Here is a 54,883-nt window from a genome sequence, read left to right on the forward strand (position 1 = left end):
CAGCCGCGCCACGGCCGCCGGGCGGTCCATCGCCACCAGCGAGGCGGGCACGGTCCCCATCGAGTGGGCGACGATCACCACCTGCTCCTGCCCGAGCGCGTCGATCAGGCCGAGGACGTCGTCGCGCATGGCCTCGTAGGCGTACTCCCCCGGGTGGTCGCTCTCGCCGTGCCCGCGCATGTCGACGGCCAGGGTCCGCAGGCCGTCCGCCGCCAGCGCCGCCGACACGGCCCGCCACGAGCCGCGGTTCTCGCCCAGCCCGTGCAGGAGCAGCACCGCCGCCCCGTCGGCCGGCCCCTCCGCGTCGCCGACCAGCCGCACCCCGTTGACCTCGTACGTCACCACGTCGCTCATGTCGCCACGCTAGCCGCGCCGAACGCCCCGGGCCGCCGTGTTCGCCGGTGGCGTGACCGTCGACGCGCGCTCGCCGGACGGGAGGCGGGGGCGGTCAGCGCCCCTCTGCGGCACGGCGGTTCGGCGGTCCGGTGGTCCGGTGGCTCTCACCGGCTCAACGGCAGGGCGATCCGGCCCGCGTGGCGCGGGTCCTCCGCCTCGTCGAGCATGGCCGCGGCCACCGTCTCCCGGCTCACCCGGGCGGGGAGAAGGCGTCTGGGAGCGCCGTCGAGGCCGGTGGTGCGCCGGCGCGGGCCGAGCGGGCCGTTGGAGAGCGGCCCCGCGTGGAAGACCGTGCCGCCGGCCTGGAGGACGGTGGCGTCCGCGGCGACCTTGTCGGCCAGTTGGGCGCCGAGCGCTTTGAGGAGCGTACGGGTGACGGGACCGGCGGACCGGGCGGAGGGACCGGTGCCGTAGGCGCCCAGCCACACGATCCGCTCGGGTCCGGCGGCGACCACCGCGCGGGCGCCGGACGTCAGGGCGCCGGGCCGGTCGCCCTTGGCCACGCCGAGACCGGACAGCACCACCTGGCTCCCGCGCAGCGCTTCGGCGATGGAGGCGGGGTCGCGTACGTCGGCGGCGACGCGGGTCAGGCGCGGGTCGTCGGGGACGGTGATCCGCGCGGGGGTACGGGCGACGGCGGTGACGGTGTGCCCGCGGTCGAGCGCCTGGCGGGTCAGCGCGAGGCCCGTGGCGCCGGAGGCGGCGAGGATGGTCAGGTGCACGGCGGGTTCCTGGTGAGTGGTGGGGATGGCGGCTGCGGTGGGGCGGGGGCGGGAGCCGACCCGGGTGCCCCGGTGGCCGTGCCGGTGGACCGGGCTCTCCGGCCCGCGCCCCTACGACATCGGCCCCGACTTCGGCATCGGCATCGGCCTCGACTTCGAACTTCGGCTTCGAACTTCGACTTCGACCGCTTCGGCTTCGACCGCTTCGGCTTCGACCGCTTCGGCTTGCGCCTTCGACGCTAGGCGCCCGGACAGATGATTGCCAGTGCACTCTTGTAAGCCCAGAAGTTACCCTGGTGCATGTGGACCTGAATCTGCTCGTCGCGCTCGACGCCCTGCTCGAAGAGAACAGCGTCGCCGCGGCCGCCGAGCGCCTCCATCTGAGCCCGCCGGCGATGAGCCGTACCCTCGCCCGTATCCGCAAGGCGACCGGGGACGACATCCTGGTCCGCACCGGGCGCACCATGACCCCGACCCCGCGCGCCCTGGAACTGCGCCAGGAGACACGGGAGTTGGTGCGGCGCGCCGGCGCGGTCCTGACCCCGGTCACCACGCTCGACCCGGCCCGCCTCGACCGCACCTTCACCCTGCGCTGCCACGACGCCCTGGTGACCGCGTTGGCCCCGCTCCTGATCACGGCCGTCGCCCGGCAGGCACCGCTGGTCTCGATCAGGTTCCTCGCCGAACCCTCCGCCGACGTCGCCGACCTGAGCCGCGGACACACCGACGTCGAGGTCGGGGCCGCCGCGCCCGACCGGCCGGAGATCGCCGCGGAGGAGGTCGGGTCGGACCGGATGGTCGCCGTCATGCGGCCCGACCACCCGCTGGCCGAGGGCGAGATCACCCCGGCGCGCTTCGCGGAGGCCGTGCACGTCACCGTCTCGCGCCGGGGCCACCTGTCCGGTCCCGTCGACGACGCGCTCGCCGGACTCGGCCTGCGCCGGCACGTGTGTGCCGCGCTGCCCACCGCGAGTGCCGCCCTCGACCTCGCCGCCCGGATCGGGGCCGTGACCGTGGTCGCCGAGAAGGTGTGCCGCCCCGTCCTCACCGGCCTGGGGCTGTGCGCCCGCACCCTCCCCTTCGACCTGCCGCCCGTCCCGGTCGTCGTCGCCTGGCACCACCGCCACGACACCGATCCGGCCCACGCCTGGCTGCGCGCCCGACTCGTCGACGCGCTCGCGGTCATCACCGCGGACGCCCCGGCCGGCGACCCGGCTCCGGCCCCGCGCTGACACCGTAAGGCTGACGCCTGGCGTGAGGCGCGCGGCCCGCGTACGGAGCCGGGGCCGGGTCAGGCGGCCGCGTGCCGTACGTGCAGATGGCCGTCGAGCGGGTAAGCCGGCGGAGCCGCCGGCAGGAGCCGGTCGAAACGGTAACCGCCCTTCTCCGCGACACGGCAGGACGCCGCGTTGTCGAGTTGGTGGAGGAGTTCGAGGCGTTCCAGACCGGCGGCCCCGAAGACGTCGAAGGACCACGCGGTGAGCGTTTCCAGGGCGCGCGGGGCGACGCCACGGCCGCGCGCCCTGGCCACCGTCCAGTAGCCGACCTCGGCGCGGGGCGCACCGGACGCGACGTCCTTGAGCACCACGTTGCCCACCAGCCCCGGCGGCGCACCGTCCGGCGCCGTTTCGAGGACGGCGAAGCCGAACCGGTCGCCCTGCGCCCAGCCCCGTTCCTCGGCCCGCACCCACCGCGCCGCGTCGTCCTCGCTGTCCGGACAGCGGCTCGTCCACCGCCGCATCCCCGGGTCCCGGTACGCCTCGACCAGCGCGGCGGCGTCCCCCTCGCACCAGGGGCGCAGCACGAGTGCCGGCGCGGTCGGCGTGGCGGGGGCCGTGAGCACGACGGTCGCGTTCATCTCGGGATCGTATCCGCGGGCGCCACGACGTGACGCGGCATCCGCCGTTCCGGGACCGCGCCGCGGCCACCACGTCATCGCGGTGCCCGGGCGTGCAGGGCGCGGGCTGCCCAGTCGAGCACCGGTCGCAGGCTCTCCGGCGCGGGCCAGCCGTTGATCACCGCGAGCAGCGCGAAGTACCGCTCCCGGCGCGGGTCGTTCATGCGCTCCAGCCGGGCCGCCAGTTGCCGCCGCGGATCGGGCCCGGCACCGTCGCCGCTGTCGCCGTCCCCATCCCCATCGCTGTCGCCATCCCCATTCCCATCACCCCGGTCGAGGAGATGGGCGCAGCGGGTCAGGAGGACCGCGACGATCGGATCGGCCTGCGGAGCAGCCGGATCGGTGCCCGCCGCCACGGCCGGAGCGACCTGGTCACGGACGATCGCGGCCAAACTGCCGTGCAGCATGGGCGGTTCGCCCGGAAGGTGCCCGGCCGCCTCCTCCTCGACCAGCTGCCGCAGATGAGCCCGGAAGCCGGGGTCCTGCGCGAGCTCGGCCAGTTCCACCCACGCCCGGACCTGTTCCGCGTCGGGGTGGTCGGGCAGTTCGGGGGTCATCGAGCGCATGACGCCGGCGAACACCGGGTCGCCTGCCAGGTCGGCGAAGGCGGTACCGAGGAAGTCACCGACCAGCCGCCGGCGTTCGGTCTCGGAGAGCATGGCCAGCCGGTACATCAGACGGGTCTCCTCAGGGGTCGCGCCGCGCTCCGCCACGGCGGCCAGCACCGCGCGCCGAAGCCGCAGCACCCGGATCTGGACGTCCAGGGCGTCGGCGTGCACCGCGGCGATCTCCGGCAGCGCGAGTTCCCGGTCCACCACCTTCCGGACCGCCGCGAGGTCCAGCCCCAGCTCGCGCAGGGTGCGTACCAGGTCCAGGCGGGCGACGGCGTCGTGGGCGTAGCGGCGGTAGCCGGCCGGGCTGCGGTCCGCAGGCGGCAGCAGGCCGCGGTCGGAGTAGTACCGGACGGTCTTCACCGTGGTCCCGGTGCGCCGGGCCAGCTCGCCGATCGAGTAGAGCGTGGGGCCGTTCATGCCCCCATCCTCGGGTCTCCCCCGGCGGGAGACTCAAGCCCGCACCCGCACCCGCACCCGCACGACGGCCCGATGCCGCGGCCCTCTCCATGCGTTCCACGGCCATCTCCATGCACGGAACACGTAGTGCACACAGGTAACTCCACCACTGCCAAAGATGCATTTGCCGTCAAGAGCCGTGCTGCCTACCGTCGAAGAGCAGGCGGCGAGGGAACCGATTCCCCGCTCCGACCGGATGCCAACCCAGGGAGAACCCCATGTCCGTTGCCCCGTCCTCCGACCTCGACCGCGCGCTTCTGGACACCGTGACCGCCGCCGTCAGGGCCGCAGGGGCCACCTTGCGCGAGCGCTTCACCGCGGACGCCCGCGGCAGCGGCCTCGATGAGATCGTCGGCGAGATCCACGCCAACGACGCCGCCGTCCTGGACGTGCTCATGCCCCCGCTGCTCTCGGCCCGGCCCGGATCGCGGTGGGCCGAGGACGAGTTGGCCGGTGGGGCGCTGCCGCCGGGCGAGTGGTGGGTGGTCGACCCGGCCGAGGGGAACATCAACCACGTGCACGGCATGCCGGACTGGGCGGTCACCGCCACGCTGGTGCGCGACAACCGGCCGGTCCTGACCGCCGTCCACCTGCCGCTGACCGGGGCGACGTACACGGCCGTCGCCGGCCTCGGCGCCCGGCTCGACGGCAGGCCGCTGCGGGTGTCCGCCAAGAACGACCTCGCCGCCGCCCTGACCGGCACCGGCCAGGCGAAGCCGGGCGAGGACGAGCGCACCTTCCGCAGGATCGGCGCGTCGGTCACCGCGATGCTGGTCGCGGGGCTGGTGGTGCGGGTGTCGGTGCCGGCCACCTTGCAGCTCATCCATGTCGCGGCCGGGCGGATGGACGCCTTCTGGCAGTTCTCCGACGTCCGCTCCGGCCTGGTGGCCGGTGCGCTGCTGGTCGCCGAGGCGGGCGGCACCGTCACCGACATCGACGGCGCGCCCTGGAGCCTGACCAGCCGCGACTTCCTGGCCGCGGCCCCCGGCGTGCACGCCGCCACCGCCGAGGTCCTGGCACCGATCGCCACCTGACCGGGGAGGGGAGCCCGCCGGGCGATCGAAGCGCCCGGGCGAAGACAGCCCGCCGGGCGGGTGGAGTCCAGCTGGCCACGGACCTGCTAGAGGCGTTCCGGGCCGTCCTCCCGGTGGGTGGCGACGCGCCGGTACAGCGCCTGGGCCTCGTCGCTGCGGCCGAGGTGCTCCAGGCAACGGGCCTCGTCGTTGCGGCTGGTGAGGGTGTCGGGGTGGTCGGGCCCCAGCAGCGCCTCGCGCGCGTCGGCGACGTCATGGTAGACGCCCAGGGCGTCACCCCAGCGCCCGAGCCAGCCCAGGCACACCGCGATCTCCCGCTTGCTGACGAGGGTGTCGGCGTGGTCGGCGCCCAGCACGCGCTCCCGGACCGCGGCCACGTCGCGGGCCTCGGCCAGCGCGCGGTCCCACTGGCCGAGCCGGCCGAGGCTGACGCCGAGCGCCTGACGGGCCCGCAGCGTCTCCTCGTCGCTGGAGCCGGCGGTGCGGGTGAGGGCGGCGACCAGGTCCTCGTAGAGCACGAGGGCGTCGGAGGTGCGGCCGAGCCGGGTCAGGCAGATGCCGGTCTCGTAGCGGACGGCGAGCGTGGCGGAGTGCTCGGTGCCCAGCACGCGGGCGCGGACCTCGCCGACCTCCCGGTAGACCTCCAGCGCATCCGCCCAGCGGCCCGCCCGGCCGAGCGTGAACCCGACCTCGAAACGGGTGCCGAGCGTCTCGGGGTGCTCGGCGCCCAGCACCCGCGACCGGGCGTCGGCGACCTGGACGGCAGTGGTGTACGCCTCCTGCGTACGGCCCAACTCGGCCAGGTTGTAGGCGAGGTTGTGCTTGCACCGCAGCGTGTCGGGGTGGTCGGGGCCGACGGTGCGCTCGCGGGCGTCGAGCACCGCGGAGAACTCCTGGTGGGCCTCCAGGTGCCGGCCGAGCGCGCCGAGCGCGTACGCCGCTTCGTGCCGCGCGGCGAGCGTGTCGGCGTCGTCGGGCCCGAGCACCCGGCGCCGCACCTCCGCGACATAGGCGTACAGCCGCAACGCCTCCTCGGCCCGGCCGAGTCGGGTCAGGCAGTAGGCCGCTTCGTGCCGGCTGGCCAGGGTGTCGGGGTGCTCGGTGCCCTGGGCGCGGTCGCGGGCGGTGGCGACGGCGGTGTGCAGTTCGTACGACTCCCGCCAGTTGCCGATCCGGCCGAGGTCGTCGGCCTCGGCCTGGCGGGCGGCGAGTTCGGCGAGCGCGGCCGGGTCGGCGGACGCGGTGACGGTGCGGGTGGACCAGGCACCGGTCAGTTCGTGGCGGGCGGGCACGGCGGGCGTACGGGGCCGGGTGGAACGGGCCTGCGGCCCGGTGCTCAGCGTCCGCGCCCAGTCCGGCACGGCGCCGGTCGCGGTCGCCACCTTGTCCCCCGCGCGCATCGCCTTGAGCCGCCCGCCGACGTCGGCGGCGTCCTGCGGGCGGTCCTCGGGGTCCTTGGCGAGCAGGTCGAGGATGAGGAGTTCCAGCTCCACCGGCAGCTCGGGGCGCTCGGCGCGCGGCGGATCGGGAATGTTGTCGCGGTGCCCGACCAGGATCGACCAGGCGTCGCCGAGGTCGAACGGCGGGTGCCCGGTGGCGAGTTCGTACAGCACGCAGCCGAGCGAGTACAGGTCGCTGCGCTGGTCGACGGCGGAGTTGCCGATCTGCTCGGGGGACATGTAGTGCGGGGTGCCCATGGCGACACCGGTGCCGGTGAGGCGGGAGGTGAAGCCGATGTCGTGGCCGAGCCGGGCGATGCCGAAGTCGCAGATCTTCACGGCGCCGTCGGTGAGCCGCATGATGTTGGCCGGTTTCAGGTCCCGGTGCACGACGCCCTGGGCGTGCGTGTAGGCGAGGGCCGCGGCGACCTGTTCGGCGATGTCGGTGATGTCGGGGACCGGCAGCGGGTGCCGGCGGGCGTCGTCGAGGACCTGGAGCAGGTTGCGGCCGTCGAGCAGTTCCATCACCAGGAACAGCACGCCGTCGTGCTCGCCGAAGTCGTGCACGACGGTGATGCCGCGGTGCTGGAGCGCCGCCGCCACCCGCGCCTCGCGCCGGAACCGCTCCTGGAGCACCCGGGTGAACCCCGCGTCGCCGGAATGCCCCATCGGTTTGAGGCACTTGACCGCCACCCGGCGGCCCAGCGACTCGTCCAGCGCGCGCCACACCTCGCCCATGCCGCCGCGGCCGATCAGTTCGTGCAGCCGGTAGCGGCCCTGGATCAGCATGCTGTCGGCGCGGGTGCCCGCGCTGCTTCCCGGGTCGGCGGTGGTGGCGCCGCCCGCGCCCGCGCCGGCGGTCGGTGCCGCGCCGCCGGGTCCGTACGGTCCGTCGTGGTGTCCAGCCTCCATCAGCGCCGTGCCCCCGTGCTCATCGGTGCTCGTGTCGGTGCTTCCCCGCACCCAGTATGGCCGGGCGGGGCGACATAGGGGGACAGCGCATCAGGGCACTTCGGGCTCATTCGGGGGAAGGCGCCGAGCCGAGGGGCGGGTGCCGGGGCCCAGCCGGGCGACCGCCTTGAGGATGTGACCGGGCGGCAACTGCCAGCGCACGGTGGCCGGGATCGCCCGCAGCGCCCGCCCGGCGACCCGCAGCCTGCGGTCCGCGGCGGCCCGCGACGGCGCGGTCCGCCCGTACAACGCGTGGGCGTACGGCGGCAGGGCGGCGAAGGCGGTGCCCGAGACGGCCGGCCACACCGCGAACCGCGCCGGCCGCAGGACGGCGTGCACCGGCGGCGCCTTCAGGAACCGGACCACGTCGAACGCCTCGGGGGTGACGGCCAGTTCGGGGCGGATCTCGGTGAAGTAGCGGGCGAGTTGCGCGGTGTCGGCGGGCACGCCGGCCGGATCGAGGCCCACCAGCCGGGCGGCCTCGCGCTGCTCGTCGACGTAGGCGTCCGCGTGGGCGTCGGTGAGCGGGAACCCGGAGCGGCGCGCGACGTTCAGATACGAGTCGATCTCGGCGCAGTGCACCCACAGCAGCAGTTCGGGGTCGTCGACGCCGAACCGCTCGCCCGTGCCGGGGTCGATCGCCGTCAGCCTGCGGTGGATGCCGCGGATACGGGCCCCGGCCTGCTCCGCGGCGGGCGTGGTCCCGTAGGTGATCCGGCCGACGAAGGACGCGGTGCGCAGCAGGCGGCCCCACGCGTCGCGCCGGAAGTCGGAGTTCTGCGCGACACCGCGCACCGCGCGCGGGTGCAGCGCCTGGAGGTACAGCGCGCGGATGCCGGCGATCCACATGATCGGGTCGCCGTGCAACTGCCAGGTCACGGAGTCGGGGCCGAACAGTCCCGGGTCCTGGTCGGGATCAGGGTCGGGGAGCGCGGTGGCGGCGTCGGGGAGCGTGGTTCCGGGCGCGGGGAGCGCAGTTCCGGGCGCGGGGCTGTCGGGCGCGGTGGCCGGGTCCGAGTCCGGGTCCGGGGCCGGGTCAACGCCCGCGTCCCCGGCGGAACGCGCCGGCGGGACGGCGCTCAGGGCCGCGTCCGGGCCCGGGTCCGTGTCGCGCATGGCCGCCTCCGTACCGTCTCGCCGTCTCGTCCCGTGCCGTGCCGTGCCGTGCCGTCCACCGTAATCGGCCCGGGCGGGCGGGCGAAGGGCGCGTCGGGCGGGCGCGACACCCCCGCCGGTACGGAGCGCGGTTTCCCGTGCACCGTGGGTGATACTGCAACTGCGCTGGTGGCGGCGGGCCGACCGGTGCGCGGGCGACGGACGCGAGGACGTGCACAACCATGGCCGAGGGGCAGCAGCAGCGCGGGACGTCCGGCGGTCCGTGGCGGCGGCCGGCGCGCGGCGAGACCGTGTGGCCGGCGCGCCCGCCCCTCCCGGCCGCGGTCCGGCGCCGCTACTGGCTGCTGCGCGGACTGACCTTCGGCCTGTCGCTGGCGGTGCTGGTGGCGGCGGGCGCGGGCACGCTGGTCTACCTGCGGCTGAACGGCAACATCCGGGACATGCCGCTGTTCGGCGGCATCGGCGGGAACGCGGGCCACGAGCGCCCGGACGCCTTCGGCCGTACGCCGGTGAACGTCCTGGTGATCGGCTCCGACACCCGCGCGGACCCGGCGGACTGCAAGCTCGGCGGTGACTGCGGCCCGGGCCGCAACGCGGACGTGGCGATGGTGCTGCACCTGTCCGCCGACCGCTCCCACGCCACGGTGCTGAGCATCCCCCGCGACACCGTCACCGACCTGCCGGCCTGCCGTGCCCCGAAGGGCGGGACCGCCGCCGCGCACCGCGGCCCGGTCAACTCCTCGCTCCAGTACGGTCCCGGCTGCACCGTCGCGGCCGTGCACGCCCTGACCGGCATCCCCATCGACCACTTCGTGATGGCCGACTTCGCGGGCGTGGTGCGGATGTCCGACGCGGTCGGCGGGGTGCCGGTCTGCGTGGACCGCGACATGTACGACCCCTACTCGCATCTGAAGCTGGCCCGCGGCCGGCACGATTTGCGCGGCCAGGCCGCGCTGGAGTTCCTGCGCACCCGGCACGCGTTCGGCGACGGCAGCGACCTGGGGCGTACGTCCGCGCAGCACCTCTTCCTGAGCGCGCTGGGCACGCGGCTGCGGCGCAGCGGCTCGCTCACCGACCCGGCCGGGATGCTGTCGCTGGCCGACACGGCCACCAAGTCCCTCACCGTCGACCCGGGTCTGGCCGCCGTCCCCAAGCTGATCGGGCTCGCGGACGACGTGCGCAAGGTCCCCTCCGCCCGGGTCGACTACGCCACGATGCCGACGGTTCCCGACCCGGACGACGGCGCCCACGTGGTCCCGGCGGCCGCCGCCCGGGGCGTCTTCGCCGCGATCGCCGACGACACGCCGCCGCGCAAGGCCAAAACCCAGGGGTCCGCCCGCGTCGACGAGTCCTTCGACGGACCCGACGGCTCCGCCACGCCTGCCGCCGGCCGGTCGGCCCGGGCGAAACGGTCCTCCGGCCCGGCCTGCGTGAAGGTCGCCACCGCCGCCACGGTCTCCGTGCACGGCACCGCGATGAACCCCACCGCGGCCTACGCCGCCACCCCGCACGTCCCGGTGTCGGCGCGCTGACCGCGCCGCGGCCGTGGACCCGCCGGCGGGGTCAGCCCCAGAACGCCTGGGCGAGCGCGGTGCCGGTGAACGCGGCGCCCAGTCCCGCGGTGAGGCTGCCGACGACGTTCGCGGCCGCGTAGAAGCGGGCCCGGTTCTCCACCAGCCGCAACGTCTCGTAGGAGAAGGTCGAGTAGGTGGTGAGGGCGCCGCAGAACCCGGTGCCGAGCAGGAGTTGCAGATGCGGGGAGGCGGCGCCCTCGGCCGCGGCCCCGCCGACCAGGCCGAGCACCGCGCAGCCGCTGACGTTCACCGCGAAGGTGCCCCACGGGAAGGCGGTGTCGTGCTTGGCCTGCACGGCGCGGTCGGTGAGGTAGCGCAACGGGGCGCCCACCATGGCGCCGAGGACGACGAGCAGCCAGTTCACCGGACCTCCCGGCCCGTCGCCGCCGCCACGACCCGCCGGGTCGCCTGCGCGCCCGCCCACACCGCGACCAGCGCGGCCGCCACGGTCAGCGCCAAGTAGCCCAGCGCGGGGCGCGGATGGCCGTGGTCGACCAGGCCGCGTACGTCGGTCGCGTAGGTGGAGAAGGTGGTGAAGCCGCCCAGCACTCCGGTGCCGAAGAACGGCCGGACCAGGTGGTGCGCGGTCCACACGTCGGTGATCAGCACCATGAACACGCCGATGACCGCGCAGCCCACGACGTTGACGCCGAGCGTCGTCCACGGAAAGGCGTCGGTCGCGGTCGGCCACAGCCGCGCGGCGCCGTAGCGGGCGCACGCGCCGATCGCACCGCCGACCGCGATCACGGCGATGACCACCGCCGGATGCCTGCTCAGTTCGGTGCGCTGGTCCGGGACATGCAGGTCGATGTCGGGGTCGACCGGCTCCTCGAAGAGGGGCGGGCGCGGGTCTGCCACGTGAGTCTCCTACTCGCATCGGTACGGCGCACATGCCCGCGCCTCTCGGCGCGATGCGGGTGTGCGCGTCGCAAGCGGGGACCGTTGGCGGCATCCTCACCGCGGTTCGGGTACGGCGGGCCCCACCGCCGCGCGGCCCCCCACGGGGTGCCGCACCGCCATCTTACGGTTTTCGGCTACGCGCCGCTGCGGCCGAGGGCCGAACCCGGCGTCAGCCCGGTGACCTGCTGGTCGCGCGCTCCCCCAGTGCTTCGCCTGGGAGGTACCCCCCATCCAGCCACCACCGGGAGGTGGTCCCTCAACCGGCGGGACGGGGCACCCGGGAGGGTCCGGTCAGCCGGGCGACGAGCATCGTGAAGACCCCGGCGAGCAACCCCCAGAAGGCGGAGCCGATACCGAGCAGGGTGACCCCGGAAGCGGTCGCGAGGAAAGTGACGACCGCGGCTTCACGATCACCCTCGGCGGTCAGCGCACCGTGCAGGGAACTCCCGATGGTGCCGAGCAGCCCCACCCCCGCGGTGCCGAGCACCAGCGCCTGCGGCATCGCGGTCAGCAGCGTCCCGATGGTCCCGCCGAACAGCGCGACGCACAGGTAGAACACGCCCGCCCAGACCGCGGCGAGGAAGCGCCGGTCCCGGTCGGGGTGGGCGTCGGGGCCGGTGCAGATCGCCGCGGAGATCGCCGCCAGGTTGATCGCGAAGGCACCGAAGGGAGCGAGGACCGCGCCCGCCGCGCCGGTCCAGCCGATCAGCGGGGAGACCGGGACGTCGTATCCGTCGCCCCGCAGGACCGCGACGCCGGGCAGGTTCTGCGAGGCCATGGTCACCACGTACAGCGGCAGGCCCGCGCCGATCAGGGTGTGCCAGTCGAACTGGGGGGCGGTGAAGACGGGCACCGCGGGGGTGAGCCGGATGTGGCCGGCCGCGCCGCCCCAGTCACCGGCCGCGGTGGTCGCCGCGATGCCGACGAGGAGGGCGGCGAGCACGGCGTACCGCGGACGTATGCGCCGGACGAGCAGGTAGGCCGCGAACATCGGGAAGGTGATGCCGAAGTGGCCGTGCATGGTGCGGAAGAGCCCGGTGCCGAACTCCAGCAGCACCCCGGCCAGCAGCGCCGACGCGAGCGACACCGGGATCGACGCCATCGCCCGGGCGAACCAGCCGGTCACCCCGCTGACCAGGATGAGCACGGACGAGAGCAGGAACGCGCCGACCGCCTGGCCCATCGAGGCGCCGGCGAGCCCGGTGGCCAGCAGCGCCGCGCCCGGCGTCGACCAGGCGGTGACCACCGGCGCCCGGTAGCGCAGCGAGAGGCCGATGCAGGTGGCGCCGAGGCCGACCCCCAACGCGAGCATCCAGGAGGCGAGTTCGGCCGAGTCGGCGCCCGCTGCCCGGGCCGCGGCGAGCACGATCGCGGCCGAGCTGGTGGTGCCGACCAGCACCGTGACCAGGCCGGCCGTGACCGCGGACGGGGGCGCGGCCGCGCGTATGTGGGCCGCGGCGGTACGGCGGGGCGCTGAGGTGGTCATCGGTTGCTTCCCGGGGAGGTCGGACGGAACGCACGGGGGCTCGGGCGCGGGGCGAGGCGAGGTGGGGACTCGTTCCATGTATGGAACGTTCCGTATGTGGAACGCTAGAGTTAGCGGAGCGCGCCCGTCAATCGTCTGCGGCCGCGGACCGGCGTCCCCGGGAAGGTCGATGGAGCTGAACGAGCAGGTGGGGCGGCGTTTGCGGGCCCTGCGCGAGGAGCGGCGGCTGTCGCTGTCCGAACTCGCCCGGCGCTCGGGCGTCGGCAAGGCGACGCTGTCCGAACTGGAGGGCGGCCGGCGCAACCCCACCCTGGAGACGCTGTACGCGCTGACCACCGCGCTCGGCACACCGCTCAGTTCGGTGCTCGCCGATCCGCTCAGCTCCCTGCTGACCCCCGGCGGGGCCCGCGCCCACGCCAGCGGCGAGGCCGTCACCGCGCTGCTCACCGAGCGGCACGAGAGCCCGGTCGCCATCACCGACGTGTTCCGTATCCACATACGCGCCGGCGCGGTCCAACGGTCGGACCCCCATCTGCCGGGCACCCGGGAGCATCTCTACGTGCTCAGCGGCACCGCCGTCGTCGGCGAGCCCGCCGCACCCGTCACCGCCGGCCCCGGCGGGTACGCGCACTGGCGGGCCGACCGCGCGCACCTCTACAGCGCGCCGCACGGCGACGTCGAAGCGGTGCTCTTCGTCCGCTACGCGCTCGCGGGCACCTCGGCCGCCCCAACCGGTCATCCGCCGGCCGATCAGCCCCCGGCCGATCCCCCGGCCCCGCACGACGGAGGCGGAAGCACCCATGCCTGAGACCCCCGACGCCCATCCGGCCCCGTCCCCGCTGTCCCCAGCGTCCCCGCCGGCTCCGCCGCTTCCCGCGCCGTACCGCGCCCGGCCGGCCACGCTCGCCGACGCCGGCGCGATCCACCGGCTCGTCGCCGCCTGCGAGCACGACCTGCTCGGCAGCGTGGAGACCGGCGCCGACGCCGTCACCGCGCGCCTGACGCTGCCCGATCTGGACCCGGCGCTCGACACGCTGCTCGTGCACGCGCCGGGACCGGGTCCGCGGCCCGGCGCCGAGCCGGAACTCGTCGGCCGGGTGTGGGTGCACGGCGGCCGCCGCAGCGAGGTGGACGTCCATCCCGCCCACCGCGGGCGGGGGTTGGGCGGTCTGCTGCTCGACTGGGCCGAGGCGCGGGCCCGGCTGATGGGCGGGGTGCGGCTCGCGCAGCCGGCCGAGGACTGCGACGCGGCGGCCGTCGCGCTGCTGCTCTCGCGCGGGTACGCGCCGTTCGTGACGCAGTGGCTGCTGGGCATCGCGGTGCCCGACGAGCCCGAGGTGCCCGAACCGCCCGCGGGCGTGACCGTACGGCCGTTCCGCCCGGGTGACGAGCACGCGGCGCACCGGCTCGTCGAGGACGCCTTCGGCCAGTGGCAGAAGCGCCGGCTGCCGTACGACGAGTGGGCCCGACTCACCGTCGAGCAGGCCGCGTTCGCACCCGCGATGTCGCCCGTGGCGTTCGCCGGCGGCGAGATGGTCGGCGCGCTGGTGGCCCTCGACGTGCCGGGCTCGGCCGAGGGCTACGTCGACCGGCTCGCGGTGCGCGCCGACCACCGCGGCCGCGGCATCGCGGGGGTGCTGCTGCGGGAGACCTTCCGTGCCTTCCACCAGCGCGGCCGAATCGGCTGCACCCTGTGGACCCACTCCGCGACCGGCGCGCTGACCCTCTACGAGCACCTCGGCATGAGCGTGCGCCGCAGTTCCTCGGTCTACGCCAAGGCCCTCGAACCCGGCTGACGCCGCGTCACCCCGCGGCGTGCGCGAGCCGCCGCAGTGCGAGCAGGCCGCCGACGCCGGGCACGAACGCGACGGCCCTGGTCGTGCCGCCGGCCGCCCGCAGGCGCCAGGTCGTGACCACCACGAACAGGTACGCGCAGCCGTGGGTGGGACCGACCAGCGAGGAGACCGGCTGGAGGTGGGCGGTGGCGAGGTTCGCCAACAGGACCGCCAGCGAGACCAGTTCGACGTGCGCGGCGATACGCAGGGACCGTGGACGCATCCTCATGCCCCCGTCGTGGAACCGGGGCGGACGATCATCAGCACGGTGACCGTGGCCCACAGCAGGTTGAACACGCCGGTGAGCGAGGCGAGCCGGCCGGCGACCCGGGTGACCGGGCCGGGTTCGGCGTCCTCGGCGGCATCGAGCGCGCGGTCCTGGGCGGGCAGGATCAGCAGCGCCAGGACCGCGGCGGCCGCCGCCGTCAGCAGGATCGACGCGATCAGCCAACCTGTCCCCAGGACGCCCAGGCTGCCGGCGGTGGCGAAGCCGAGGACGGGGACGGCGACGCCGATCGCGGCGTACACGCGGCAGATGCGGTGCAGCATCCGCAGGGTCGTCACGGCCTGGTCGTCGCGCGGTTCGCCGTGGGCGGCCCGCAGCGCGCGGGGGAACATGCTCGCGGCGACGGTGACCGGCCCGATGCACAGCAGCGCCGCCAGGACGTGCAGGGAGAGGAAGACCTTCGTCACGGCCGGCGTCCCATGCTCCCGGCGGCCGTGGTCGTGGCCTTGGTCGTGGCCTTGGTCGTGGCCTTGGCCTTGGTCGTGGCCGCGCGAGGGCATCCGGCGGCTGAGCCGTCGGTCAGGGCGAGGGAGCCCGCGGGGGGCGGCAGGTCGATCAGGACGTGCATGGAACTTCCTTCAGGAGCAGGTGCTTCGGGATCAAGTGGCCGGCCGGCGCCGGTTCGCCTCCGACGCTAGGGGCCGCCCGGCCGCCACCCCAGTGGCACGAACGACACCTTTCAACGGAAAATCGCCAACGGCCGTGCGAGAGGCGGGAAGACCGGCTGAACTGCACTCCTGCTCCACTCCGGGAGCGGGGTCCCGGATCAGACTGCCCGGCGGGGAGGTACCTTCTGGACATGCACACCGTCGCCGTACTCGCGCTGGACCAGGTGATCCCCTTCGACCTGTCCACGCCGCTGGAGGTGTTCGCCCGTACCCGGCTGCCCGACGGGCGTACGGCCTACCAGGTACGCGTCTGCGCCGAGCGGCCCCAGGTCGACGCCGGCACCTTCACCCTGACCGCGCCCTGGGCCCTGGACGCGCTGGCCGCCGCCGACACGATCATCGTGCCCGGCACCGCCGACCCCGCGGCGCCGATCAGCCCCGCCGTCCGCGACGCGCTGCGCGCCGCCGCGAAGAACGGCACCCGGATCGCCTCCCTCTGCACCGGGGCCTTCCCGCTCGCCGCGACCGGCCTGCTGGACGGCCTGCGCGCGACCACGCACTGGGTGGCCGCCGATCTGCTGGCCGCCACCCACCCGCAGATCGAGGTGGACCCCGACGTCCTCTACGTCGACAACGGGCAGATCCTCACCTCGGCGGGCGCGGCCGCCGGCCTGGACCTGTGCCTGCACATGATCCGCTCCGACTACGGTTCCGCCGTCGCCGCCGACGCCGCGCGGCTGTCCGTGGTGCCGCTCGAACGCGAGGGCGGCCAGGCGCAGTTCATCGTGCACCCGCACACGCCCACGCCGCAGGGCTCCGCGCTCGAACCGCTGCTCGGCTGGCTCCAGGAGGACCTGGGGCGCGAGCTGACCCTCGCCGACATCGCCGCGCGGGCCGGCCTGAGCACCCGCACCCTGATCCGGCGGTTCCGCGACCAGACCGGCGTCACCCCGCTCCAGTGGCTCCACCGGGCCCGGGTCCGGCAGGCCCAGCACCTGCTGGAGACCACCGCGCACTCCGTCGAACGCATCGGCGCCCAGGTCGGGTTCGGGTCGCCCACCGCCTTCCGCGACCGCTTCAAGCGCACGACCGGCGTCAGCCCCCAGGCGTACCGCCGCGCCTTCGGCCCGCTGCCCTGACCGCCCGGCGCGCACGTGGTCGGCCCCGGGTCGTTACCGGGTCGACATGCACACGTGGCGCCGCATGGGCAGGCTGGGGGCATGGACGAGGAACGCGGAACTCAGGTCATCGTGGAACCGCCGGCCCCCGCCGGCCGCCGGATACGGGTCGGCCGGGAGACGCTCGGACTCGCCCGCAGCCCCGGTGACCTGCTGGAGTTCCTTCGCCGCGCGGGCCTCGACCCGGACGCGGTCAGCCTCGACGACCCCGAGCTGTTCGTGTGGCACGGCGGCGGCCCGGACGTCTGGACCGCCCCGGACGACGCCTCGAACGGCTGACGGCTCCCCGATCCCGTCGTGGAACGACCCGCGCCGAGCGCCTTTTCCGGCCCGCGCCGCGCGATCTACGCTGTGCCGATGATCGATGCGCGGCAGATGCCGACCACCGCGGGCTACGCCGAAGCCGCCGAGACGCTCGCCGGGCAGTACGAGAGCGTGTCCTTCGCCGACGTCCATCGCGACACGCTGCACCTGCTGCCGACCCGGCCGGCCACGGTCCTGGACATCGGCGCGGGCAGCGGCCGAGACGCCGCCGCGCTGGCCGCGCTGGGGCACCGGGTCGTCGCCGTCGAACCGACCGCGGAACTGCGCGCCCTGGGCCGGAAGATCCATGCCGACCAGGACATCGAGTGGGTCGACGACGCGCTGCCCGGCCTCCCGGCGCTGCGCGGGCGCGGCGACGGACCCGAGCGGCGCTTCGAGCTGATCCTGCTGACCGCGGTGTGGATGCATCTCGACGCGGGCCAGCGGACGGCGGCGATGGGAGCGCTCGCCGGCCTGCTCGCCGCCGAGGGGCAGGTCGTGCTGTCGCTGCGGCACGGCCCGGTCCCGGCGGGCCGGCGCATGTTCGACGTCTCGGCGGACGAGACGGTCCGGCTCGGCCGCGACCACGGTCTGCGCCGGGTCCACCGCAGCGAGCGGCCGGACCCGCACGGCCGCCCCGGGGTGTCGTGGAGTCACCTGGTCCTGCGCCGCGGAGCGGCCGGCAGGTGATCCGGCCCGAACCGGCCCCGGTCCAGGGCCGGTTCGGCGGGACGAGGGTCAGTGCGCCGGGCCGGGCGCCCGCATCGGGACCCCGCGGAAGGTCTGCACCAGGATCGTCAGCGCGCCGAAGGTCACGCACTGGTCGGCGAGGTTGAAGATCCCGGAGTGACCGATCTGGATGAAGTCCAGCACGGCGCCGCGGCCGAACCCGGGGTGGCGGAAGAGCCGGTCGGCGAGGTTGCCGCCGGCGCCGGCGAAGAGCAGCCCGAGCCCGACCGCCCAGCCGACCGAGCGCACGGACGAGGACGCCCAGGTGATGAAGGAGAGCACGCCGACGGCCAGCACCGTGAAGACGAGGGTGGCGTGCGGGGCGAAGGACCCGGCCGCGCCGGAGTTGCGGAAGGCGGTGAAGGTCACGCCGCCGCCCAGCGCGTGCACCGGCTGCTTGCCCTCCACGGCCACCGCGGCGACGGCCTTCGTCACCTGGTCCACCGCGAGTCCGGCCGCGGCCGTGATCCACAGCGCCCGCCGCGGCCTCCCCATGCTGCCCGCCATCGGCCGCCTCCCCGTCCTCCCGCGTCCATGCCCATGCAATGGCTGAACGTTCACCTTTCCCGCAGCCTACGCCCGACCGCCCGCCACCCCGCCGGGCGCCCGATCCCATCCCGAGCCCGACCCGACCCCGAGCCAATTCCCGCCACCGTGCCCGACCCGATTCCCGCCACCGCGTCCGACCCTGCGCCCGTATCCCGCACCCGATCCCCACCGGCACCCCCACCCGCCCCGTCCGCCCCTGTCCCGACACCGATTCTCTGACTAGAGTCAGAGAATGGATACGGCGCAGATCGACCAGGTGCGACGGTTCAACCGCACCGTCACCGAACGCGTGGGCGTGCTCCACGACCGCTACCTCGGCCGCGACCGGCCCGTGGGCGAGGCCCGGCTGCTGTGGCAGATCGGCGAGCAGGGCCAGGACGTACGCCGGCTGCGGGACCGGCTCGGGCTCGACTCCGGGTACGTCAGCAGGCTGCTGCGCGCCCTGGAGGCCGACGGCCTGGTGACCGTGGAGCCGGCACCCGGCGACCGGCGGGTGCGGGCCGTACGGCTCACCGACGCGGGCCGGGCCGAGCGCGCCGCGCTCGACGACCGCAGCGACGAGCTGGCCGGCTCCCTCCTGGCGCCGCTCAACCCCGCGCAGCGGGCCCGGCTGACCGCGGCGATGGCCGACGTCGAGCGGCTGCTGACCGCCGCGACCGTCACCCTGGAGCCCGTCGAGCCGGGGCACCCCGACGCCGAGCACTGCCTGCGGGCGTACTTCGCGGAGATGGACGAGCGCTTCGAGGGCGGCTTCGACCCCGCGGCGAGCCTGCTGCCCGACGCGGGCGACCTGCGCCCGCCGCGCGGCGTCTTCCTGATCGCCCGGCTGTACGGCGAGCCGGTCGGCTGCGCCGGCCTGAAGCTGCCGGCCGGCGCCCCCGCCGAGATCAAGCGCATGTGGGTCGCGCCGGACGCCCGCCGGCTCGGCCTCGGCCGCAGGTTCCTCGCCGAACTGGAGGCCCGGGCCGCCGCCGACGGCCGCACCGCGCTGCGGCTGGACACCAACAGGACCCTCGACGCGGCGATCAGGCTCTACCACTCCTGTGGTTTCCACGAGGTGCCCGCGTTCAACGACGAGCCCTACGCCCACCACTGGTTCGAGAAGCGGATCACAGCGACCCCACAGAATCGCTAACACTGAGTCAAGATCGGGTCAACAGTTCCCACCCTGCGGATCGATGTCATAAGGGGCACGATCCGGTCACGATAAACGGCCACTTATATACGTACACAATCAGACAAACAGGACGGTCTTCGACGATCTTGTTTGCGCTGCGTAGGGCACGGGGTAGGCGGCGACCCGAACCCGGAGGTCCGTCTCCTGGCGGCGGTTGCCGCTGCCAGGACACTCGGGTCGCTGCCGGATAGCTTCGATGTGAACTCATTGGCCGGTATGCGACGGCCTCTGGTTCCGTCCTGTCCCCTGCCCCGAAAGGCAAACGTGTCACAGCTCGTCATCGAGCACGTATTCAAGGTCTTCGGCCGCAAGCCGAAGGAAGGCATTCGTCGGCTTCAGGAGGGGGCCGACCGTGCGGAACTGAGAGAGGAGGGGACGACCGCGGCGGTGATCGACGCCTCCTTCGACGTGGAGCAGGGCGAGATCTTCGTCGTCATGGGTCTGTCCGGCTCGGGCAAGTCCACGCTGCTGCGCATGCTGAACGGTCTGCTGGAGCCCACCTCGGGCAGGGTGCTGTTCGACGGCCAGGACCTCACGGGCCTGTCCGCGAAGGCCCTGCGCGACCTGCGCTCCCGCAAGATCAGCATGGTCTTCCAGCACTTCGCGCTCTTCCCGCACCGCAGCGTCCTGGAGAACGCCGCCTACGGCCTGGAGGTCCAGGGCCGGCCGGCGAAGGAGCGCGAGGAGAAGGCGGCCGAGGCGCTGTCGATGGTCGGCCTGGACGGCTGGGAGAAGTCCTGGCCGGACGAGCTGTCCGGCGGCATGCAGCAGCGGGTCGGCCTGGCCCGCGCGCTCGCCACCGACGCCGACCTGCTGCTGATGGACGAGTCCTTCTCCGCGCTGGACCCACTGATCCGCCGCGACATGCAGGACCAGCTGCTGGAGCTCCAGCAGCGGCTGCGCAAGACGATCGTCTTCATCACCCACGACCTCAACGAGGCGATGCGGCTCGGCGACCGGATCGCGGTGATGCGCGACGGCCGGATCGTCCAGATCGGCACCGCGGAGGACATCCTCACCGACCCGGCCAACGACTACGTGGCCAGCTTCGTGCAGGACGTCGACCGCTCCCGGGTGCTGACCGCGGCCTCGATCATGGAGGAGCCGCGGGTGATGGTGAGCCCCAACGACGGCCCGCGCGCCGCCATGCGCGCGCTGCGCACCGACCAGGCGTCCGCCGCCTTCGTCGTCGAACGCGGCCGCAAGCTGGTCGGCACCGTCACCGAGGTGCGTGTCACCGAGGCGCTGCGCAAGGCCGAGGGCACCATGCGCGACCTGATGGACACCGACTGCGTCACCACGCACGCGGACGCGCCGCTGTCCGAACTGCTCACCCCCGCCTCGCAGTCGAAGCTGCCGCTCGCGGTGCTCGACGACAACGGCCGGCTGACCGGCGTCATCCCCCGGGTGACGCTGCTCGCCGCGCTCGGCGAGGGCCTGGAGGACACCGGCAGCCACCGCCTGCCCGACTTCCCGACGCTGGACGACGCCGTCCCGAGCGGCGGCGATCCAGGCGGACCCGGTGGACCGGGCAGTCCGGGCGGCCCTGACGGCCCGGGCGGCCTCGGCGGTCCTGACGGCGGCGGCAACGGTGACGGCGGCGACGCCGAGGGCAAGGAGGCGACCCGTGCCTAGGCTCCACTTCGGCGACTGGGCCGAGGACGTCGTCCACTGGCTCACCCACCACCTGTCCTGGCTCTTCAACTTCATCAGCCATGTCGTCAACGGCATGTACAACGGCGTGGAGTGGGCGCTCGGCGGCCCGTCGCCGCTGCTGATGGCCGCGATCCTCGCGGTGCTCGCGCTGTGGATGCGCGGGCTGACCGCCGGCGTCCTGGCCTTCGTCGGCTTCGCGCTCATCGACTCCGTCGCCCAGTGGGACGAGGCGATGGAGTCGCTGTCCCTGGTGGTCGTCTCGGCGGTGGTCGCGCTGGCGCTCGCGGTGCCGCTGGGCATCTGGGCCGCCCGGCGCCGCACGGCGAGCGTGCTGATCCGGCCGGTGCTGGACGTCATGCAGACGCTGCCGGCGTTCGTCTACCTGATCCCGGCGATCATCTTCTTCAGCCTCGGCACGGTGCCCGCCGTCATCGCCACCATCGTCTTCGCGATGCCGGTCGGCGTGCGCATGACCGAGCTGGGCATCCGGCAGGTCGACCCGGAACTGGTCGAGGCCGCGGAGGCGTTCGGCACGCCGCCGTCCCGCACCCTGCTGCGGGTGCAGTTGCCGCTGGCGCTGCCGACCATCATGGCCGGCGTCAACCAGGTCATCATGCTGGCGCTGTCCATGGTCGTCATCGGCGGCATGGTCGGCGCGGACGGCCTCGGCTCGACCGTCTTCGGCGCGATCAGCCAGGTGAACATCGGCCTCGGCTTCGAGGGCGGCATATCCGTGGTGGTGCTCGCCATCTACCTGGACCGGATCACCGGTGCCCTCGGCGACCAGGTGTCGCCGCTGGGCCGCCGCGCCCTGGCGCGCGCCCGCAGCGCCACCCAGGGCTTCTCGGTGCTGCGCTACCGGCCGCGCCCGGCCGTCGGCCTGTCCGCGGTGGTCATCCTCGCGCTGGTCGCGGGCGGCATCGGGGTGTTCTCGGACAACGGCGGCAGCTCGACTCCGACCGCGTCCACGAACGTCGGCAAGGGACAGTCGGTCAAGATCGGCTCCTTCAACTGGGACGAGTCGATCGCCTCGGCGAACCTCTGGAAGGAAGTCCTCGACGAGCGCGGCTACAAGGCGCAGGTCAACACCTACGACCCCGGCGCCGCCTTCACCGGACTGGCCAGCGGCAACTTCGACTACCTCACCGACGCCTGGCTGCCCACCACGCACGCCTCGTACATGAAGCAGTACGGCAGCAGCTACACCGACCTCGGCAAGTGGTACGACCAGACCTCCCTGGAGGTCTCGGTCCCGTCCTACGTCAAGGGCGTCAAGACCATGGCCGACCTCAAGGGCAAGTCGGCCGAGTTCGGCGGCAAGATCATCGGCATCGAGCCCGGCGCCGGCGAGATGAAACTGCTCAGCTCCAAGGTCCTCCCCGGCTACGGACTCGACAAGGAGTACAAGCTCGTCGCCAGCTCCACCGCCGGCATGCTCGCCGAACTCCAGCGCGACTACGACCAGAAGAAGCCCGTCGCCGTCGTCCTGTGGTCCCCGCACTGGGCCTACAGCAAGTACGACCTCACCAAGCTCAGCGACCCCAAGGGCCTGTGGGGCGCGAGCGACTCCATCCACAACATCGCCAACAAGAACAGCGCGAAGAAGCTCCCGCAGGTCAGCTCGTGGATGAAGAACTTCCACATGACCGAGGAGCAGCTGAGCTCGCTGGAGGCCGACATCCAGGCCGCCGGGCAGGGCAAGACCGCCGACGGCGTCAAGAAGTGGATGAAGGCCAACCCCGGCGTGGTCGACAAGATGGCACCGGTGGCCGGAGCCTCCGCCACGAACGTCGGCAAGGGCCAGTCGGTGAAGATCGGCGACTTCAACTGGGACGAGTCGATCGCCTCGGCGAACCTGTGGAAGGAAGTCCTCGACGAGCGCGGTTACAAGGCGTCGGTCAACACCTACGACCCGGGCGCCGCGTACACCGGACTCGCCAGCGGCAACATCGACTACATGACCGACACCTGGCTACCGACCACGCACGCCTCGTACATGAAGCAGTACGGCAGCCATCTGGACGACCTGGGCCCGTGGTACGACAAGACCTCGCTCGAGGTCTCCGTGCCCTCCTACGTCAAGGGCGTCAAGACGATGGCGGACCTCAAGGGCAAGTCGGCCGAGTTCGGCGGCAAGATCATCGGCATCGAACCCGGCGCCGGCGAGATGAAGATCCTCAGCTCCAAGGTCCTCCCCGGCTACGGGCTCGACAAGGAGTACAAGCTCGTCGCCAGCTCCACCGCCGGCATGCTCGCCGAACTCCAGCGCGACTACGACCAGAAGAAGCCCGTCGCCGTCGTCCTGTGGTCCCCGCACTGGGCCTACAGCAAGTACGACCTCACCAAACTCGGCGACCCCAAGGGCCTGTGGGGCAAGGGCGACTCGATCCACAGCGTCGCCAACAAGAACAGCGCGAAGAAGCTCCCCCAGGTCACCACGTGGATGAAGGACTTCCACATGACCGAGCCGCAACTCGCCTCCCTGGAGGCCGACATCCAGTCGGCGGGCCAGGGGCAGACCACGGCGGGGGTGAAGAAGTGGATGGCCGACAACCCGGACATCGTCGACACGATGGCACCGGTAAGCGCGAGCTGACGCCACCACCCGCACGCGGCGACTGACCCGCGGCTGCCGAACCCGCGGGAAGCGAAGGGCCGGGGACACGGAAACCGTGTCCCCGGCCCTTCGTGTCGCCGTCTCCACCCGAACCTCCACCCACGGGACCAGGTACTTCGCCCGCCATGGCGGGAGAGTCGCTCTCGGCACCACGGGAACACCGTCGAGGCGAAGGAGTGCGAGGTCATGACCGACATGGAGCAGGCGCTGGCGATCAGCGGGGGCATCTTCGGGCTGATGCTGCTGACGCAGTACGGCCGCAGGAAGTACGACCGGCACAAGGTCCTGATGCCGCTGGTGTCGGTCTCGGTGATCGGCTACTTCTACCTCAGGGGCGCGCCCACCCACACCGTCGACCTGGTGGTCTACCTGGTGGGTGCCGCGGTCGGGGTGGTGTGCGGTGGCATCGCGACGCTCACCACCGGGGTGGAGCGGGACCGGGGCTCGGGCCGGGTGTACACGCGGTGCGGCGCCGGGTTCGTCGCCATCTGGTCCGTGGTGGTGGCGCTGCGGGTGGCGTTCATCTACCTCAGCGAGCACGACGCCTGGTTCCGCGGCCACCTGGTCACGTTCATGACGGACCACCGCATCGTCGAGGACGCCATCGCGCCGTTCTTCGTCCTGATGGCGCTGGCCATGGTGCTCAGCCGGGTGCTGCTGGTACTGGCCCGGGTGCGGGCGCTGCCGCCGGCCGAGGGCACCGCTCCCGCGGTGGACGGCCGCCCCGCGGCGGCCCCGCGCGTCGGCTGACACCCGGCCGCCGGCCGCCGGCAACCGGCAACCGGTCGGACAGCGCCCGGTCGGCAGCCACTCAGCGGCAGGTCAGCGGCCGGTCAGCCGGGCAAAGGGCGACAGGGAAGCCGTCAGCCGCGATCCCGCACCTCATCCACGGGCCTTCACCAGCCCGTGGATGAACGCGTACTGCACGGCGTGCGCCCGGTCGCGCAGATGCGCCTTCGCGAAGAGGTTGTTGATGTGGGTCTTCACCGTGGCCTCGCTGACCACCAGGCGTTCGGCGATACCGCGGTTGGTCAGGCCCTCGCCGATGAGGGTGAGCACCTCGACCTCCCTGGGCGTGAGGTCTGGTGCGAGGCCGGCGATCGGCGCCTCGGCCGGGGCCGCGCTCTTGACGGCGGCCGCGAGCAACCGCTCCTGGACCGCCGGGTCGAGGACGGCCTGCCCGGCCGCGGCGGCCCGCACCGCGCGGGCGATGTCCTGGCGGCCGGACTCCTTGGTCAGATAGCCGCGGGCCCCGGCGCCGAGCGCGGCGAGGATGTACTGCTCGTCGGCCAGCGTGGTGAGCACCACCACCGCGACGTCGGGAAAGCGCTCGGTGACCAGCCGGGTGGCCTCGACGCCGTCCATCCGCGGCATGTTGAGGTCCATGAGGATCACGTCGGGGGCGTGCTCGTCCGCGGCCGCCACGGCCTCCGCGCCGTCCCGCGCCGTGGCCACGACCTCCAGGCCCGGCTGCAGGTCGAGCACCACCGCGAGCGCCTCGCGGATCGCGGTCTGGTCGTCGGCGACGACCACCCGCACCGTGTGCTCGCCGTCCGCCCCGAGCGCCTCCACCCCGTACCCCCTCACGTCCCGCCGGTCCACATCGTGCCCGTTCCCGTCGTACCCGTTCCCGGTGTGCCCGTTCCCGGTGTGCCCGTCCGCCTCGCGCTCGCTCACGCCGGTATCACCACGCGTACCCGCCATCCTCCCGCGTCGTCGCCGTCCACGATCGGGCCGGCCGTCACCGTGCCTCCCACCAGTTCGACGCGCTCGCGCATCCCGACGAGTCCCATGCCGCTCCCGGCACCGGCCAGCGGCCGGGAACCGTCCGGGGGCGCGGAGTTCACCACCTCGAAGGTGGTCTCCTCCGTGCCGTACCCCAGGCGCAGCCGGACCGGCGCGCCAGGTGCGTACTTGTGCGCGTTGGTCAGCGCCTCCTGGGCGCAGCGCACGATCACCTGGGCGGGCCGGACGGGCAGTTCGTGCGGCGATCCGTCGAGGGTCAGCGTACCGGTGCCCGGGCTGGAGCCGAGCATGGAGCGCAGCGTCTCCAGCAGCGGCAGCGCGTCCTCCCGCAGGTCGCGGACCGTGCGCTGGACCTCGGTCAGTCCCGCGCGGACCAGGCTCTGCGCCCGCTGGGCGGCCTGCCGGGCCTCGTCCACCGCGCCGGCCTCCAACAGCGCGTCGGTGACCTCCAGTTGCATGTTGACGCCGGCCAGCGAGTGGGCGAGCACGTCGTGCACGTCGCGGGCGATACGGGCGCGCTCGGCCAGCGCCTCGGCACGGGCCTCGGAGCGCGAGGCCAGCTCCGCCTGCTCGGCGGCGGCCCGCGCCGAGCTGAGCGCGTCGGCCTGCGAACGGTTGGAGATGCCGAACAGCACGCTGACGCCGGTCAACGCGCCCAGGTACCACGACACATGGCCGTAGGCGCTGCCGACCGGGAAGAGCAGCACGCTCGCGCACAGCACGCTGGTGAGCACCGCGAAGGCCAGTGCCCGCTGCTGCGCGAGGCGGAACCCGGCGTGGCCGGCCGCGTAGAACGCGAACAGCGACGCCGCTCCGGAGTGGTCCTGGCTCATCAGGGCGGCCGCGCTGACCGCCGCGGCGCCCAGCACCGCCGTCTGCGGACCGGGCGGCAGCACTCCCACGGGGATCAACCGGGTGCACAGCAGCACCGAGTTCACGACGAGCAGGCACAGGACCGCGAGTCCGGTGCCGGACGTCCCGATCGGGTTCACCAGCACCGCGCACACCGCGATGCCGGTGGCGGTGGTGAAGAACTGGAAGAGGTGGTTGTCCTCCGTGAACCAGCGGATCACGGCTCGGAGTCGATGCACTGGAGCTCTTTTCCCGTGGTCGGCCGGTCAGCCGGTAACGGTTCGGGGCGAAAACTACCAGCGCCCCCGCCCATCGCGACAACCGGAGGCGCCCCGGCTGGTGCCGTGACCCTGGCGATCCCCCGGCTCCCGGTGAGCCGGACTGTGCCCGCCGTGGTCCTCCGCCCCCGCGGGCCGGGCGCGGGTCGCCCGGAACAGCACCACCAGCGACTCGGCCAGCACGCCGAGGCCGACCGAGAGCAGCACACCCTGGTCGGCGGCGCGCCCGGACGCGGCCGCCACCGCACGACCGGCCGACGACAGCGCCACCTGCGACGCCGCCCCCAGCAGCCACAGCAGCAGTGAACCGGCCCCGTACCGCATCGATCGCGCGCCGTCCCGTGTCCCCAGGCGTACGGTCAGCCCGCGGGCCAGCCCGACGGCCACGCCCAGCAGGCAGCTCGCCGCGATCAGGGCGACCGTCGCCCCGCCCGCCGGCCGGGCGTCGCGGACCGTGACCAGCCCCAGCACGCCGAGCACCACCGGCGCCGCCAGCACCGGACCGGCCTCCAGGGCCTCCCCGATGATCCGGCGGGCGAGGACGTAGCCGACGCCGCTCACGAGCAAGACGATGTTCAGGGCACTCATCCCGCCCCTTTCCCGCCACGTGCTTCCGCCGGCGTTCCGCTGATACCGGCACGCTACGGACCACCGCCGTTCGGTCGCTCCACCCCAGGGTGGAGATCCGGGTGGAGATCCACGTGGAAGGCCCAGGTGGAGGTCCAGGTGGGAGGTCCGCGCGGGGGTGGGGTACGACCACGCCGTGACGTTTCTCGATCATCGGCGGATACTGGGGGGTATGAACTGCCCGCCCGGACGAGTGGCCTCGACCCCGGGCTCCCGCGTACCGGGGGCGCGTCCCGCCCGCCGGCACCCGGTCGGCGGAAGCGCCGCGCCGCGCCCTCGCGCAGCACCGCGGGCCGCCGCCGTCGAGAACTCTGGACACAGCCTCTGACCTGCTACGACACAGGCGGTTGCCCTGGCTGCCGGCCTGGCGAGGAGATTCCCGTGAAGATGCTGATCAACGTACCGGAGAACGTGGTCCCGGACGCGCTGCGGGGCTTCGCGGCGGTGCACACCGATCTGACCGTCGACGTGGAGCGCCGGGTGATCGTCCGCCGCGGGGCGCCCTACGACGGGCAGGTCGGGCTGGTGTCGGGCGGCGGGTCGGGGCACGAACCGCTGCACGGCGGTTTCGTCGGGCGCGGCATGCTCACGGCCGCCTGCCCGGGCGAGGTCTTCACCTCTCCGGTGCCGGACCAGATGGTGCGGGCCGCGGCGGCGGTGGACAGCGGCGCGGGCGTGCTGTTCATCGTGAAGAACTACACCGGCGACGTGCTCAACTTCGACATGGCCGCCGAACTCGCCGAGGACGAGGGCGTCCAGGTGGCGAAGGTGCTGGTCAACGACGACGTGGCGGTGACCGACAGCCTCTACACGGCCGGCCGGCGCGGCACCGGGGCCACCTTGTTCGTCGAGAAGCTGGCGGGCGCGGCGGCCGACGAGGGCGCGCCGCTGGACCGGGTCGCGGGCATCGCCCACCGGGTCAACGAGGTGTCCCGCAGTTTCGGGGTGGCGCTCAGCGCGTGCAGTACCCCCGCGAAGGGCGGCCCGACCTTCGACCTGCCCGAGGGCGAGCTGGAGCTGGGCGTCGGCATCCACGGCGAGCCGGGCCGGGAGCGCCGCGCCATGATGACCTCGGGCGAGATCGCCGACGTGGCGGTGGACGCCGTGGTCGAGGACCTGCACCCCGACGCGCCGGTGCTGCTGCTGGTCAACGGGATGGGCGCCACTCCGCTGCTGGAGCTGTACGGCTTCGCGGCCGAGGTGCACCGGGTGCTGGCCGCCCGCAAGGTCTCGGTGGCCCGTACGCTCGTCGGCAACTACGTGACCTCGCTCGACATGGCGGGCGCCTCGGTGACGATCTGCCAGGCCGACGAGGAGCTGCTGCGGCTGTGGGACGCGCCCGTGTCGACCCCGGCGTTGCGCTGGGGCTGCTGACCGCGGTCCCCGGCCGCCGCCGGGTGCGCGGGCGCGCACCGCGCGCCGTGCCGCTTCGACCACCCGTGGAAAGGCACACCGTATGAACGCCGTCCCCGAACAGCCCGACCAGCCCGCCGACATAGACGCGGCCCTGCTGCTGCGATGGCTCGACACGGCGACGTCCGTGATCGAGCGGGAGGCCGCCCACCTCACCGAACTGGACTCCCCGATCGGCGACGCCGACCACGGCAACAACATGCGCCGCGGTTTCCTCGCCGCGCGCGCCGCACTTCAGCAGGAGCCGCCGGACACCCCCGGCGGGGTACTGGTCGCGGTGGGACGGCAGCTGATCAGCACCGTCGGCGGCGCGTCGGGCCCGCTGTACGGCACGCTGCTGCGGCGTACCGGCAAGGCGCTCGGCGACGCGCCGGCGGTGACCGCGGCGGAACTGCGCGACGCGCTGAAGGCCGGGGTGGACGCCCTGGCGCAGCTCGGCGGCGCGGTGCCGGAGGACAAGACGATGGTGGACGCGCTGGTGCCGGCGCTCGACGCGTTCACGGCGGCGCTCGACGCGGGCGAGGGCACCGCCGATGCGCTGAGCGCCACGGCGCGGGCGGCGGGGGAAGGCGCCGCAGCAACGATTCCGCTGCGCGCCCGCAAGGGCCGGGCGAGTTATCTGGGCGACCGCAGCATCGGCCACCAGGACCCGGGCGCGACCTCCTCGGCCCTCCTGCTCACCGCGCTCGCCGACACCGCACGGGAGGCGTCCTCCTCATGACCGGCAGCACGGACAGCACCACCGGAGACCGTACGCAGGCGCTGGTCGGGATCGTGCTGGTCTCGCACAGCGCGGCGGCCGCGAACGCCGTCGCGGATCTGGCGTCCGCACTCACCGGCGGCGACGAGGTGCCGCTGATGCCGGCCGGCGGCGGGCCCGACGGCGGCCTCGGCACCAGCTCCGACCTGATCTCCTCGGCCGCGCGCACCGTCGACCAGGGTGCGGGCGTGGCGGTGCTCGCCGACCTCGGCAGCGCGGTGCTGACGGTGAAGGCGCTGCTGGCCGACGACGAACTCCCGCCCGGCGCCCGCCTGGTGGACGCCCCCTTCCTCGAAGGGGCGGTCGCCGCCGTCGTCACCGCGTCCACGGGCGCGGACATCGACGCGGTCGCGGCGGCAGCGGCGGAGGCGTACACCTACCGCAAGGTCTAGGGCCTGGACCGGACGCAGCCGCGAGTCCCCGCGCTCCGCGAAGGAGCGCGGGGAGCCCGCGGCCTGGCCTCGCGGCCTCCCGCGTGGGCGGTCGGTCAGCGGCCGTAGGTCAGCAGGTGGCGGACCATCCGGCAGGTGATATCGGACGGCGGGTGCACGCCTATCCGCTCGGCGGTGCGGCGAATCCGTCCGTTCCCGGCGTGAGCCGCTTCGTAGACCCCCGAGTCGAGCAGGGCGATGGTCAGGCGCATGGTCTTCAGGCGGCGGTTGTGGGCGACGTACCACTCGCGGGGCAGGCCCGCGGGCAGCGGCTTCTTCGGCAGTGCGACGACGGGCGCGGATGTGTGTCGGCGTGTATCCAGGGGCAGTACGGCAGCGGCCATCGGCTTCCTCCTGAGGCGTCGGCCAACCCTCTCGAACACTGTCGATTTTACCGCCAAGCACTGACAAAGCGGCCTGGCCAGGAGGGGGTTGGCCCGACCCGGTCGACATGTCCACGCCGGCCGCGGTCCGATGGTCGTACCGGGGTCACGGAGCCCGGTGACCGTCACCGTCGAGCGCGGGGGCGGGTGCGGGCGCGGGCGCAGGGGCGGGTGCGGGTGCGGGGGCGAACCACGTCGGCTCCTCGCGCAGCGCCGACTCGATCCGGCCGCGGGCGATCGGCCCGAGCGGCGGCAGCTCGTCCAGCGCGAACCACCGCACGTCCAGCGACTCGTCGTCGTTGACCCGGGCCTCGCCGCCGACCGCCCGGCAGCGCAGCACGATGTCGATGTACTGGGCGTGGTCGCCGTTGTCGTACACCACCGGCTCGTTGGTGAAGACGCTGAGCACCCGCTCCACCACCGCGGACACCCCGGTCTCCTCCTGGATCTCCCGCACCGCGCTCTCGGCGGGCTGCTCGCCGGGGTCGGGGATACCGCTGATCAGCGCCCAACGGCCGGTGTCCGTGCGACGGTTGAGCAGCACCCTGCCGCGGTCGTCGAAGACCACCATGACCACGCCGGGCAGCAGGAGGAGAACGTTCCCCGCCTTTTCGCGGATGTCCTGGATGAACTGGGGAGTCGCCATGCCCCGAGCCTACGAGATGAAAGGTGAACGCCACATCAGCACCAGGTTTCACAAGCTCGACGAGCTTCCTGTGCGACATATCCACAGGGCGGGCCCTCACCCGTTACGGTGATCCGGACAACAGCGCCCACGCGGGGAACGCGGGCACGGGGTACCCCGTCGCGCCCGGGTGGTGGCGGCAGGGGGTCGGGGATGGACACGACGGCCGGCGGCGCGCCGGAAGCGGCGCGCGGGGCCCGCGCGGCGGAGGCCGGCCCGCGCCGCGCCGGTTCGCACGAGGACGACCGGGCGGCCGACGGTACGCCCGAGGACGACCCGGACGGGAGCGCGAGCGGCAGCACGGCCGCGGACGGCACCGGCTCCGCACTGTTTCCCGACCTCGGCGACACGGGTGACACCGGCGGCATCGGCCACAGCGCTGGGTCCCCGCCGCGGCCGGTCCGGCCGGCACGGCCGCCGTCCGGCGGCGGGGCGGTCGACGCGGCGGGGATGGTCGTCCTGGCCTGCTGCGCGGTGTGGGTGATGGTCTGCGCCGGCGGCCGCGAGGCCAGGCCGGAAGGCGCGCTGCTGGCGCTGCTCGCGGTCACCGCCGGATACGCCGCGGGCCGGGTGCTCGGGGCGATGCTGCCGACGCTGACCCTCACCGTCGGCGCGGTGACCGTGCTGGCGCTGGTGCTGGGCCCGGCCCACCGGCTGTCCGGGGGCGCGAGCGCGCCGCCGCTGGGCTACCCCAACGCGGACGCGGCGCTGCTCGTCCTGGCCGCCGGGGCGGCGTGCTGCGCGGCGTGGGGCGTCCCCGACACGGTGTGGCGCGTCCCGTCGGTGGTGTGGCAGGCGCTGCTGCGGCTGCTGGCGATGGCGGCCGCGGTGGCGGCGCTGGTACTGGGGTCGTCGGCGGGCTTCGCGGCGGGCATGGCGGTCGTGCTGTGCTCGCTGGCCGCGGCCCGGATGCGGCACCGGCTGATCGGCCTGGTCGGGCTAGCGCTGGCCGCGGCGCTGGCGGTCGGCGGAAGCTACGCGGTCGCGGTCGACGCGGCGCCCGGCGGGCTGTCCGAGTCGCTGACCGGGCAGCTCACCCAGCCGCGCGTCGCGCTGTGGCACGAGGCCGTGCACCTCGCCGGACGCCATCCGCTGCGCGGCGTCGGGCCGGGACGCTTCGCCGAGGAGAGCACCCCGCTGCCCTCCGACACGCCCACCGCCGAGACCCCGCAGTCCGCGCCGTTCCAACTCGCCGCGGAGCAGGGAGTGCCGGGGGTGGCGCTGCTCGGCGGCGCCTACCTGTGGACGCTGTGCGCGCTGTGGCGCTCCCCGCGGTCGACGCCCGCGGTGCTGACCGCGGCCGCGACGCTGACCGGGCTCGGGCTGCTCGCGGCCGTGGACCACGTGCTCAGCTACACCGCGGTCACGGCCGCGGCGGGGCTGCTGGCGGGGCTGGCCACCTCGCGGCCGCTCCCGGCCCAGGCGCCGGCACCCGCACCGAAGCCCGGCCCGAGGTCCGGCCCGAAGCAGCCCATGCGGAAGCCCGCCCCGCGTTCTGGCGCGGAACGGGCTTCCTCGCCGGCTTCCGGGTCGGCGCCGGACCGTTGACGATCGGGGTACCGAGGCGCGGCTGCGGGCTCAACGGGCGGCGGTGGGGCCCTGTGGATCGCGCGGCGCGGCGCGCCGGTACCCGCACCGAAGCCCAGCCCGAAGCCCGGCCCAAGGTCCAGTCCGAGGTCCGGCCCGAAGCAGCCCATGCGGAAGCCCGCCCCGCGTTCTGGCGCGGAACGGGCTTCCTCGCCGGCTTCCGGGTCGGCGCCGGACCTTTGACGATCGGGGTACCGAGGCGCGGCTGCGGGCTCAACGGGCGGCGGTGGGGCCCTGCGGATCGCGCGGCGCGGCGGACAGGCCGAGCATCTCGCGGATGGCGCGCACCGCGCCTTCCGCGTCGTCGACGGTGACGGTGAACCACCGGCCGCCGCCGAGGTCGATCACGATGCCGGGCCCGCGGCGCACCACCACGGCGGTGCCCTTCTCCGGCCGCCAGCGGTAGCCCCAGCCGCCCCAGGCGCGCGGGCTGATCACCGGGGCCAGCCGGGCGCCGCTGACCTCGCCCATCGGGATACGGCGGCGCGGCACCCCGATGTGGCCGCAGCGCACCTGAACCGCGTCACGGTCGACGCGCACATGGACGTGGGTGAAGGCGACGGTGCCGAACAGGACGAGCAGTCCGACGGCGAGGCACCCCACCACCGACATCACGAGCGGGACGAGGCTCGCGGTGGGGCCTGGGCCCTCCACTGCGAGCGAGATGCCGAGCGCCACACAGGCGGCGCCCACGGCAGCGGGAACCCACTGCATACGGTTGCTGGCCCGGCCCGTCCACACCTGGGACGCGCCGGTCTCCGGCCGGGGAGCGTGCGTCATGCCCCGAAGCGTACCCATCCGCGGGGCGCGTGGCATCGTGCCGGGGTCAAGCCGTGGCGGGCGTCACGGCGAGTCCCGCGCCCTGCGGGTAGGTGAGGGCGGCGGCCGGGAGGGGGGCCGAGCGGCCGCTGAGGATCACCTCGACGGTGCCGCCGCCCGGGGTGTCGGCCACCCTGCGCAGGGCCTGGGCCGCCACGGCGTCGGCGGAGCCGTACAGTTCGGCGCCGGGCACGGCGGCGGAGATGCGGTCGACGACCAGTTCGTAATGGGTGCATCCCAGGACGACGGCACTTACACCCGACGGAGTGAGGGCCGCCGCGGCGGCGACCGCCGCGTCGATGGCGTCCGTGTCGGCGTTCTGCACGGCGTCGGCCAGTCCCGGACAGGGCACTTCGGTGATCCGAGCGCCGTTGCCGAACTCGGCGATCAGGCCGCGCTGGTAGCTGCTGCCCGTCGTCGAGGGGGTGGCCCAGATCGCCACGGCGCGGTGGGCCGCCGCCGCGGGCTTGATCGCCGGCACGGTGCCCACGATCGGCAGCCCCGGCTCGAACGCCGCCCGCAGCGCGGGCAGCGCGTGCACCGACGCGGTGTTGCACGCCACGATCAGCCCGTCCAGCCCGTGCGCCGCCGCGGCCCGCGCGCACTCCAGCGCCCGCGCGGCCATGTCGTCCACCGGCCTCGGACCCCACGGCATGCCCTCCGGGTCCGACGCGAGCACCAGGTCCGCGTCCGCCCGCATCCGCCGCACCGCCGCGGCGGCGGCCAGCAGCCCGATTCCCGAATCCACCAAACCGATCTTCACGCCGCCACTTTAGTTCCCCCGGGCCCGGGGCGCCGTGCTCTCCGGGCCGGCCCGGATCTGCGGGCGGAGCCGCACGAACGAGGGGCGCGGGGAACCGCCCGAGCAACCGACCACCGACAGGTGGTCCCGGAACCGACAGGACCCGGCAGGGCGGGCGGGTCGGCGCGACGCCGTACGGCACACTGCGGGGGTGAGCGTGATGACCGGGGTCGCAGGGGTGTCGTTGGTGGCGTGGGCGTGGTTGCTGGTAGGGCAGGGAGGGTTCTGGCGGACGGACGTGCGGCTGCCGCGTGGCGGCGGGGGCGAAGCGGTGAAGGCGTGGCCGGACGTGGCGGTGGTGGTGCCCGCGCGCGACGAGGCCGAGGTGATCGGGCGGAGCCTGGCCTCGCTGCTGGCGCAGGAGTACCCGGGCCGGGCCGAGGTCTTCCTCGTGGACGACGGAAGCACGGACGGGACCGGCGAGCTGGCACGGGAGTTGGGCGAGCGACCGGGCTCGCTGCCGCTGACCGTGACCTCGCCGGGCGAGCCGCCCCAGGGGTGGACCGGCAAGCTGTGGGCGGTCCGGCACGGGATGGCGCTGGCCCGGGAGCGTACGGGCGCGGAGTACTTCCTGCTGACGGACGCGGACATCGCGCACCGCGAGGGCAGCCTGCGGGCCCTGGTGGAGGCCGCGGTCGGCAACGACCTGGACATGGTCTCGCAGATGGCCCGGCTGCGGGTGGAGACCGGCTGGGAGCGGCTGATCGTCCCGGCGTTCGTGTACTTCTTCGCGCAGCTCTACCCGTTCCGCTGGATCAACCGCCCGGGCGGCCGTACGGCGGCCGCGGCCGGCGGGTGCGTGCTGCTGCGGGCGTCCGCGGCGGAGGCCGCCGACGTGCCGGACGCGATCCGGCAGTCGGTGATCGACGACGTGGCGCTGGCCCGGGCGGTGAAGCGTTCGGGCGGCCGGATCTGGCTGGGGCTGGCCGAGCGCGTCGACAGCGTGCGCCCGTACCCGGATCTGGCCGAGCTGTGGCGGATGGTGGCGCGCAGCGCGTACGCCCAGTTGCGGCACAACCCGCTGGTGCTGCTGGGCACGGTGCTGGGGCTCGCGCTGATCTACCTGGTGCCGCCGGTCGCGGCGATCGGCGGGGCGCTCGCGGGCGCGTGGCCGCTGTGCGTGCTGGGCGCGGCGGCGTGGGCGGTGATGGCGGGGACGTACCTGCCGATGCTGCGGTACTACGGGCAGCCGTGGGCGCTGGCCCCGCTGCTGCCGTACACCGCGGCGCTGTACCTGCTGATGACGGTGGACTCGGCGGTGGAGCACTACCGCGGCCGGGGCGCGGCGTGGAAGGGCCGCACCTACGCGAAGCCCGACGCGACGGTGTGATCCGCGGCGTCCCCCGGGCTCAGCCGGGCCCGGGGGTCCAGCGCAGGCCCCACCCGTAGGCGTAGTCGACCATCCGCTGCGGGCTCAGGCCGGCGCGGGGCGCGAGGTAGCGGGCCTCGCGGCGGACGAGCAGGTGCGGGCCGTCGCGGACGAGCAGGGCGAGCGCGCAGGCGGTGGCGGGCGCGGTGCGGGGGCCGAGCGGGATACGGATGCCGGCGCCGTGTGCGGAGTCCAGGATCAGGGAACCGTTCAGGCCGCGCAGATCGTGGTCGTCGGTGTGGGCACTGACGAAGAGCAGGACGCGGCGGAAGGCGGCGCCGTGGTCGAGGTCGAAGGCGACGTGGTCGCCGCGGTGCCGGTCGGTGCCGAGCCGCAGGAACGGCGGCCGGTCCAGGGCGCCGTGGCCGCCGCCGAGGGCCTGGACGACCCCGCGGCTGCCGTCGGTGAGTTCGAACAGGGCGCACAGGTCGATGCCGGCCGGGACGGGGGTGCCGGGGGCCGCGGGCTGCCAGGCGGGGGTGGCGCGCAGGATGCCGCGGGTGGCGCCCTGGAGGGTGAGCGACGAGGTGGGCGCGTCCTCGGTGAGCGTCACGGCGGTGGGGCGGGCGCCGGCGGGGCGCAGGAGGGCGCGGAAGTGCCAGCGGTCGTCGTAGTGGCAGCACTCCCCCACCACGTAGTCGCCGCGCGCTCCGGTATCGGTATCGGCGTCGGTGGGGCCCGCGCACTCCATGTCGGCGAGCCCGACGGCGGGTTCGGCGCCCGGGACGCCGACGGCGAGCAGCCGTATCCGGCCCGCGGCGGGTGCCCGGCCGGGTGCGCGCAGCACGATCCGCACCGTCTGCCCGGGTTCGGCGAGGATCGCGAGGTCCACCGAAAGGATGGTGCCGCGGTCCGCCACGGTGACGCCGGGTCCGGTCTCCCCGGGGGACGGCGGGGCCGCCGGGTCCGGCCGGTCCGGCGAGGACGACGGCGCACCGGAGCGAACCGGCGGCAGCACCCCGAGCACGCCCGGCCCGCCGCCGGACCGACCGCCGGTCCCGCCCGATCCGCCCGATCCGGTCCCCCCGCGGTCCCCGCCGGCCCCCGGTTCGTACCGGAACCGTAGGACCGCCCCCGCCGGAAGCTCCACGCTCTCCCCTGCGCGCAGCGTCATTGACACCCTCTCAGCACCCTCGTCCACGGCGTGCCGACCCCCGGGTTACGCACATGACACGCGCCTTTTACCTGATCACATCCTGAGATGGTGACCGTTTTTCGGGGGTTCGCTCATATTGGTGACCTGAGGTCACTCCCTGCACGCAAAACAACCATCCAATCGGTCTCCCCAACGACCACATCGTGGGCTTAACTTATGGCTCATGACCACCCCCCGCGGTTCGTACGGTGGCGGCTACGGCAGCTACTACCCTTCGTCTGCGTCCTTCCCGGACACCCCGATCTACGACAGCCTCGTGGCCGAGCGCGGCACCCCGCAGATCGCCCCCATCCGCGTGCCCGCGCCGTACCCCTCGTACGAGTCCGGCGGCTACAACTCCTTTGGCAGTAGCGGGAATCTGCCCGCACTGCCGGCCGCGCTCCCCGCGCTGCCGGCCGGCCCTTCGGCGCCGATGGGACAGATGGGCCAGCAGCACCAGCCGCACCCCCAGCCGGTGCAGAACGGCTACCAGGGCGGCGGCTACCAGCCGCAGCCCGCGCCCTACGTCCCGCAGCAGTCCGCGGCGCCGCGCCAGGGGTACGGCAACGGGTACAACACCAATGGCGCCGGCTACCCTGCGCAGCCGCCGCAGCCCTCGCCCTCCGGGTACCAGACGGCCCGCCCCGCACCGCCGCGGCCGATGACGCCGCGGCAGGGGCCCGCCGGGCACCCCGAGGAGAACTACCAGCGCCGCAACCTCGGTCTCGGGGTCCCGCCGGCGCAGCCTGGAGGCGGGTACTACCAGGGCTGACCTCCCGACGAGCGGCGCCCGGCCCGGTGGCACGATGGTCATATGACCATGCCCAAAGTCAGCGCGTCGCACGTCTACCCGGTCAAGTCGCTGCGTGCGACCAGCACGCCGGCAGCGGTCGTGGAGCCGTGGGGGCTCGCGGGGGACCGCCGCTGGATGCTGGTCGACGCCGATACCGGCAAGGCCGTCACGCAGCGAGAGGACGCGCGGCTGGCGCTGATCGGCGCCGTCCTCGACGAGCGCGGCGGGCTGCGGCTGACCGCGCCCGGCCGGCAGCCGCTCGACGTCGCGGTGCCGCCGCCCGGGCCGCTGGAGACCGTCCGGATCTTCTCCGGCACGCTCGAGGTACGGCCCGCCGACGAGACCGCGAGCGCCTGGTGCAGCGCCTACCTCGGCATGCCGGTACGGCTGGTCCACCTCGACCGGCCCGAGTCGCGCAGGCCGATCGACCCCGAGTACGCGCGGCCGGGCGAGACGGTCAGCCTCGCCGACGGCTTCCCGCTGCTGGTCACCACCACCGCGTCGCTCGACGCGCTCAACGCGCTGATCGCCGCCGGCGACCGCGCGGACGAGGGCCCGCTGCCCATGAACCGGTTCCGCCCGAACGCCGTCGTGGACGGCACCGAGGCATGGGCCGAGGACGGCTGGCGGCGGGTGCGGATCGGCGAGGTGGTCTTCCGGGTGCCCAAGCCCTGCGGGCGGTGCGTGATCACCACGACCGACCAGGGCACCGGCGTACGCGGCCGGGAGCCGCTGCGCACCCTGGGCCGGCACCGCAACATCAACAGCCAACTCGTTTTCGGCCAGAATCTCGTGCCCGAGACATCAGGAACCCTGCACGTCGGCGATCCGTTGACGGTGGTGGAGTGATGTTTCCACGCACCCCGTCCGCGCCCCGGCGGACGGAGCAGGCATGAACCGCGCCGGTTGCGGTAGGTAGTTGATGGGTGTGAAGGGGGTGGCCGTCGATGAGGGGTCGCACAAGAGTCACCAGGCCGGGCTGGCGCTGGCGGCGCAATCCACTGCGCCGGCGCACGGACGTGGTGGAGACGTGGCTCGCGCTGCTCTTCGCCGTCCTGCTCTGCGCGTCGCCGCTGTTCGGCTGGTGGGCGGATCGGTCGGTCGGCCGCGCCCTGCGGCATGAGGTGGCCACCGAGCACTCCGAGCGGAGCCTGGTGACGGCGTCGCTGGCCCGCTCCAAACCGTCCGGTGCGAAGACGCACCCCGCCGAGCAGCTGCGCTGGACCGGCCCCGACGGCACGTCGCACACCGCCTCCGTCTCCTCCGACGTCGAGGTGGTGCAGCAGGGCCGGATCAAGATCTGGACGGACCACGAGGGCCGGCTGGTGCCGCCGCCGCTGGACTCCGCCACGGCGGCCACCCACGCGGTGCTGGCCGGCGTCGCGGCCGGATCGGCCGCGGTCGGACTGCTGGTGATATCCCGCCAGTTGCTGATGTGGCGTCTGATGCTGCGCCGGCTGGACTCCTGGGAGCGCGAATGGGCCCGGGTGGGCCAGGATTGGGGCCGCGCGGGCGCCGGCGGCTGACCGTCCGGCGGCTCCTTCCGGCGTCCGGCGGCCCGCCGCGCGTCACCAGCATGCCTCCGCTCGCGCTACGGTTGATCCCCGGTCGGCCGACGCAAGAGGTGGGGGCTGAGCAGCCCGATGGCACATGGCGTGGTGCAGGTGACCAATCCGAGCAGTTCTCGGTGGCGCCGCCGCACAGGTGAGTACGAGACCCTCGCCGCCGCGCTGGAAGCGGCGAGTGACGGCGACGTGCTCTCGGTGGGTCCCGGTACCTACCGGGAGAACCTGCTGGTGGACAGCGCGGTGACGCTGCGCTGCGCGGACGGGCCCGGCACCGTGCGGCTCGCGCCGGCCTCGGGGGTCGCGCTGACCCTGCGCGGCGCCGCCGTCGTGCAGGACCTGCTGGTCGAGTGCCAGGACGTCACCTCGGCCGCGCTGCTGGTCGAGGCGGGCGCCCCGGAGCTGTCGGGGGTGCGGATCAACACCCGCTCGGCGGTCGGCCTGGAGGTGCGCGACGGCGCCCGGCCGACGGTGCGCCGCTGCACCGTGGACAACCCGGCCGGTCTCGGCGTGAGCGTCCTGGACGGCGCGGGCGGCCTGTTCGAGGAGTGCGAGGTGATCGCCGCCGGGCAGAACGGCTTCGCGGTCCGCGGCGGCGCGTCCCCCCGGCTGGAGCGCTGCCGTATCCACCACGCCTCCGGCGCGGGGGTGTCGGTCACCGGTGAGGGCAGCTCGCTGGAGGCGGTGAGCTGCGAGGTGTTCGAAGTACGCGGCACCGGCGTGCAGTTGTCCGCGCGCGGCAGCGGGCAGTTCACCGACTGCCAGGTGCACCGCACCACGGGCGACGGCATCACCCTCGACACCGACGCGGTGCTGGCGATGGCCGACTGCGACCTGCACGACATCCCGGAGAACGCCGTCGACCTGCGGGCCCGTTCGGTGCTGACGCTCACCCGCTGCACGGTGCGCGGCTTCGGCCGCAACGGCCTGTCGGTGTGGGACCCGGGCACCCGCGTGGACGCCAACCAGTGCGAGATACATGACAGCACCGGCGACTATCCGGCGGTGTGGGTGAGCGACGGCGCGGTGGCCATACTGGACTCCTGCCGCGTGCACGACGTGCCGGACGCGCTGTTCGTGCTGGACCGCGGTTCGCGCGCGGACGTGGTGGACAGCGACTTCGCGCAGATCCGGAACACCGCGGTGTCGGTGAGCGACGGCGCCAGCGTGCAGCTGGACGACTGCCGGATCAAGGAGGCGGCCACCGGTGCGTGGTTCCGCGACCACGGCAGCGGCGGCACCCTCTCCCAGGTCACCATCGACGACACCGCGACCGGCGTGATCGTCACCAAGGGCGCCGACCCGGCGCTGGAGCGCTGCACGGTCACGAACCCCGCCGAGGCGGGCGTGTACGTGTCGGCGGGCGGCCGCGGCACGTTCAACGGGTGCCGGGTGATCGGCAGTCGGGGCTTCGGCTTCCACGTCATCGACGGCTGCCGGTCCCACCTGACCCGCTGCCGCACCGAGCGGTGCGCCCGCGGCGGGTACGAGTTCTCCGAGCCGGGCCCGGTCACCGAGGACTGCACCAGCGACCGGGCCGCCACCGACGACATGCCCGAGCCGGTGCCGACCGCGACCGGCGGCGTGCTGGGCACGGCGGCCCCGGCCGGCACGTCCGCCGCCCCCGGCACGCCCGCCCGGCAGCAGAGCCCCGGCACGCAGTCGTACGGCCTGCTGGGCGGCGTCCCCGCGCAGCGGCCGGCCGAGCAGCAGCAGGAGCCGCAGGTGCGGGTGACCGCGCGGGAAAGCGATGCCGTCCTCGGCGACCTGGACGCGCTGGTCGGCCTGGACGGCGTCAAGCGCGAGGTGCGCACCCTGATAGACCTGATCTCGGTCGGCCGGCGCCGTGAGAAGGCCGGGCTCAAGGCGCCCTCGCCCCGCCGCCACCTGGTCTTCACCGGCTCCCCCGGCACCGGCAAGACCACCGTGGCGCGGCTGTACGGCGAGATCCTGGCCTCGCTCGGCGTGCTGGAGCGCGGGCACCTGGTCGAGGTCGCCCGCGTCGACCTGGTCGGCGAGCACATCGGCTCGACCGCGATCCGCACCCAGGAGGCGTTCGACCGGGCGCGCGGCGGGGTGCTCTTCATCGACGAGGCGTACGCCCTCGCGCCGGAGGACGCCGGCCGCGACTTCGGGCGCGAGGCGATCGACACGCTGGTCAAGCTCATGGAGGACCACCGCGAGGCGGTCGTGGTGATCGTGGCCGGCTACACCGCCGAGATGGAGCGGTTCCTCGCCTCCAACCCCGGTGTGGCGTCCCGCTTCTCACGCACCATCACCTTCGGCGATTACACCCCGGGGGAACTCCTCCAGATCGTGGAGGCGCAGGCCACCGAGCACGAGTACCGGCTCGGCGACGACGCCGCCGACGCCCTCATGAAGTACTTCACCGCGATCCCGAAGGGCCCCGCGTTCGGCAACGGCCGCACCGCGCGCCAGACCTTCGAGGGCATGGTCGAACGGCACGCGGTCCGCATGGCCCACGTCGAGGAACCGACTCACGACGAACTCCAGCTCCTCTACCCGGAGGACCTGCCCAACCTCAACTAGCGGCTGCTCGCGTCGAGGGGCCGAAGGATGCCTTCTCGGCGGAAGTGCCGCACGAACGCGGGGCCGCGGGGAGCGGCGCGGGCGACCCACCACCGCGGGGTGATCGCGGAACCGACGGTACGGACCACCCCGGGGGGTCAGGGGCGCCTAAGATAAGCGGTCGGTGCACTTGGACAACGACACGGACGGGACGGGGTCACGGGTGAGCGACAACCAGAACCTCCTCGCGGAGCAGCGGCGGGCCCTGATCCTGGACGAGGTCCGACGGCGCGGCGGGGTGCGGGTCAACGAGCTGACCCGGCGGCTGAACGTCTCCGACATGACCGTCCGCCGCGATCTCGACGCGCTGGCGCGGCAGGGCGTGGTGGAGAAGGTGCACGGCGGCGCGGTGCCGGTGGTCGAGCCGAGCAGCCACGAACCGGGGTTCGAGGCGAAGTCGGGCCTGGAGCTGGGCGCGAAGGAGGCGATCGCGCGGGAGGCCGCCGCCCTGGTCCCACCGGGCGCGGCCATCGCGCTGGCCGGCGGCACCACCGCGTACGCGCTGGCCCAGCAACTGCTGGAGGTGCCGGACCTGACCGTGGTGACCAACTCGGTGCGGGTCGCGGACGTCTTCCAGTCCGGTCAGCGGCTGGCCGGCGGCACGCACGGCTCGGCCGCGGCCACCGTGGTGATCACCGGCGGGATGCGCACGCTGTCCGAGACGCTGGTCGGGCCGGTCGCGGACCGGGCGATCCAGTCGCTCCACTTCGACCTGCTCTTCCTGGGCGTGCACGGCATCTCGGTGGAGGCGGGCCTGTCCACGCCGAACCTCGCGGAGGCCGAGACCAACCGCCAGTTCGTCCGCTCGGCGCGGCGGGTGGTGGTGATCGCCGACCACACCAAGTGGGGCACGGTCGGGCTGAGTTCGTTCGCCACCCTGGAGGACGTGGACACGCTCGTCACCGACGCGGGCATCCCCGAGGTGCTGCGCGAGGAGATCGCCGAGCACCTGTCGGACCTGATCGTCGCGGGCGACCCCGCGTCCCCCACCCTGACCTGACCGCTGCGGAGTCCCGCAGCCGCCGGCGCCGCCCGCGGCGGGGAATCAGCCCTTGCCGGTGACCAACGACCAGGCGTGGCTGGGCGACAGGACGATCAGCAGGATCACCACGAGCAGGACGACCGCGACCATCCCGCGCAGCCGGCCGCGGCGCAGCCTGCGCCGGTCGCTCTCGTCGGTGCGGCCGGTGCGCCAGGAGGTGTCGTCGGGTATCCGGGAGGCCGGCACGGCGGCGCCACCGCGCCTGCCGCGGCGCCGCTTGCTGCCCGGTGCGGCGGCGGCGCGCGCTTCCTGCTCCCGCAGCCGGCGGGCGACGATCCGGGCGCGCGCGGACGGCTCCTTGGGCGCGGAGGCGCGGATGTCGCGCTCGTTGTCGGAGAGGAACTGTTCCCACACCTCGTCCGGGATGGACGACTCCCCTTCCGGGGTGGGCGCGGAGTCTGTGGTCATCGGGCAGGCTCTCATCTCGTCCAGGACGGCCGGGGGTGAAGAGTCGTGCTCGGTGCCCCCCCAGGCGGTACGGCTTCGACCCACCAATATACGTTCGCCGGGCGCCCGGCGGCGTGGCTCCCCCGGCTTCCCGGAAAAAGCCGGTCATCGCCGGCCCGGCGCCGCTCGCCCGCCGGGCACCGCTCAGCGGTACTCAGCGGTACTCGGCCAGCCGGGGCCGGACTGCCAGCAGGGCCAGCAGCGCGGCGGCGCCCAGCGCCCCGGAGGGCAGCGCGGGCCAACCGGCCAGATCGCTCCGGGCGTCGGCGGCGTGCGCGGCGAAGTCGTCGAGCTGCTGCCCGGCGAGGTCGTCCAGGGTGGTCGCGAAGTCCCAGAAGTCGAAGGCGATGTCCCCGCGCCCGACCGTGGTGAGCAGCACGGCCGCCTGGTCGGTCTTCCCGTCGTTCGTCAGGCGGCGCAGCGTGGTGTCGTCGGCGCGGAAGCGGTGGTAGCGGGTGAGCACGTCCTCGTACGCCGGGCGTTCGCGCGCGGTGGCGTAGCCGTCGGGCGTCAGCAGGGTGTCGAGGCGCTTGGTCAGCGTGGTGAACAGGGCCGCGTCGCTCCGCCCGAGGTCGTCGCCCTGCACGAACCAGCGGCTCTCGGCGGCCGCGGCCTGCGCGGCCACGGCGCTCGCCTCGGCCAGCCGCGACCAGGGCCGCAACCCCTGGCGGTCGGCGGCGCCGGCGCCGCTCGCGCAGGAGGTCAGGGCGAGCACGCCGGCCAGGCACACCGCGAGCACCGCGGCGGTGCCGGCCACCAGCGGCGGGCTGAGCAACCGCCGGTAGTCGCGGGCCAGTTCGCGCTGCCACCAGAGCAGGAACAGCAGCGTGGCCAGGCCGAGCAGGCCCACCACGAGCGCCCAGCGCCGGGTGTCCGCGCGCACCCGGGCGGTGTCGTGGTCGGCCTGCAACTGGTAGTCCGCCGCGAGCTTGTCGGCGGTGGGCAGCAGCGTCCGGGTCATCACGGCGGCGGCCTGCGCGTTCATGGCGACGGTGACTGCCGGCGGGTGACCGGCGAGCCGGTCGGGCGCCTGCTCGTCGGCGTAGGACGCGCGGCCGCTCAGGTCGTCGTAGTGGCCCAGGCCGTCGAGGAGTTCGCCCACCAGGTCGCCGTGCGCGCCGTCGCCGCTGAGCCGTCGCAGCGCGTCGCTGACCTGGGCGCGCCGCTGCTGCGCGGTGATCAGGGCTTCGAGCTGGTTGCCGACGTACGTGCCGCTGCCGTCGGCCGACATGCCCGGCGCGAGGGTGTCGGCGTGCTGGGCGTCGAGGTCGGCCAGCGCGAACCTCAACTGGGTGGCGACGGCGGCCCGGTCGGAGACGGTGGTGCGCAGCCGCGCGGTGTCGCCGCGTACGGTCACCGCGCCGATCACGGCGGTGGCGCACAACGCGGCGAGCAGCAGCAGCGCCAGGGCGGCGCGGGCGCCCAGCCGACGCGGCCCGTTCAGCCGCAGCCGCACCCGCCGCCGCGCACGGTGGGGCTCGGGAGGGGCGGCGGGCGGCTCGGACCGCGCCTCGGACCCGGCCGGATCGGCGGCCCTCCGGCTCGTCAACTGCGACGTGGTCATACGGTGACGCTAGGTGCGGGCGGCGAAACCCCGGTGGCCCCGGGGCATCCGTGGAGTGTCCTGGCTGTAACGGAACCGAACCGGCCCTGGGGGAAGGGTTGTCGGCGGTTCGGCGGGCTACGGTGGCGCCGTCAGGGGGTGTCCGCGTCGTCGGTGCCGCGGGAGGTCGCACCGGGTGCGGGAGAGGCGGGGGCGGCGGGCGGCGGCGTGGGGGTCGGGGAGGATACGGAGGGCGCGGGCGGCCCGGGGGAAGCGGGCGCGGGCGGCCCGGTGTGCCACAGCGGGTGCTCCCGGCGCGCCCACCAGTGCGAGACCCTGCCGGTGCGCAGGCCGCGACGGGCTTCCGGGTCGCTGCTGGCCAGCCACACGTGCCCGGTGATGACGGCGGCGACCAGCAGCGCGAGCCAGTCGTGGACGAAGGTGGCGCCGGTCCGCCACAGCAGCGGGGTGAGCCGCGGGAACCACATGATCAGGCCGGTGCCCATCATGATCAGGATCGCGCCGACCGCGAACGCGGCGTAGAGCTTCTGACCGGCGTTGAACTTGCCCGCGTACCGCGAGTCGCGCCGGCGCCTGCGGGCGGCGATGCGCAGCCACGTCCAGTCGTGCGGGAAGAACCGGCCCAGCCGCCGGGTGTCGGCGCGGTAGGCGCGGGAGGCGAGGCCGAGCACGAGCGGCACGGGCAGCAGGATGCCGGACCACTCGTGCACGGTCACCACCAGCCGGCGGCGGCCCACGATCTCGGCGAGCGGCGGGAGGTAGAGGCACGCGGCGGTGAACACGCAGACGGCCATGAGGGTGTTGAGGGTGCGGTGCACCCAGGTCTCGGCGCGGGTGAAGCGCCGTACGGTCCCGGCCGGGGCCGGGCGGTCACGACGTCGGCGCGTCATGGCGGCCGTTGGACTTTCCGACCCATCCGTCGACGTCATATCCGTAGTGCTCCCAGTAGCCGCGTTCGACCTTCTCGGTGACGGTGATGCCCGACAGCCACTTCGCCGACTTGTAGAAGTACATCGGGGCCGCGTAGAGCCGGACCGGGCCGCCGTGCGCGGCGGTGACCGGCTTGTCGTCCATGGTGAGGGCCACCAGCATGTCGCTGCGCCGGGCCTGCGCGAGCGTGAGGCTCTCGGTGTAGACGCCGTCGAAGCAGGTGAAGTGGACGGCGCCGCCCGGGGACTTGACGCCGGCCGCGTCGAGCAGCGTGGACAGCCGCACCCCGGAGAACGCGGTCTTGGGCACCCGCCAGCCGGTGACGCACTGCACGTCCCGCACCAGCCGGGTCTGGGGCAGCGCCCGCAGGTCGGCGAGGCGGTACGACGCGGGCTTGTCCACCAGCCCGCCCACCGTCAGCCGGTAGTCGCTCTCGCCGCGGTGCGGGATGGAGTCGGAGACCGAGTAGAACCGGAAACCACCGCCGCCGGGCAGCAGTCCGGTCACCCCGGTCGGGTCCTTCGCGCTCACCGAGGCGAGGATCGAGTCGAGCCGGCCCTGCACGGCGCCGCCGACCCCCACGCCGACCGCGCCGAGCCCGAGCATGCCCAGCACGACCCGCCGCCCGACCGGTGCGCCGCGGCCCTCCTCCGCGCCGGGCTCGGCGCCGGGTTCCGTCCCCGTGCCGCCGTCCGCGGCGGCCTGGCCGGCGGTGTGGTTGTCCATACAGCGATTCGAGCACGCGCGACCGCCGAGAACCAGGGCCTGCGGCCGATGTCAGCGTTTCGTCATATCTCAGGGCTCGCGCCGCGCGCCCCACCTCGGGCACGAACAGACCCCGTGGCAAGCCCGACCCTGGGCACGGGCAGAGCGCGGGAGCGGGCGGGGGCGTGGGAGCGGGCAACGGGCAGGGGCGCGGACACGGGCACAGGCACAGGCGCGGGCACAGGCGCGGGCACAGGCGCGGGCGCGGGCGCGGGCAAGGGCACGAGCGGGACCGGAAGCTCAGCAGCGGTTACGGACACGGCCCCGTCCACGGCCGCGGGCGCGGCTGCGGGCCACGCTCCAGGCGTGGGGCCGAACTCCCTTACAGCGCGGGCCAGTTGACGTACGCCGTCGGCCCGGTCCGGCCTTCGGCAGGGAGGCACCCGCACATCACCACGCGGTCATGCGTCTCCCGGCCGCCAGGCCAGGGGAGATCGCCCTCTCACCAGGCGTACCCGGGCGGCTCCGCCGACGACGGGGGCGCTCCCCCCGCCTCACTGGAAGCCCCCCGCCCGGCAAAGGCAACGGGAGAGGTGCCATGCGGCGCACCGCCGACCGCCCACCTGTGGGCGCTTCCGGTCGCGGCCCCTACCGTTCCGCCACCGCCGTGAGCAGTTCCGACAGCGCGGCGTTGAACGCCTCGGGTTGTTCCAGGTTCGGCAGGTGGCCCGCGGCCTCCACGATCGCGAGCCGCGAGCCGGGGACATGTTCGTGCAGGAACCGCGCGTCCGAGACGGGGGTGAAGACGTCGTCGCGGCCGACGACCACCAGCGTCGGCACCGCGATCCGCGCCAGGCTCGGGGTGTAGTCGGGGCGTTCGGCCCGGCCGCGCAGCGCGGCGGCGGCGCCCTCGGGCGGCGCGGCGAGCATCATCCGCAGCACGTGCGCGGCGACGTCCGGCTGTTCGCGGACGGTCGCGGGGGCGACCATCGAGTCCAGCACGCCGTGCGCGTAGTGCGCCATGCCGTCGCGCTCCAGCGCCTCGGCGCGGGTGTACCGCTCCCGGCGGCCCGCGTCGGTCTCGCCCTGGGCGAAGGTGTCGGCGAGCACGAGTCCGGCGACGCGCCCGGGGAACAGCCGGTGGAACTCCAGCACGATCTGGCCGCCCATGGACAGCCCGCACAGCACGGCCCGGGGCACGCCGAGGGTGTCGAGCAGGGCGGCGAGGTCGCGGGCGAACACGTCGAGCCCGGTGCTGCCGGGCCGTACCGAACTCGCCCCGTAGCCGCGCAGATCGGGGACGATCACCCGGCGCCCCGCGCCGAACGCGGCGGTCTGCGGGTGCCACATGGTGCGGTCGAAGGGGTGGCCGTGGACCAGCAGCAGCGGGGCTGGCTCGGCGTGATCCGCGCGCTTCGCGGGCCCCTCGTGCGGGCCCCGGCCGTCGGCCGTGTCGTCGTAGCCGATCGTGATCCCGTTGACGATGACCGTACTCACCTGGGGTTTCTCCTCTGCTCCTCCGGTATGCCGATGCTAGGGAGATGGCAATCGCGAGGGCAATACACGGCATTGATCTCGGTGCAATAGGCTGCGGGCGGGCGGGCAAGCGGACGGGCTTCGACGGCGGATCGGGGGGAGGGCGCGTGCGGGACTTCCGGCGGGTGGCGGACGCGGTGGCCGCGCGGATCGCGTCGGGACAACTGCGGGCCGGGGACCGGCTGCCGACGCAGCGGGCGTTCGCACGGCGGCACGGCATCGCGGACTCCACGGCGGGCCGGGTCTACGCCGAACTGGTGCGGCGCGGGCTGGTGGTCGGCGAGGTCGGGCGCGGCACCTTCGTACGGGCCGCGCCGCCCGCCGCCGGACCCGCGCTCGCGGAGCCCGCGCGGCAGCGGGTCGACCTGGAGCTCAACTACCCGGTGGTGTCCGGGCAGTCGGAGTTGCTGGCCGCGGGTCTGGCCCGGTTGGCCCGGCCCGACGTGCTCGCGGCGGTGCTCGGCCCGGGTGGCGCGCGGGGCACCGGCGCGGCCCGCGAGGCGGTCGCCGCGCTGCTGGCCCGGCCGGGCTGGCAACCGGCCGCGGCGGACGTGCTGTTCGCCGGAAGCGGCCGCCAGGTCATCGCGGGCGCGCTCACCGCGCTCGTCCCGGTCGGCGGGCGGATCGGGGTGGAGGAGTTCACCTACCCCGTGGTCAAGGCGCTGGCCGCACGGCTGGGGCGCACGGTGGTGCCGCTGGCCTGCGACGCGGAGGGGCTGCGGCCGGACGCGCTGGTCGCCGCGCACCGCGAGGGGCCCCTGCACGCGGTGTACGCGCAGCCCACGCTGCACAACCCGCTCTCCCTGACGATGTCCGACCGCCGCAGGAGCGAGGTCGCCGACGCGCTGCGCCGCACCGGCACCGTGGCGGTGGAGGACGCGATCTGGTCGTTCCTGCGGCCGGACGCCCCACCGCCGCTGGCCGCGTACGCGCCGGAGCGGGTGGTGCTCGCCGACAGCCTCTCCAAGCGGCTCGCGCCCGGCCTGACCGCCGGGTTCGCGGTCGTCCCGGCCGGGTGCGCCGAGCGGGTGGCGGCGGCGCTGCGCTCGGGCGGGTGGGGCGTGAGCGGCTACGCCCTGGAGGCGCTGGCCGGGTGGGTCGGCGACGGCACCGTGTCCCGGCTGTCGGCGGCGAAACGGGCGGAGGCCGCGGTACGCCAGACGCTCGCCGCGGAGGTGCTGCACGGGTTCGCGGTGCGCGCCGACCCGTACTCCTGCTTCTGCTGGTGGGACCTGCCGGAGCCGTGGCGGGCCGACACGTTCGTGGCCGCGGCCGGGCGCCGGGGCATCGCGGTCACGCCCGCGGCCTCCTTCGCCGCCGGATCGCGCCGCGCCCCCGACGCGGTGCGGATCGGCCTTGCCTCTCCCCCGCGGGACGTCCTGCGCACCGCGCTGGCCACCCTCGCGGACCTCGCCCGCACGCTGCCGGAGGACTCGGCGCCGGAGTAGCCCCGCGGCGTCCCCCGGAACCGCCTCCGGACCCCGGATCAGGAACCGCTCGCCGCCGCGATAAACGCGCCGTAAGACTCCGAGTTGCGGCAACCCCCGCAACGGGTGAACCTGATTACGCATCACGGAGTACTGCAGCAGTCACTCTACGCATTCCCGCTCAAGTGTTCCCATCGGAGCGGTGAAGCCCGGCCCCCGTACGGGAGCCGGCCCCACCGCGGAGGGAGTCGCAGCCGTGATCATGCAATCCGACCAGACCGACCCAGCCATGCGCGAGTGCGCACTCGAACTCGAAGCGCACCCCTACCGCATCCAGCAGATCCGCCGCATCGTCTCCGCCCAGCTGCGCTACTGGCGGGTGGAACCCCTCGTCGACGCGGCCTCCACCGGCATCAGCGAGCTGCTGGCGAACGTCCACCGCCACGCGAGGCCCGACAAGCAGTGCGCGGTGAAGATGACCCTGGTGCCGGACCGCCTGACGGTGGCCGTCGCCGACCACGACACGCGGCTGCCGCACCTCCAGCCGATGGAGCCGACCGCGACCACCGGCCGCGGCCTGGCGATGGTCGAGGCGATGTGCGACGGCTGGGGCACCGACCTGCTGCCCGACGAGACCGGCAAGGTGGTGTGGTTCGTGCTGCGCACGCCCACCCAGCAGCCGAAGCTCGTCCCGCTGCGGACCGCCGCGGTACCGCTGGAGGAGACCGTCCCCGAGGAGCGTGTCGCGGTCGCGGTCTCGGTCGCCTGACCGCCTCTCGGACCGCCGTCGGACCCCGTGTCCGACACCGCGCCTGACGCGGACCGCGCGCACGCGCGCAGAGCGCAGGCGTACGCCGTAGATGTGAGCGCCGGACCGGCCGCCGCCTCCCGTGATTGGGAGGAGGCGGCCGGTCCGGCATCCGGAGGCCCAGCGGACGGGTCTGCCGTCTCCGGCCGCCCGCACGGGACTTGGCCCCGCGCCGGGCCACGCCCCGCACCGGGCCACGCCCCCACCGGACCACGCCCCGCGCGGGACTCCGCTCCCCCGCGCGGGGCTTCACTCCGCCGCGATCGCCCGCAGCACGTCCAGGCGGGCCGCCCGGCGGGCCGGGCGCCAGCCGGCCAGGACCCCGGCCGCGACGCCGACCAGCACGACCACCGCGAGCTGCGCCGGCGGCAGCGTGAACGCGCTGATCCCGTCGCCGTCGGCGGCCCGTACCAGCGCCCAGCCGAGGAACGCGCCGAGCCCGAGCCCGCCCGCGGTGCCGAACGCGGCGACCACCACCGACTCCCAGCGCACCATGGCCCGCAGCTGGCCGCGGGTCTGGCCGACCGCGCGCAACAGGCCCAGCTCGCGGGTGCGTTCGTGCACCGCGAGGGTGAGGGTGTTGGCGATGCCGAGCAGGGCGATCAGCACCGCGAGTGCCAGCAGGGCGTAGATCAGGGTGAGGAAGGTGTCGATGCCGGCGGCCGACGACGCGGCGTACTCGCTCTTCGTCTGCACGTCGGGCGAGCCGAAGGGCACCACCGCCTTCTGTACGGCGGCCTTGCCCGCGGCCGTGGACACGCCGTCCTTGAAGCCGATCGCGACGAGGGTGTCCTTGTCCTGGATGTGGTGGGGCGCCCAGGCGGCGCGGGTGATCAGGTAGTCGCCCGCGAGGTCGGCCCGGTCGTAGACGGCGCCGACGGTGAACGGCAGCCGCTGCCCGTCCGCGAAGCCGACCGTGATGCTGCTGCCGGGGCGCCAGCCGTGCCGCTTCGCCTCGTCCTTCGCGACCGCGATCCCGTGCGTGCCCAGGCCCGCCAGGGAGCCGCGGACCGTGCCGAGGTCGAGCAGCCGGGAGAGCGCGACCGGGTCGGTGACCGTCAACTGCCGCCCGGCGCCGTCGATCTCGCCGACCCCGCGGCCGAGTCCGACCGACGCGCCGACCTGCGGCAGCGCGGCCACGGTGGGGGCGATCCGCGGGCTGAGGCCGGCGCCGCCCGCGCCGTAGACCTGCGCGCTGATCGCGACGTCACCGGCGAAGGAGCGGTCGACGGTCCGGTGCATCGTGGTCTTCATCGACGCGCCGAGCACCGTGAACAGCGACACCACCGCCACTCCGATCATCAGCGCGGTCGCGGTGGCCGCCGTCCGCTTGGGGCTGCGCAGCGCGTTACGCCGGGCGAGCGTGCCGCTCACCCCGCGCAGCCGGCCGAGCGGCGCGCCGAGCACCCGCACCGCGAGCGAGGAGGCGACCGGGCCGAGCACCACGAACGCGGCCAGGGTCAGCGCGGCACCCGCCGCGGCCGGCGGCAGCGTCGGGCCGGCCACACCGGCCACGGTCAGCGCGACCCCGGCCACCGCCATGGCCGCTCCGGTCACGGCCCGCCGCCGGGACCCGCCCGAGGTGTCGACGGCGCTCTCCCGCAGCGCCGCCAGCGGCGCGGTCCGGCCGGCCCGCAGCGCGGGCAGCAGCGCCGATCCGACGCAGACCGCCAGCCCGACCGCGAGCGGCACCGCCATCGACAGCGCGTGGATCACCAGGCCGCCGCCGGGGAAGGGGAACCCGACCGCGGGGAAGAGCGCCTGCAGGCCGGCCGCGATGCCGATGCCGCCGAGCAGGCCCGCCGCCGAGGAGACCACGGCGACGGCGGTGGCCTCGGCGAGCGTGGCCGCCAGCACCTGGCGGCGACTGGCGCCGAGTGCCCGCAACAGGGCGTTCTCCCGGGTCCGCTGGGCCACGACGATCGCGAAGGTGTTGTGGATGCTGAACGTCGCCACGAGCAGCGCGATGCCCGCGAAGACCACCAGCAGGCTGGTGAAGAGGGTCAGGAACGTGCCCGCGGTGGCGTCCTCGGTCTCGTCGCCGGCCTGCTTGCCGGTGATCGCCTGGTACCGCGCCGGCAGCGCCGCGCCGACCCGGTCGGTCAGCTCTCGCTGGCCGATCCCCGGTCCGGCCCTGACCTTGATGGCGCTCGCCTCACCGGGTCGGGGCATCAGGTAGCGCTCGGCGTCGGACCGGGTCAGCCCGGTGAAGGTGGTCTGGCCCTCGCCGCTCTGGCCGCCGAAGGTGGCGATGCCCACGATCGTGATCGGCACCGGGTCGGGCGTGCGCAGCAGCGTGTGGTCGCCGACCTTCAGCTTCGCCTGGTCGGCCGCGCCGCGGTTGATCACCGCCTCGCCGGGGCGGCTCGGCGCGCGGCCCTGGACCAGCCGGTAGGGGTTGAGCTTCGGGTCGGCGATCCAGTTGCCCGCGTTGGTGGGGCCCTTGGTCTGCAGGGTCCTTCCGTCGTGGGCGACGATCTCGCCGGCGCCCTCGATGTCGGGCTCGGCCGCCGCGACACCGGGCACCTTCCGGATGGTGGCGATCAGGTCGGTCGGCACCGGCGGGCGGGTGCCCACCCCCCGGCCCGCCTTGATCTGCTCCGCGCCGCGTACGACGGTGCCGGTTCCGCTGTCGGCGTCGGCGAACAGCGCGCCGAAACTCGCCCGCAGGGTGTCCCCCATGACCATGGTGCCGGCCAGGAACGCGACGCCCAGGAAGACGGCGACGAAGGTCCCGGCGAAGCGCCGCTTGTGGGCGCGCAGACCGGCCAGGCCGAGGCGCAGCGCCGTACGGTTCGCGCCGCCGCCGCTGCCGGCCGCGCCCGCCGGGGTCGACGCTGTCGCTCCCGTCGTCGTCGGGTCGGTCACGGTGTGCCCCCGCTCGGGGCGAGGGCACCGCCGGTGCGGGTGTCGAACGCCTTCATCCGGTCGAGCACCCGCTCGGCGGTGGGCCCGGTCATCCGGTCCACCAGGCGGCCGTCGGCGAGGAAGACCACCTCGTCGGCGTGCGCGGCCGCGTTCGGGTCGTGGGTGACCATGACGACCGTGCGGTCCATCGCGTGCACGGCCCGGCCGAGCAGGTCGAGCACCTCGCCGCCGGACCGGGAGTCCAGGTTGCCGGTGGGCTCGTCGGCGAACACCACGTCGGGCCGGCCGGCCAGCGCGCGGGCCACCGCGACCCGTTGCTGCTGGCCGCCGGACAGCTCGCTCGGCCGGTGCGCCAGCCGCCCGCCGAGGCCGACGACGTCGATGAGCGCGTCCACCCACTCCCGGTCGGGCCGCTGCCCGGCCAGGTCCGTCGGCAGCGTGATGTTCTCGGCGACGGTCAATGTCGGCACCAGGTTGAAGGACTGGAAGACGAAGCCGATCCGCTCGCGGCGCAGCAGCGTCAACTGCCGGTCCCCGAGCGTGCCCAGCTCGGTCTCCCCGATGTACGCCGTGCCCGAGCTGAGCGTGTCGAGCCCGGCCGCGCAGTGCATCAGCGTGGACTTCCCCGAGCCCGACGGGCCCATGATCGCGGTGAAGCGCCCGGCGGGGAACGCGACCGTCACCCCGTCGAGCGCCCGCACCTGGGCGTCGCCCGTGCCGTACACCTTGGTGGCGGCGGCGACCCGGGCGGCCGCGACGCCGCCCGGGGCGGCCACGTCACCGGGGGCGGCGCCGGCCACCGGACTCACGCCGCACCGCCCTTGCCACCGGGCCGGCCACCGCCCGCGGTGCCGCGCGGGTCCCTGGCGAAGTGCTCCTCCAGGACGGACATCCGCCGCCAGTACTCCTCCTCGTCGATCTCGCCGGAGGCGAACCTGCGCCCGAGCACCGCCATCGGCGAGTGCTCGCCGCCGACGCCGCCGCGCGGCTGGTACTGCCACGGCCCGCCGCCGCCCCAGCCGCGCCGCCATCCGACCCGCCGCAGCGTCGTGACCACCACGGCGACCACGGCGACCCACACCAGCGGGAAGAACAGAATCCACGGGCCGGGCCCGCCGTCATGCCACGCCAACGTGTCCATCGTTCGTCATCTCCTCGATCGGTGCCGGACCCTCTGGCCGGTCCGTCGTCCGGCTGTTCCGACACCACCGAGCCTGGTCCGCGCCCACCCCCCGCGTCGTCGTCCGGCCAGCGACACCTCCGCTGCTCCCCGGGCAGTACCCGGCGGCCCGCGGCCTGCTCCCCGCCCCCCGCGCGGCCGGGCCCGGCACGTTGTCGGTGGGTCCGCCTACGGTGGACGCCATGTGGCGGAGCACGGGTATGCGCTGGCGGGAGGAGGGGGCGCGCTGGATGTGGTGGCACCCCTCGCACGGAGTACGCGCGAGCCCGCTGGAGCTCGGCGCCCCGCTCCACCTCGCGCTGGACGGCTCCGCGGTCCGGCGCTGCGCGGGCGTGTGGCGCGCGGCCCGCAACACCCCGTGCCCGTACGCCGCCGAACTCCCGCCGGGCGCGCGGCGCGACCGGTGCGAGGCGTGCGCGGCGCTGGACCGTACGTCGTCGGTCGCCGCGGACACCGTGCCGGACGACGGGCAGCCGTACCGCGTGTACCTGGCGTACTTCGGGCCGGGCCTGCACAAGGTCGGCATCACCGCAGCCGCCCGCGGACGGCTGCGGCTGCTGGAGCAGGCCGCGGTGTGCTTCACCTTCCTCGGCGAGGGCCCGCTGATGGCGGCCCGCCGGACGGAATCGGTGCTGGGCGCCGCCCTCGACCTGCCCGACCGGATGCTCGACCCGGCCAAGCGCGCGGCCCGGCACCGCCTGCCGGGACCGGCGGTCCGCGCCGCCGAACTGGCCGCCCTGCACGCGCGGGTGACGGAGCTGCGCGGCGCGCTGCCGGAGTCGCTGGCCCCGGCCGCCCTGCGCTGCGTGGACCACGCCGAGGTGTTCGGGCTCAGCGCCCAGCCGCCGCCTCCTGCCCCGGTCGCCGAGGTCACCGCGCTGCTGCCCGGCCGCGCCCTGGCCGGCACGGTGCGCGCGATCGCGGGCCACGACGTGTACCTCGACACGGCCGACGGCCCGCTGCTGTTCGACGCCCGCCTGGCCGCGGGATGGCCGCTGCGCCGCCCCGCCCCCGGCGAG

The 54,883-nt window shown here is 74.5% G+C and carries 54 protein-coding genes (2 of these 54 running past the window's edge); 25 read left to right on the forward strand and 29 right to left on the reverse strand.

Features of this window, described 5'->3' with window-relative positions:
* Positions 1 to 354: the beginning of an alpha/beta fold hydrolase gene (locus ACIPAE_RS26170; RefSeq protein WP_402448316.1), read on the reverse strand. The gene continues 375 nt to the left of window position 1, outside the view; only the first 354 of its 729 coding nucleotides appear in the window; the start codon lies at positions 352 to 354; its stop codon lies beyond the left edge, outside the window.
* 146 nt (positions 355 to 500) lie between these two features.
* A complete protein-coding gene (locus tag ACIPAE_RS26175) occupies positions 501 to 1,118 on the reverse strand; it encodes an NAD(P)-binding oxidoreductase (protein WP_366410716.1) in 618 nt (205 codons plus the stop codon).
* Positions 1,119 to 1,420: 302 nt separating this feature from the next.
* Here ACIPAE_RS26175 and ACIPAE_RS26180 point away from each other — a divergent pair, with 302 nt between their 5' ends.
* Positions 1,421 to 2,350 (forward strand): LysR family transcriptional regulator, encoded by a 930-nt coding sequence (locus tag ACIPAE_RS26180; protein ID WP_402448320.1) that lies wholly within the window; start codon positions 1,421 to 1,423, stop codon positions 2,348 to 2,350.
* A gap of 59 nt (positions 2,351 to 2,409) precedes the next feature.
* Here the strand turns inward: ACIPAE_RS26180 and ACIPAE_RS26185 are convergent, their stop codons facing one another.
* Entirely contained in the window at positions 2,410 to 2,976 is a 567-nt protein-coding gene (locus ACIPAE_RS26185) for a GNAT family N-acetyltransferase (RefSeq protein WP_402448321.1), read from the reverse strand.
* 74 nt (positions 2,977 to 3,050) lie between these two features.
* Complete coding sequence (locus tag ACIPAE_RS26190; RefSeq protein WP_402448323.1) at positions 3,051 to 4,046, reverse strand: MerR family transcriptional regulator; 996 nt, start codon at positions 4,044 to 4,046, stop codon at positions 3,051 to 3,053.
* A gap of 257 nt (positions 4,047 to 4,303) precedes the next feature.
* On the opposite strand from ACIPAE_RS26190, the gene ACIPAE_RS26195 reads away from it, so the two are divergent.
* The gene (locus tag ACIPAE_RS26195) at positions 4,304 to 5,119 is read left to right on the forward strand and encodes an inositol monophosphatase family protein (protein WP_402448326.1); all 816 of its coding nucleotides are present in this window, start codon (positions 4,304 to 4,306) and stop codon (positions 5,117 to 5,119) included.
* Positions 5,120 to 5,205: 86 nt separating this feature from the next.
* Here the strand turns inward: ACIPAE_RS26195 and ACIPAE_RS26200 are convergent, their stop codons facing one another.
* Both ACIPAE_RS26200 and ACIPAE_RS26205 read right to left on the reverse strand, forming a co-directional pair.
* Positions 5,206 to 7,347, reverse strand: coding sequence for a protein kinase domain-containing protein (locus ACIPAE_RS26200; RefSeq protein WP_329373667.1), 2,142 nt, complete (start codon positions 7,345 to 7,347; stop codon positions 5,206 to 5,208).
* A gap of 213 nt (positions 7,348 to 7,560) precedes the next feature.
* The gene (locus ACIPAE_RS26205) at positions 7,561 to 8,625 is read right to left on the reverse strand and encodes an oxygenase MpaB family protein (protein WP_402448327.1); all 1,065 of its coding nucleotides are present in this window, start codon (positions 8,623 to 8,625) and stop codon (positions 7,561 to 7,563) included.
* A gap of 221 nt (positions 8,626 to 8,846) precedes the next feature.
* Here ACIPAE_RS26205 and ACIPAE_RS26210 point away from each other — a divergent pair, with 221 nt between their 5' ends.
* Positions 8,847 to 10,157, forward strand: coding sequence for an LCP family protein (locus ACIPAE_RS26210; protein ID WP_402448329.1), 1,311 nt, complete (start codon positions 8,847 to 8,849; stop codon positions 10,155 to 10,157).
* A 31-nt stretch (positions 10,158 to 10,188) separates the two neighbouring features.
* Here the strand turns inward: ACIPAE_RS26210 and crcB (ACIPAE_RS26215) are convergent, their stop codons facing one another.
* The 3 genes from crcB (ACIPAE_RS26215) to ACIPAE_RS26225 form a co-directional block, all read right to left on the reverse strand.
* Positions 10,189 to 10,563 (reverse strand): fluoride efflux transporter CrcB, encoded by a 375-nt coding sequence (gene crcB / locus ACIPAE_RS26215; protein WP_328472379.1) that lies wholly within the window; start codon positions 10,561 to 10,563, stop codon positions 10,189 to 10,191.
* On the reverse strand, positions 10,560 to 11,057 hold the full coding sequence (gene crcB, locus ACIPAE_RS26220) for a fluoride efflux transporter CrcB (RefSeq protein WP_402448331.1): 498 nt from the start codon (positions 11,055 to 11,057) through the stop codon (positions 10,560 to 10,562). The genes crcB (ACIPAE_RS26215) and crcB (ACIPAE_RS26220) overlap by 4 nt, the downstream gene beginning before the upstream one ends.
* Before the next feature lie 298 nt (positions 11,058 to 11,355).
* The gene (locus tag ACIPAE_RS26225; RefSeq protein WP_366410710.1) at positions 11,356 to 12,585 is read right to left on the reverse strand and encodes a benzoate/H(+) symporter BenE family transporter; all 1,230 of its coding nucleotides are present in this window, start codon (positions 12,583 to 12,585) and stop codon (positions 11,356 to 11,358) included.
* 169 nt (positions 12,586 to 12,754) lie between these two features.
* Here ACIPAE_RS26225 and ACIPAE_RS26230 point away from each other — a divergent pair, with 169 nt between their 5' ends.
* Complete coding sequence (locus ACIPAE_RS26230; protein WP_402448332.1) at positions 12,755 to 13,393, forward strand: helix-turn-helix domain-containing protein; 639 nt, start codon at positions 12,755 to 12,757, stop codon at positions 13,391 to 13,393.
* Positions 13,386 to 14,381 carry a GNAT family N-acetyltransferase gene (locus ACIPAE_RS26235; protein ID WP_402448334.1) on the forward strand — a complete coding sequence of 332 codons (996 nt, stop codon included), beginning with the start codon at positions 13,386 to 13,388 and terminating at the stop codon, positions 14,379 to 14,381. Before ACIPAE_RS26230 ends, ACIPAE_RS26235 begins: the two co-directional genes overlap by 8 nt.
* A 7-nt stretch (positions 14,382 to 14,388) precedes the next feature.
* Here the strand turns inward: ACIPAE_RS26235 and ACIPAE_RS26240 are convergent, their stop codons facing one another.
* The 3 genes from ACIPAE_RS26240 to ACIPAE_RS26250 are packed head-to-tail and all read right to left on the reverse strand — an operon-like array spanning position 14,389 to position 15,274.
* Positions 14,389 to 14,649: a DUF3817 domain-containing protein gene (locus ACIPAE_RS26240; protein WP_366410707.1), complete on the reverse strand. Its 261-nt coding sequence runs from the start codon at positions 14,647 to 14,649 to the stop codon at positions 14,389 to 14,391.
* The gene (locus ACIPAE_RS26245; RefSeq protein WP_329373673.1) at positions 14,646 to 15,113 is read right to left on the reverse strand and encodes a DUF2269 family protein; all 468 of its coding nucleotides are present in this window, start codon (positions 15,111 to 15,113) and stop codon (positions 14,646 to 14,648) included. The genes ACIPAE_RS26240 and ACIPAE_RS26245 overlap by 4 nt, the downstream gene beginning before the upstream one ends.
* Positions 15,110 to 15,274, reverse strand: coding sequence for a hypothetical protein (locus ACIPAE_RS26250; protein ID WP_402448337.1), 165 nt, complete (start codon positions 15,272 to 15,274; stop codon positions 15,110 to 15,112). The genes ACIPAE_RS26245 and ACIPAE_RS26250 overlap by 4 nt, the downstream gene beginning before the upstream one ends.
* A gap of 231 nt (positions 15,275 to 15,505) precedes the next feature.
* Between ACIPAE_RS26250 and ACIPAE_RS26255 the strand changes: the two genes are divergently transcribed.
* The 3 genes from ACIPAE_RS26255 (at position 15,506) to ACIPAE_RS26265 (ending at position 17,485) form a co-directional block, all read left to right on the forward strand.
* Complete coding sequence (locus tag ACIPAE_RS26255; protein ID WP_329362321.1) at positions 15,506 to 16,453, forward strand: helix-turn-helix domain-containing protein; 948 nt, start codon at positions 15,506 to 15,508, stop codon at positions 16,451 to 16,453.
* An 81-nt stretch (positions 16,454 to 16,534) separates the two neighbouring features.
* A complete protein-coding gene (locus tag ACIPAE_RS26260; RefSeq protein WP_329362323.1) occupies positions 16,535 to 16,771 on the forward strand; it encodes a hypothetical protein in 237 nt (78 codons plus the stop codon).
* A 78-nt stretch (positions 16,772 to 16,849) separates the two neighbouring features.
* Positions 16,850 to 17,485, forward strand: a complete 636-nt coding sequence (locus ACIPAE_RS26265; protein WP_402448339.1) for a class I SAM-dependent methyltransferase — start codon at positions 16,850 to 16,852, stop codon at positions 17,483 to 17,485.
* Positions 17,486 to 17,533: 48 nt separating this feature from the next.
* Here ACIPAE_RS26265 and ACIPAE_RS26270 read toward each other — a convergent pair whose 3' ends face one another.
* Positions 17,534 to 18,031, reverse strand: a complete 498-nt coding sequence (locus tag ACIPAE_RS26270) for a signal peptidase II (RefSeq protein ID WP_328472361.1) — start codon at positions 18,029 to 18,031, stop codon at positions 17,534 to 17,536.
* A 274-nt stretch (positions 18,032 to 18,305) separates the two neighbouring features.
* On the opposite strand from ACIPAE_RS26270, the gene ACIPAE_RS26275 reads away from it, so the two are divergent.
* The 4 genes from ACIPAE_RS26275 (at position 18,306) to ACIPAE_RS26290 (ending at position 24,273) form a co-directional block, all read left to right on the forward strand.
* Complete coding sequence (locus ACIPAE_RS26275) at positions 18,306 to 19,208, forward strand: GNAT family N-acetyltransferase (RefSeq protein WP_402448341.1); 903 nt, start codon at positions 18,306 to 18,308, stop codon at positions 19,206 to 19,208.
* A gap of 306 nt (positions 19,209 to 19,514) precedes the next feature.
* Positions 19,515 to 20,885: a glycine betaine/L-proline ABC transporter ATP-binding protein gene (locus tag ACIPAE_RS26280; protein ID WP_402448343.1), complete on the forward strand. Its 1,371-nt coding sequence runs from the start codon at positions 19,515 to 19,517 to the stop codon at positions 20,883 to 20,885.
* Positions 20,878 to 23,502: an ABC transporter permease/substrate binding protein gene (locus tag ACIPAE_RS26285; protein ID WP_329362332.1), complete on the forward strand. Its 2,625-nt coding sequence runs from the start codon at positions 20,878 to 20,880 to the stop codon at positions 23,500 to 23,502. The genes ACIPAE_RS26280 and ACIPAE_RS26285 overlap by 8 nt, the downstream gene beginning before the upstream one ends.
* A gap of 207 nt (positions 23,503 to 23,709) precedes the next feature.
* Entirely contained in the window at positions 23,710 to 24,273 is a 564-nt protein-coding gene (locus ACIPAE_RS26290; RefSeq protein ID WP_402448346.1) for a hypothetical protein, read from the forward strand.
* A gap of 132 nt (positions 24,274 to 24,405) precedes the next feature.
* On the opposite strand, the gene ACIPAE_RS26295 is transcribed toward ACIPAE_RS26290, so the two are convergent.
* From ACIPAE_RS26295 to ACIPAE_RS26305, 3 genes are all read right to left on the reverse strand, one after another.
* A complete protein-coding gene (locus ACIPAE_RS26295; RefSeq protein ID WP_366410747.1) occupies positions 24,406 to 25,095 on the reverse strand; it encodes a response regulator transcription factor in 690 nt (229 codons plus the stop codon).
* 101 nt (positions 25,096 to 25,196) lie between these two features.
* Entirely contained in the window at positions 25,197 to 26,360 is a 1,164-nt protein-coding gene (locus tag ACIPAE_RS26300) for a histidine kinase (RefSeq protein WP_366410699.1), read from the reverse strand.
* Between the two features lie 54 nt (positions 26,361 to 26,414).
* Entirely contained in the window at positions 26,415 to 26,987 is a 573-nt protein-coding gene (locus tag ACIPAE_RS26305; RefSeq protein WP_402448347.1) for a hypothetical protein, read from the reverse strand.
* A gap of 420 nt (positions 26,988 to 27,407) precedes the next feature.
* On the opposite strand from ACIPAE_RS26305, the gene dhaK reads away from it, so the two are divergent.
* From dhaK to ACIPAE_RS26320, 3 genes are all read left to right on the forward strand, one after another.
* A complete protein-coding gene (gene dhaK, locus ACIPAE_RS26310) occupies positions 27,408 to 28,400 on the forward strand; it encodes a dihydroxyacetone kinase subunit DhaK (RefSeq protein WP_328472347.1) in 993 nt (330 codons plus the stop codon).
* Positions 28,401 to 28,482: 82 nt separating this feature from the next.
* On the forward strand, positions 28,483 to 29,160 hold the full coding sequence (gene dhaL, locus ACIPAE_RS26315) for a dihydroxyacetone kinase subunit DhaL (RefSeq protein WP_329362341.1): 678 nt from the start codon (positions 28,483 to 28,485) through the stop codon (positions 29,158 to 29,160).
* Positions 29,157 to 29,591 carry a PTS fructose transporter subunit IIA gene (locus tag ACIPAE_RS26320; RefSeq protein ID WP_329362343.1) on the forward strand — a complete coding sequence of 145 codons (435 nt, stop codon included), beginning with the start codon at positions 29,157 to 29,159 and terminating at the stop codon, positions 29,589 to 29,591. The genes dhaL and ACIPAE_RS26320 overlap by 4 nt, the downstream gene beginning before the upstream one ends.
* Before the next feature lie 95 nt (positions 29,592 to 29,686).
* Here the strand turns inward: ACIPAE_RS26320 and ACIPAE_RS26325 are convergent, their stop codons facing one another.
* Positions 29,687 to 29,974 carry a hypothetical protein gene (locus ACIPAE_RS26325; protein ID WP_329362345.1) on the reverse strand — a complete coding sequence of 96 codons (288 nt, stop codon included), beginning with the start codon at positions 29,972 to 29,974 and terminating at the stop codon, positions 29,687 to 29,689.
* Between the two features lie 145 nt (positions 29,975 to 30,119).
* Entirely contained in the window at positions 30,120 to 30,659 is a 540-nt protein-coding gene (locus tag ACIPAE_RS26330) for an NUDIX hydrolase (protein WP_402448352.1), read from the reverse strand.
* A 192-nt stretch (positions 30,660 to 30,851) separates the two neighbouring features.
* Here ACIPAE_RS26330 and ACIPAE_RS26335 point away from each other — a divergent pair, with 192 nt between their 5' ends.
* On the forward strand, positions 30,852 to 32,246 hold the full coding sequence (locus ACIPAE_RS26335) for an O-antigen ligase family protein (RefSeq protein WP_402448355.1): 1,395 nt from the start codon (positions 30,852 to 30,854) through the stop codon (positions 32,244 to 32,246).
* 252 nt (positions 32,247 to 32,498) lie between these two features.
* On the opposite strand, the gene ACIPAE_RS26340 is transcribed toward ACIPAE_RS26335, so the two are convergent.
* Entirely contained in the window at positions 32,499 to 33,065 is a 567-nt protein-coding gene (locus ACIPAE_RS26340; protein WP_328472322.1) for a hypothetical protein, read from the reverse strand.
* Between the two features lie 46 nt (positions 33,066 to 33,111).
* Positions 33,112 to 33,867, reverse strand: a complete 756-nt coding sequence (locus ACIPAE_RS26345; protein ID WP_329362352.1) for an aspartate/glutamate racemase family protein — start codon at positions 33,865 to 33,867, stop codon at positions 33,112 to 33,114.
* Positions 33,868 to 34,066: 199 nt separating this feature from the next.
* On the opposite strand from ACIPAE_RS26345, the gene ACIPAE_RS26350 reads away from it, so the two are divergent.
* Positions 34,067 to 35,236 (forward strand): glycosyltransferase, encoded by a 1,170-nt coding sequence (locus tag ACIPAE_RS26350; protein WP_329373677.1) that lies wholly within the window; start codon positions 34,067 to 34,069, stop codon positions 35,234 to 35,236.
* 19 nt (positions 35,237 to 35,255) lie between these two features.
* On the opposite strand, the gene ACIPAE_RS26355 is transcribed toward ACIPAE_RS26350, so the two are convergent.
* Positions 35,256 to 36,107, reverse strand: coding sequence for a hypothetical protein (locus ACIPAE_RS26355; RefSeq protein ID WP_402448357.1), 852 nt, complete (start codon positions 36,105 to 36,107; stop codon positions 35,256 to 35,258).
* Between the two features lie 487 nt (positions 36,108 to 36,594).
* Between ACIPAE_RS26355 and ACIPAE_RS26360 the strand changes: the two genes are divergently transcribed.
* The 5 genes from ACIPAE_RS26360 to ACIPAE_RS26380 all read left to right on the forward strand — a co-directional run bounded on the left by ACIPAE_RS26360 (position 36,595) and on the right by ACIPAE_RS26380 (position 42,357).
* Positions 36,595 to 37,182, forward strand: coding sequence for a DUF6643 family protein (locus tag ACIPAE_RS26360; RefSeq protein ID WP_329362356.1), 588 nt, complete (start codon positions 36,595 to 36,597; stop codon positions 37,180 to 37,182).
* 42 nt (positions 37,183 to 37,224) lie between these two features.
* On the forward strand, positions 37,225 to 38,052 hold the full coding sequence (locus ACIPAE_RS26365; RefSeq protein WP_402448359.1) for an MOSC domain-containing protein: 828 nt from the start codon (positions 37,225 to 37,227) through the stop codon (positions 38,050 to 38,052).
* A gap of 98 nt (positions 38,053 to 38,150) precedes the next feature.
* Positions 38,151 to 38,729: a hypothetical protein gene (locus tag ACIPAE_RS26370; RefSeq protein ID WP_366410692.1), complete on the forward strand. Its 579-nt coding sequence runs from the start codon at positions 38,151 to 38,153 to the stop codon at positions 38,727 to 38,729.
* A gap of 117 nt (positions 38,730 to 38,846) precedes the next feature.
* Positions 38,847 to 41,318 carry a right-handed parallel beta-helix repeat-containing protein gene (locus tag ACIPAE_RS26375; protein WP_329362363.1) on the forward strand — a complete coding sequence of 824 codons (2,472 nt, stop codon included), beginning with the start codon at positions 38,847 to 38,849 and terminating at the stop codon, positions 41,316 to 41,318.
* Positions 41,319 to 41,520: 202 nt separating this feature from the next.
* Positions 41,521 to 42,357, forward strand: a complete 837-nt coding sequence (locus ACIPAE_RS26380; RefSeq protein WP_328472309.1) for a DeoR/GlpR family DNA-binding transcription regulator — start codon at positions 41,521 to 41,523, stop codon at positions 42,355 to 42,357.
* Positions 42,358 to 42,402: 45 nt separating this feature from the next.
* Here the strand turns inward: ACIPAE_RS26380 and ACIPAE_RS26385 are convergent, their stop codons facing one another.
* The 5 genes from ACIPAE_RS26385 to ACIPAE_RS26405 form a co-directional block, all read right to left on the reverse strand.
* Positions 42,403 to 42,807, reverse strand: coding sequence for a hypothetical protein (locus tag ACIPAE_RS26385; protein ID WP_402448362.1), 405 nt, complete (start codon positions 42,805 to 42,807; stop codon positions 42,403 to 42,405).
* Between the two features lie 193 nt (positions 42,808 to 43,000).
* Positions 43,001 to 44,410, reverse strand: a complete 1,410-nt coding sequence (locus ACIPAE_RS26390) for a hypothetical protein (protein ID WP_329362368.1) — start codon at positions 44,408 to 44,410, stop codon at positions 43,001 to 43,003.
* 131 nt (positions 44,411 to 44,541) lie between these two features.
* Positions 44,542 to 45,339: a cytochrome b/b6 domain-containing protein gene (locus ACIPAE_RS26395; RefSeq protein ID WP_402448364.1), complete on the reverse strand. Its 798-nt coding sequence runs from the start codon at positions 45,337 to 45,339 to the stop codon at positions 44,542 to 44,544.
* Positions 45,281 to 46,066: a molybdopterin-dependent oxidoreductase gene (locus ACIPAE_RS26400; protein WP_402448367.1), complete on the reverse strand. Its 786-nt coding sequence runs from the start codon at positions 46,064 to 46,066 to the stop codon at positions 45,281 to 45,283. Before ACIPAE_RS26400 ends, ACIPAE_RS26395 begins: the two co-directional genes overlap by 59 nt.
* A 627-nt stretch (positions 46,067 to 46,693) precedes the next feature.
* On the reverse strand, positions 46,694 to 47,542 hold the full coding sequence (locus ACIPAE_RS26405; protein ID WP_402448369.1) for an alpha/beta fold hydrolase: 849 nt from the start codon (positions 47,540 to 47,542) through the stop codon (positions 46,694 to 46,696).
* A gap of 146 nt (positions 47,543 to 47,688) precedes the next feature.
* Between ACIPAE_RS26405 and ACIPAE_RS26410 the strand changes: the two genes are divergently transcribed.
* Both ACIPAE_RS26410 and ACIPAE_RS26415 read left to right on the forward strand, forming a co-directional pair.
* Entirely contained in the window at positions 47,689 to 49,029 is a 1,341-nt protein-coding gene (locus ACIPAE_RS26410) for a PLP-dependent aminotransferase family protein (RefSeq protein ID WP_402448372.1), read from the forward strand.
* Positions 49,030 to 49,270: 241 nt separating this feature from the next.
* Positions 49,271 to 49,777 (forward strand): ATP-binding protein, encoded by a 507-nt coding sequence (locus ACIPAE_RS26415; RefSeq protein ID WP_329373681.1) that lies wholly within the window; start codon positions 49,271 to 49,273, stop codon positions 49,775 to 49,777.
* A 288-nt stretch (positions 49,778 to 50,065) separates the two neighbouring features.
* Here the strand turns inward: ACIPAE_RS26415 and ACIPAE_RS26420 are convergent, their stop codons facing one another.
* From ACIPAE_RS26420 to ACIPAE_RS26430, 3 genes are all read right to left on the reverse strand, one after another.
* On the reverse strand, positions 50,066 to 52,600 hold the full coding sequence (locus ACIPAE_RS26420) for an ABC transporter permease (RefSeq protein WP_402448505.1): 2,535 nt from the start codon (positions 52,598 to 52,600) through the stop codon (positions 50,066 to 50,068).
* An 80-nt stretch (positions 52,601 to 52,680) separates the two neighbouring features.
* Positions 52,681 to 53,493, reverse strand: a complete 813-nt coding sequence (locus ACIPAE_RS26425; RefSeq protein ID WP_329362375.1) for an ABC transporter ATP-binding protein — start codon at positions 53,491 to 53,493, stop codon at positions 52,681 to 52,683.
* Positions 53,490 to 53,825, reverse strand: a complete 336-nt coding sequence (locus tag ACIPAE_RS26430; protein WP_402448375.1) for an SHOCT domain-containing protein — start codon at positions 53,823 to 53,825, stop codon at positions 53,490 to 53,492. The genes ACIPAE_RS26425 and ACIPAE_RS26430 overlap by 4 nt, the downstream gene beginning before the upstream one ends.
* Before the next feature lie 221 nt (positions 53,826 to 54,046).
* Between ACIPAE_RS26430 and ACIPAE_RS26435 the strand changes: the two genes are divergently transcribed.
* On the forward strand, positions 54,047 to 54,883 hold the 5' portion of the coding sequence (locus ACIPAE_RS26435; RefSeq protein WP_402448377.1) for a DUF2797 domain-containing protein. It continues 75 nt past the right edge of the window; 837 of the gene's 912 nt are visible here — the first part of the coding sequence; it begins with the start codon at positions 54,047 to 54,049; its stop codon lies off the right edge, out of view.

The sequence above is a fragment of the Streptomyces sp. NPDC087270 genome, assembly GCF_044744625.1.
In the GTDB taxonomy this organism is placed as follows: domain Bacteria; phylum Actinomycetota; class Actinomycetes; order Streptomycetales; family Streptomycetaceae; genus Actinacidiphila.

Excerpts from the sequence above, each read along its gene's own strand:
- ACIPAE_RS26185 (WP_402448321.1), bottom strand. The coding sequence starts at position 2,976 with ATGAACGCGACCGTCGTGCTCACGGCCCCCGCCACGCCGACCGCGCCG.
- ACIPAE_RS26190 (WP_402448323.1), bottom strand. The coding sequence starts at position 4,046 with ATGAACGGCCCCACGCTCTACTCGATCGGCGAGCTGGCCCGGCGCACC.
- ACIPAE_RS26195 (WP_402448326.1), top strand. The coding sequence starts at position 4,304 with ATGTCCGTTGCCCCGTCCTCCGACCTCGACCGCGCGCTTCTGGACACC.
- ACIPAE_RS26200 (WP_329373667.1), bottom strand. The coding sequence starts at position 7,347 with ATGCTGATCCAGGGCCGCTACCGGCTGCACGAACTGATCGGCCGCGGC.
- ACIPAE_RS26205 (WP_402448327.1), bottom strand. The coding sequence starts at position 8,625 with ATGCGCGACACGGACCCGGGCCCGGACGCGGCCCTGAGCGCCGTCCCG.
- ACIPAE_RS26210 (WP_402448329.1), top strand. The coding sequence starts at position 8,847 with ATGGCCGAGGGGCAGCAGCAGCGCGGGACGTCCGGCGGTCCGTGGCGG.
- ACIPAE_RS26225 (WP_366410710.1), bottom strand. The coding sequence starts at position 12,585 with ATGACCACCTCAGCGCCCCGCCGTACCGCCGCGGCCCACATACGCGCG.
- ACIPAE_RS26230 (WP_402448332.1), top strand. The coding sequence starts at position 12,755 with ATGGAGCTGAACGAGCAGGTGGGGCGGCGTTTGCGGGCCCTGCGCGAG.
- ACIPAE_RS26235 (WP_402448334.1), top strand. The coding sequence starts at position 13,386 with ATGCCTGAGACCCCCGACGCCCATCCGGCCCCGTCCCCGCTGTCCCCA.
- ACIPAE_RS26240 (WP_366410707.1), bottom strand. The coding sequence starts at position 14,649 with ATGAGGATGCGTCCACGGTCCCTGCGTATCGCCGCGCACGTCGAACTG.
- ACIPAE_RS26250 (WP_402448337.1), bottom strand. The coding sequence starts at position 15,274 with ATGCACGTCCTGATCGACCTGCCGCCCCCCGCGGGCTCCCTCGCCCTG.
- ACIPAE_RS26255 (WP_329362321.1), top strand. The coding sequence starts at position 15,506 with ATGCACACCGTCGCCGTACTCGCGCTGGACCAGGTGATCCCCTTCGAC.
- ACIPAE_RS26260 (WP_329362323.1), top strand. The coding sequence starts at position 16,535 with ATGGACGAGGAACGCGGAACTCAGGTCATCGTGGAACCGCCGGCCCCC.
- ACIPAE_RS26265 (WP_402448339.1), top strand. The coding sequence starts at position 16,850 with ATGATCGATGCGCGGCAGATGCCGACCACCGCGGGCTACGCCGAAGCC.
- ACIPAE_RS26270 (WP_328472361.1), bottom strand. The coding sequence starts at position 18,031 with ATGGCGGGCAGCATGGGGAGGCCGCGGCGGGCGCTGTGGATCACGGCC.
- ACIPAE_RS26275 (WP_402448341.1), top strand. The coding sequence starts at position 18,306 with ATGGATACGGCGCAGATCGACCAGGTGCGACGGTTCAACCGCACCGTC.
- ACIPAE_RS26290 (WP_402448346.1), top strand. The coding sequence starts at position 23,710 with ATGACCGACATGGAGCAGGCGCTGGCGATCAGCGGGGGCATCTTCGGG.
- ACIPAE_RS26305 (WP_402448347.1), bottom strand. The coding sequence starts at position 26,987 with ATGAGTGCCCTGAACATCGTCTTGCTCGTGAGCGGCGTCGGCTACGTC.
- dhaL (WP_329362341.1), top strand. The coding sequence starts at position 28,483 with ATGAACGCCGTCCCCGAACAGCCCGACCAGCCCGCCGACATAGACGCG.
- ACIPAE_RS26320 (WP_329362343.1), top strand. The coding sequence starts at position 29,157 with ATGACCGGCAGCACGGACAGCACCACCGGAGACCGTACGCAGGCGCTG.
- ACIPAE_RS26325 (WP_329362345.1), bottom strand. The coding sequence starts at position 29,974 with ATGGCCGCTGCCGTACTGCCCCTGGATACACGCCGACACACATCCGCG.
- ACIPAE_RS26330 (WP_402448352.1), bottom strand. The coding sequence starts at position 30,659 with ATGGCGACTCCCCAGTTCATCCAGGACATCCGCGAAAAGGCGGGGAAC.
- ACIPAE_RS26335 (WP_402448355.1), top strand. The coding sequence starts at position 30,852 with ATGGACACGACGGCCGGCGGCGCGCCGGAAGCGGCGCGCGGGGCCCGC.
- ACIPAE_RS26340 (WP_328472322.1), bottom strand. The coding sequence starts at position 33,065 with ATGACGCACGCTCCCCGGCCGGAGACCGGCGCGTCCCAGGTGTGGACG.
- ACIPAE_RS26350 (WP_329373677.1), top strand. The coding sequence starts at position 34,067 with ATGACCGGGGTCGCAGGGGTGTCGTTGGTGGCGTGGGCGTGGTTGCTG.
- ACIPAE_RS26360 (WP_329362356.1), top strand. The coding sequence starts at position 36,595 with ATGACCACCCCCCGCGGTTCGTACGGTGGCGGCTACGGCAGCTACTAC.
- ACIPAE_RS26365 (WP_402448359.1), top strand. The coding sequence starts at position 37,225 with ATGACCATGCCCAAAGTCAGCGCGTCGCACGTCTACCCGGTCAAGTCG.
- ACIPAE_RS26370 (WP_366410692.1), top strand. The coding sequence starts at position 38,151 with ATGAGGGGTCGCACAAGAGTCACCAGGCCGGGCTGGCGCTGGCGGCGC.
- ACIPAE_RS26375 (WP_329362363.1), top strand. The coding sequence starts at position 38,847 with ATGGCACATGGCGTGGTGCAGGTGACCAATCCGAGCAGTTCTCGGTGG.
- ACIPAE_RS26385 (WP_402448362.1), bottom strand. The coding sequence starts at position 42,807 with ATGACCACAGACTCCGCGCCCACCCCGGAAGGGGAGTCGTCCATCCCG.
- ACIPAE_RS26390 (WP_329362368.1), bottom strand. The coding sequence starts at position 44,410 with ATGACCACGTCGCAGTTGACGAGCCGGAGGGCCGCCGATCCGGCCGGG.
- ACIPAE_RS26395 (WP_402448364.1), bottom strand. The coding sequence starts at position 45,339 with ATGACGTCGACGGATGGGTCGGAAAGTCCAACGGCCGCCATGACGCGC.
- ACIPAE_RS26400 (WP_402448367.1), bottom strand. The coding sequence starts at position 46,066 with ATGGACAACCACACCGCCGGCCAGGCCGCCGCGGACGGCGGCACGGGG.
- ACIPAE_RS26415 (WP_329373681.1), top strand. The coding sequence starts at position 49,271 with ATGCAATCCGACCAGACCGACCCAGCCATGCGCGAGTGCGCACTCGAA.
- ACIPAE_RS26430 (WP_402448375.1), bottom strand. The coding sequence starts at position 53,825 with ATGGACACGTTGGCGTGGCATGACGGCGGGCCCGGCCCGTGGATTCTG.